The organism is Gilvimarinus sp. F26214L, from assembly GCF_054401055.1.
On record NZ_JBTIYG010000004.1, the window covers coordinates 1 to 57,671 of the forward strand.

Below are 57,671 nucleotides of genomic sequence, written 5' to 3' on the forward strand. Positions count from 1 at the left end.
TGTAGCTCCCGCGCGTCATCCCTGACGCGAGGGTTTCGAGGGGCCCAGGCCCAGCACCGGACTGCTTTCGCAGTACGGGACGAGGGGCAGCTTTGCCCCAGCAGATCATCTGCCGGGACCGAATACAAGGCGGCCCCCACGGTGAACGGAGACCCAATGCCCGAATCACTGCGATGGGAGTTTGGTTCCGGGACCGGTATTTCAAAACCTTCGCTTCAGGGATGAAGCGAAGGAGCTACAGGGATGTATTCACCGCGTTTTTGAAATACCGGTCCCGGAACCAAACGGGATGGTCTACCGTTCTCCCCTGGCCTTCCAAACGCGGACTCCCTGACCTGGAGTTTTGGCACCGTTTTTCTTTTAGGATCAGCGAGTTGGGTCAGTGTCTTCAGTGAAATTCTCTTCCGTTTGTTTAACAGGTGGACAAGTGAGTATTGCCGGTGTCCGCTGGGTGCTGGGTGCCGGCAGGCCCGTCCGGCACAGGGCCTGGGCCCCTCGAAAACGCGGTAAATACGTCCCTGTAGCTCCCGCGCGTCATCCCTGACGCGAGGGTTTCGAGGGGCCCAGGCCCAGCACCGGACTGCTTTCGCAGTACGCGGCGAGGGGCAGTTTCGCTCCAGCACGGAGACTCAATGCCCGAATCACCGCGATGGGAGTTTGGTTCCGGGACCGGTATTTCAAAACCTTCGCTTCAGGGATGGAGCGAAGGAGCTACAGGGATGTATTCACCGCGTTTTTGAAATACCGGTCCCGGAACCAAACGGAATGGTCTACTGGTCCCCGATTGCCCCCACGAGACGACTCCTTTGCCAACCAGCCCTCGGTGACCCACCAGTCCCTCATGGACCCGTGGCGCCAATTCGGCGATACTTCGCCCCGTTATCTATTCCTATCAATCATTAGTATAAATTTACTGGAGGTACAGCATGCGACTGGCCCCTATGGCTATCGCCAGCGCCATCCTCGCGCTCTCCGGATGCGATCAGGCGGGCAACGTTGCCACTGTCAGCAGCGCCCAACCCGCCGAGAAACCATCCGGTATTCAGCTGGACTACATGGATACCAGCGTAGATCCGGCCGAGAACTTCTTCCGTTACGCCAATGGACAGTGGCTGGAGAACACCGAAATACCTGCGGACAAGTCCCGCTATGGGTCCTTTATCGTCCTGGCCGACCAGGCCCGTGAAGACCTGAAAGTCATCGTGGAGGAAGCGGCCGCCGCTGAAGCTGAGCCGGGTAGCGAAACCCAGCAGATCGGTGATTTCTACAAGAGCTTCATGGACACCGACACCATCGAAGCGCGCGGTCTCGAGCCACTGGAACCGCTTCTGGCGGACATCAGTGAGATCGAGAACCGGGAGCAACTGGCCGGATTCTTTGCACGGATGAACCGCCTGGGCGTCACCACCCCGCTCTACTTCTACATCAACAACGACGAGAAGCAGCCCGACCAGTACATCCCCTACTTTGGGCACTCAGGGCTGGGGCTTCCGGACCGGGACTACTACCTGAAAGACGACGAGACCAGCACCGAGCTGCGCGAAACTTATCGCGAGCACGTTGCCAGGATGTTCGAGCTGGCGGGCCAGGACAAGGGCGAGGAGGCAGCGCAAACTGTGCTCTCCATTGAAAATGACATCGCCGAGCGTCACTGGTCGCGCACCGAGTTGCGGGATCGAGAGAAGACCTACAACAAAGTGTCTGTTCAGGATTTGACCAGCCAGACCGAAACCTGGAAATGGGATGAATTCCTCGGCGGCGCGGGACTGACTGCGGCAGAGAGCGTGGTCATCTCCACCCCCGACTACTTCAGTGAGCTGGACAGCTTGCTGGCCGCCTATTCAGTGGACCAGTGGAAGGATTATCTGCGCTGGCACACCATTTCCGCCTTCGCCTCATTCCTTCCGGAAGCCCTGGATCAGGAAAACTTCCGGTTCTACGGTACCGCACTGAGCGGTGCGCAGGAGCAGGAGGAGCGATGGAAGCGTGCCATGAGCCTGTTGGACAGCAGTGTCGGGGACCCTCTGGGCAAGCTCTACGTGGCCGAGCACTTCTCACCCACCGCCAAGGCACGCATGGAGGAACTGGTTGAGAACCTGCGCGAGGCCTACCGCCAGAGCATTCTGGGCCTGGACTGGATGACCGAGGCCACCAAGAAGAAGGCCATCGAAAAGCTCGAGAAATTCACGCCCAAGATCGGTTATCCCGATAAGTGGCGGGATTACAGTAGCCTCCAGGTGGCTGCGGAGGATCTGTTCGGGAACTACCTGCGAGCCATCGAGTTCATGTACCAGATCAATGTGGACAAGCTGGGCAAGCCGGTGGACCGCAGTGAATGGTTCATGACGCCTCAGACGGTCAATGCCTACTACAATCCCGTGATGAACGAGATTGTGTTCCCTGCGGCCATCCTGCAGCCGCCCTTCTTCAATGAAGCGGCGGACGACGCAATCAACTACGGTGCCATCGGCGCGGTCATTGGTCATGAAATGGGCCACGGCTTCGACGATCAGGGGGCCCGATCCGACGGTGACGGGTTCTTGCAGAACTGGTGGACCGAAGACGACCTGAGCGAATTCAACCGCCGGACCCAGCAACTGGTGGAGCAGTACAGTCAGTACACCGTACTGGACGACCTGCATGTGAACGGTGACCTGACCCAGGGTGAGAACATTGGCGATCTGGGCGGTCTCACGGTGGCTTACAAAGCGTATCAGCTTTCTCTGGACGGCGAAGAGGCCCCTGTCCTGGACGGATTTACCGGGGACCAGCGATTCTTCCTGGGCTGGGGACAGGTCTGGGCCAACAAATACCGGGATGAGGAGCTGAGACGGCGTATAATGACCGATCCGCACTCGCCGCCCCGCTTCCGGGTGAATGGCGTGTTGCGCAATATGCCGGAGTTCTATGCCGCCTTTGGTGTGGAGCCAGGCGACTGGATGTACCTGCCACCCGAGGAGCGGGTCAAGATCTGGTAGAGTCACGCCCCATCGGCCGGTGGTTAACACCGGCCGATTTCCGGCCCTCCGCGGGACCGGAGTTTCCGAAGTAATCTAGAGCAAGAGTTGTATGAGTGAGATGAGCGAAAACAAGCCCACTTTCTGGCAGATTGTTGTCAGCACGCTGGGGGCCGCTTTCGGGGTCCAGAGCAGCAAGACCTACGAACGCGATTCAGACCAGAAGAGCATTGCGCCCTACCTGACGGCCGGCCTGATCTTCACTACTTTGTTCATTTTCATACTCGTAACCATCGTCAAAATCATCCTGAATAGCGCGGGAGCTTAGTTGTCCGCCGACGACAAGGCCAGATAGGTAGTAGCCAACGACAAGGACTGATGGTTGCCACGACAAGACTTAGCAGCACGCCACAGACACAGGCCTGGCTGTTCGGCAAAGCCTAACCCGCGCGGCGGCACAGGATTTTATTTGCCTGCGCAACTATCCTTTTCGCGATTAATGCCTGCCCCATCATCTGCCTCCCAACCCTTACAGTGCCATATCTGAACGCTCGCGCCCCTGGCCGTTTTCCGCCGCCGACAGCGATCTGGTTTTGCCCGCTACTTCCAAAGGCGAATGCTGTCGACGCCTGCCAGCTTGAGCAGTTTCTGCACGTTTCCTTTGAAGCCGCGATGCTCAGTCTTGTGCATGCTGTTCAGGAAGTGCTCCTGGTGCTCGTGAGCGAGGTGATTGAGCCGCGCAACAAGCGCCTGCCCCGAGGCGGTCATTCGCACCTTGACCGAGCGTCGGTCCAGTTTGTCGTGCTCCCGCAGCAAGAGTTCCTTCTTCTCCAGACGATCCAGCAGGCGGGTCACTGCGGAGCGATCCACACCAACGGTGTCGGCAATCATGGCGGGCGTACCGGCGAGCTGGTGATGAAGGACATTGAGGACCATCCACTGCGGCCAGGTGACCCCTTCGCCGGCAAGACGATGGTTGAACTCTTCCTGCATCAGGCTTGCGAGGCGGGAAATCCAGAAGGTGTAGCTGTTGTGGATGAGAAAATCGCCGTTCTGCGCGTTGGAAACTGACATACCGAAACCCATGCTGAGCAAAATGCCAGCAAGGTAATTGCCTGAGCAATAGCTGTCAACGGCAAGGCGATGTTTTGTGGAGTGGATCGGCTGGAGGTGAGGGGGTGCGGAGCCTTTGCCGGTGCTTCGGGAAGGAGCGTCCGTCAAAAACCCCGTCGGCCGACCGGCGAGCGGTCGGCGTGTCTGCCGCTACTGGCTGGCCGCCCAATAGGCGAAGGCGCTGATGGCGATAGCAATCAGCACTACTGCAGCAATAGCGTCAACCCAGCCATCACCCTTTTGCTGTGTTTGAGAACTATCGTCGGACATGGGTACGTCTCCTTTCAGGTCATTCGGCAATCAAATCGATTCGCGGGAACAGCGACTGGCGCCTCCGGGAGGCTGCATTTTACTGATTCCGCTAAGGGATGCACGATTCTTTTCGCCATGCATACGGTTCTGTCGTTCTCCGGGCTTCCTTGGGACGCTGAATGGCGGGCTTTATAAAAGCTGGGTATTACCTGATAGCGTTTAGGCATTTTACAGCATATAGCGCCAGTGCTAGTTTAGCGCCCCGCGCGGATGGGGCCAGGCCACACGGAAGAGCTCATCCCTTCAGCCCGGGATTGCTGTATTCTGCGCGGCTGTTTTTTTTCGGGCCTCTGGGCAGATCTTCAGCGGTTCCCTCACCTTCTCCACAGTGACGACTCAGCATCGATGTACGTATACGACGAATACGATCACAAGATTCTTTCCCAGCGGGTTTCCCAGTTTCGCGGTCAGATGGAGCGCTATCTGAACGGGGAAATCAGCGAGGAAGAATTTCTGCCCCTGCGTCTGCAGAACGGACTTTATATCCAGCGCCTCGCACCCATGCTGCGCCTGGCAGTACCCTACGGCATGCTCAACAGCGCGCAGCTTCGCAAGCTTGCCTTTGTGGCCCGTCACTGGGACAAGGGATACTGCCACGTGAGCACCCGCCAGAACATCCAGTTCCACTGGCCCCAATTGGAGGACGTTCCGGACATTCTGGCGGAACTGGCGAAGGTGCAGATGCACTCCATTCAGACCAGTGGCAACTGTATTCGCAATACCACCACTGACCAGTTTGCCGGCATTGCCCCGGACGAGATCACTGATCCACGCCCTTACTGCGAGATCATTCGTCAGTGGTCCACCTTCCATCCGGAGTTCGCCTTCCTGCCACGCAAGTTCAAGATTGGCGTGACCGCGGCGGAACAGGACCGGGCCGCGATTCAGGTACACGATATCGGTCTGGCCATGGTCCGCAACACGGCAGGAGAACTGGGCTTCAAGGTCCTGGTGGGCGGTGGCCTCGGCCGGACCCCCGTCATCGCCAGTGTGATCCGGGAGTTTCTCCCGGAGCGGCACCTGCTGACCTACCTGGAGGCCATTCTGCGCCTGTACAACCAGTACGGCCGGCGGGACAACAAATTCAAGGCCCGCATCAAGATCCTCGTGCGCGCCATGGGCCCGGACGTATTCGCCCAAAAAGTGGAAGAGGAATGGGCCCACCTGAAGGACTCGCCCGCCACCCTCACCCGGGAAGAGATCGATCGAGCCAAGAGCTTCTTCACGGAGCCTGCATACGCGTCCTTCGATGACGAGGCCGTGTCCGCCGAGCTGCAAAAACAGTCCGGTGAGGAGAAAGCATTCGACCGCTGGCTGAGCCGAAATGTGCACGCCCACCGGGTTCCGGGCTATGCGGCCGTAACCCTTTCCCTCAAGCCGCCGGGCGTTGCGCCGGGGGACATCACCGAGCGGCAGCTGGAGCTGCTGGCTGACCTGGCCGACGAGTATTCATTCGGCGAGGTGCGCACCACCCACGAGCAAAACATCGTGCTGGGGGATGTGCCGAAGAACCGGCTGCATGAACTGTGGCAGATACTCAGGCCCAACGGTTTCGCCACCCCGAACATAGGCACTCTCACCGACATCATTGCCTGCCCGGGCGGAGACTACTGCTCCCTGGCCAACGCCAAGTCGATCCCTGTGGCCGAGGCGATCCAGCGTCACTTCGATGACCTGGACTACCTGTACGACCTGGGCGATCTGGACCTGAATATCTCCGGTTGCATGAATGCCTGCGGCCACCACCATGTGGGCCATATCGGCATTCTCGGCGTGGACAAGAAGGGCGAAGAGTTTTACCAGATTCAGCTCGGTGGCAGTCAGGGCAACGACAGTCAGTTGGCGACGGTGCTCGGACCCTCCTTCGGTCGCGACCAGGTCACCGACGTGATCCAGAAGATCATTGACGTTTTTGTGGAAAGCCGCTCCCAGGAAGAGCAGTTTATCGACACCTACCGCCGCATCGGCATTGATCCTTTCAAGGAGCGTGTATATGCCAAAGCTCATTAAGGACGGGGCCGTCGCCCGGGACGATTGGCAGCTGATCGACGAGGAGACCAGCCTGGAGAACATCCCCTCGGGCAAAGTCATCGTTCCCCTGAAACTCTGGCAGGACCATTGCGAAGGATTGCGGGGCCGGCTTCCGGATCTGGGCGTGTGGTTGCACGGTCACGAGGAGACCGCCGCGCTGGCGGATGACCTGACGGATCTGCCCCTGGTGGCCGTCAACTTCCCTGTTTTCAGCGATGGGCGCGGCTTTTCCGCAGGCCGCCTGCTGCGGGAGCGCCACGGTTTTCGGGGGGAGTTGCGGGCCATCGGCTACTTTTTGCGGGAGCAACTGTGCTATCTGCGCCGCTGCGGTTTCTCAGCCTTCAGCCTGGACGACCGCTACGATCCGGAAGATTCCCTCAGCTCCCTTGAGGACTTCACCGAGTTCTACCAGGCCGCGTTCGACGAGCCCCTGCCCCTCTTCCGCCGCCGCGCAGGCGCGACGGCCTGAGGCGGTGAAGCAAGGTCCCGGCACCGGGACCTTCACGCCCCCAGTTGGGTCCGGCCGCCTCGACGTCACCCTCCTCCCTCGCTATCATCACCGTCCTACAACAATAATCATCGACTTGTTTAGAAGAGGATGGAGTGTTGAGTTATCCAAGTCCTTCTTCCACAGTCATGCTCCTGAGGGATCATGACGAGGACGGCCTGCAGGCACTGCTGGTTCGCCGCAATCACACCCTGACCACCGGCGGGGGTGCCTGGGTCTTCCCGGGCGGCCGGGTTGACCCGGCGGACTACATTGACCCCGATGACCACTTCCTCGCTGCCCAGAATGCCGCCCTGCGGGAGACCCGGGAGGAAACGAACCTGCGGATCGAGCGGAGCGACTTGATTCCCTTCGCCCACTGGACCACGCCCGAGGGCTCTGCCCGTCGTTTCGCGACCTGGTTCTTTCTTGCTCATCTGCGGGGTTCAGCCCAGGTGCAGGTGGACGGCGAGGAAATCGTGGATCATCGCTGGCTGTCGCCCAGCGCTGCCCTGGCCGCCCAGCGAGCGGGCGAAGTCACCCTGATGCCCCCCACCTTTGTTTCCCTGAGCCTTGCCGCGCAATTCGGGGATTGCGGCAGCGCTGTGGCGGACTTCCGGTGCCGGGAGGTGCAGTTTTTCAGCCCGCGAATCTGCGAGACCGATGAAGGGCGCATTATCCTCTATGACGACGACGCCGGTTACAAGGGAAGCAATCCCAACGAACCGGGGCCGCGTCACCGCGTCTATATCGAGGGCAACAACTGGCGCTACGAAGACAGTCGCACCCCTTGAGCGTACCGCCGGATCGACGGAGAGAGCTTATGCAGGAACAAACGCTTGAATACCAGGACGGCAACGAAGTACTGGAAGGTTTTCTGGTCACCCACGAGGATGGCCCACGCCCCTGCGTCCTGATTTGTCACGCCTGGAGCGGATTAAGTGATTTCGAGCGGGAGAAAGCCCGTAGTCTGGGCGCTTTGGGCTACAACGCGCTGGCAGTGGACATGTACGGCAAAGGCAGGCGCGGCAAGACCGTTGAGGAGAACCGGGAGCTGATGGCTCCGCTCATGCAGGACCGCGCCCTGCTCCGCAGGCGGGTACTGGCCGCGGTAAAAGCGGCGCGCACATTGGACATGGTGGATCCGGAGCGCCTGGCCGCCATTGGATTCTGCTTCGGGGGCTTATGTGTTCTTGATCTGGCGCGTTCCGGGGCCGATGTGAAAGGAGTGGTCAGCCTGCACGGACTGTTTGCGTCGCTTCCCGAGGACCTGCCCAGCGACATCATCAAAGCGAAGGTACTCGCTCTGCACGGCTACGACGACCCCATGGTTCCGCCGGAGCAGGTATTGGCGCTGGCCAAGGAACTCACGGACGGCGGCGTGGATTGGCAGCTTCACGCCTACGGGCTGACCTACCACGCCTTTACCAATCCCTCCGCGAACGACGCCGCCGGCGGCAAGATGTTCAACCCAAAGGCCAATCGCCGGGCCTGGCAGGCTGTGGAGAACTTCCTCAGCGAAGTACTGGACGGCACGCGCGATTGACAGACGCTCCGGCGAGCAGTCTGCCAGCCCCTTCCACACGCGTACACAGCAGGCGAAAGCTGGCCGTCAACGGCTTTCCGCGTTGAGCCAGTCGGCGATCTGTTCGGCAAAATAAGTGAGGATCAGATCAGCACCGGCACGCTTGAATGCCAGCATGGTCTCCATGATCACGGCTTTCTCGTCGATCGCGCCCTGGGATGCGGCGATCTTGATCATGGCGTACTCACCACTGACGTGGTACACGGCGAGGGGCCGGCTCGAGTGCGCGCGGATGTTTGCCACCACGTCCAGGTAGACCGTCGCCGGCTTCACCATCAGGATGTCCGCGCCTTCATACTCGTCCTGCAGGGATTCTGCCAGCGCCTCGCGGCCGTTGGCCTTGTCCATCTGATAACTGTCGCGGGTCCCCTTCAGGTGCACGTCCACCGCATCCCGGAACGGACCGTAGAACGCTGAGGCGAATTTGGTGGAGTAGGACATGACGGGCAGGTGGCTGAACCCTTCCCGGTCGAGGGCGTCGCGCAGAGCCGAGATCATCCCGTCCATCATGCCGGAGGGCGCAATCATGTCCACGCCCGCCCGGGCGGCAATGATGGCCTGCTTCTGAAGGTTGATGAGGGTCTGGTCGTTGTGCACATCCCCGTCCACCACCACCCCGCAGTGGCCGTGTTCGGTATATTCGCAGAAACAGTTGTCACTGATCACCACCATTTCCGGTTGTGCCTGCTTGGCACTGCGAATGATGCGTGCCATGAGCCCGTCCTCGGCCCAGGAGTCGCTACCGGTGGCGTCCTTATGGTGGGACACGCCGAACAGGATCACGCTCTTGATGCCCTTTTTCCACAGGCGCTGAATCAATGCGGGAAGGTCCGCTTCGGGATGGCGATAAACGCCGGGCATTGTGCTCAGCTCCACCGGGTTTTCGATCCCTTCTTCCACAAAGATCGGCAGTATCAGGTCGTCGGTGGTTAGATGGGTTTGCCGCACAAGGTCGCGAATCGCTGGGGTTCGGCGCAAACGGCGGAATCGAAAATCGACGGTAGACATAGGCAAGCCTTCGTTGGTGAATCGGGTTTTAGAGGTGCTTCCCCTTTTTTATTCGCGGCGCCAGGTGGTGCCGCTGCGGGAATCTTCCAGGATGATGCCCGCCTCTTTCAATTGTTCGCGGATTTCATCGGCCCGAGCGTATTCTTTCGCGGTCTTGGCAGCCTTACGCTCGGCAATGAGCGCTTCCACGCGGTCGGCACTGATGCTCTCTTCCCCGACGCTGGTCTTGAACCACTCCTCGGGATCAGTCTGAAGCAGGCCCAGAACCCCGGCGCTTTCAAGCAGCATCCCTTTCAGTTCCGCTTTGCGGTCAGCGTCGGCCTTGTTCAGGTCTCTTGCGATCTGATGCAGGGCGCTGATGGCGATGGGCGTGTTGAGGTCGTCCAGCAGGGCCTGAAAGACGGCGCTCTTGTGCAGGTCAACGGGCGCTGCCGGGATGGCTGCCGTGTCGCGGAGCGCGGTGTACAGGGAGTCCAGGCTGGCTTTGGCCTGGTCCAGCAGTTCTTTCGAGAAGTCCAGTTCGGATCGGTAGTGTGCGCTGAGTATGGCAAACCGCAGCACTTCACCGCGATATTTCCCGAGCAGGTCCCGGACGGTCCGGACGTTGCCCAGGGATTTGGACATTTTTTCTCCGTCCATGTTGATAAAGGCGTTGTGCAGCCAGTACCGGACATAGGTTGCGCCGTCGTGAACGCAGTGGCTCTGGGCCAGTTCGTTTTCGTGGTGGGGAAAGACGAGGTCTTTGCCGCCGCCGTGGATGTCGATGGACGGCCCGAGGTGGGATTCGATCATGACGACACATTCGGTGTGCCAGCCGGGACGACCGCGACCCCAGGGGCTGTCCCAGCCGGGTTCGTCGTCGCTGGAGGGTTTCCAGAGGACGAAGTCACCGGGGTGTTTTTTGTATCCGGCCACTTCGACGCGGGCGCCGGCGAGCATGTCTTCGAGTTTGCGGTTGGAGAGCTGTCCGTATTCGGGCATGGATTCTACGTCGAACAGGACGTGTCCCTCGGCCACGTAGGCGTGGCCCTTGGCGATGAGGGTTTCCATCATGGCGATCATTTGCGGCAGATGGTCGGTGGCGCGGGGCTCGATGGTGGGCTGAAGGCTTCCGAGGGCGGCCATGTCCTGGTGGTAGGCTTCGGTGTAACGTTCGGTGATGGTGCCGATGTCGGTGCCTTCTTCCCGGGCGGCCTGCATGATTTTGTCGTCGATGTCGGTGATGTTGCGGGCGTAGACGACGTTGTCATAGAGGCTGCGCAGTACACGAAACAGGGTGTCGAAGACGACGACGGGGCGCGCGTTGCCGATGTGGACGTAGTTGTACACGGTGGGACCGCAGACGTACATGGTGACCCGTTTGGGGTCCATGGGCTGGAAGATTTCTTTCTTCTTGGTCCGGGTGTTGGTGAGGTACAACTGGGTCAAGGTGCTCTCCGGTTTTGTTGATGGGGCGCTTTCGTCTTTCTGATCGTTGCCTTTGCCGATATCGAAATCTGGATATTTGGTGCCGGTCGCCCGTTTGGCGTGGGGCGAGCTGTTTCGAAAACGCGGTGAATACTTCCCTGTAGCTCCCGCGCCGCGTCCTGCGGCGAGGGTTTCGAAACAGCTCGCCCCACGCCAAACTGTCTGTGTGCCGCGTTCAGCCATTGCGCGGTACGTTCGCGGACCGATCGTTGCGCCACATGCGCATCAGCTTTGTGCGGTCAGTTTGCCGATTTTTTCTCCCAGGTGTCTTTCAGGCCAATGGTCTGGTTGAACACGGGGTACTCGGAACGGCTGTGCTTGTTGTCCAGATAGAAGTAGCCTTCCCGCTCGAACTGGTAGTGATCGTCGAGTGTGGCTGCGGCCAGGCCGATTTCCGCCTTGCAGTTTTCGAGAATCTCGAGGCTGTTCGGGTTCAGGGATTCACGAAAGTCCCTGCCGCCGGCCTCGGGCGCTTCTTCTGTGAACAGGCGATCGTAGAGGCGGACCTGGCAGTTGAGGTTGCGGCTGGCCGACACCCAGTGAATCACACCCTTGGGTTTGACGCCATCTTCCGGGTCCCGCCCCAGGGTGTTGCGGTCGCAGTGGCAGTGCACTTCGAGGATGTTGCCCTGCTCGTCTTTCACGACGTTCTCGGCCTGGATCACGTAGGCGTTGCGCAATCTGACTTTTTTGCCCAGCACCAGGCGCTTGTATTTTTTGTTGGCCTCTTCCCGGAAGTCTTCCCGGTCGATGTAGATTTCCCGGGAGAACGGCAGGGTCCGGGTGCCCAGGTCGTCCCGGTTGGGGTGGCCCGGCGCACTGAGTTCTTCGCTCTCGCCTTCGGGATAGTTGGTGAGTACGACTTTGAGCGGGCGCAGTACGCACATGGCCCGCGGGGCGTTCTTGTCCAGGTCGTCGCGCACGTGGTACTCGAGCATGCCCACGTCGGTGATCCCAAGGGAGCGGGTCACGCCGGCTGCGTCGCAGAAGTTGCGAATGGATGCGGGCGTGTAGCCGCGGCGACGCATGCCGGAGATGGTGGGCATGCGCGGGTCGTCCCAGCCTTCCACGTGGTTTTCGTCCACCAGCAGTTTGAGCTTGCGCTTGCTGGTCACGGTGTAGTTGGGGTTGAGGCGCGAGAACTCGATCTGCTTGGGCTTGCTGGGCGTGGGCAGATTTTCGATGAACCAGTTGTAGAGCGGCCGGTGGTCCTCGAACTCCAGAGTGCACAGGGAGTGAGTGATGCCCTCAATGGCATCACTTTGCCCGTGGGCGAAGTCGTAGGACGGGTAGATGCACCACTTGTCGCCGGTCTGATGGTGTGTGGCTTTTTTGATGCGGTAGAGAACAGGGTCCCGCATGTTCATGTTGGGCGAGGCCATGTCGATCTTCGCACGCAGGGTGCAGGCGCCTTCGTCAAACTCCCCGTTGCGCATTTTTTCGAAGCGCTCGAGGTTCTCTTCCACGGACCGATCCCGCCCCGGGCTGTTTTTGCCCGGCTCGGTGAGGGTGCCACGGTACGCGCGTGCTTCTTCCGCGCTCAGGTCGCACACATAGGCCTTGCCTTCCCTGATGAGGTGGACGGCCCATTGGTGGAGCTGGTCGAAGTAGTCGGAGGTGTAGCGCACCTCTCCGCTCCACTGGAAGCCGAGCCAGCGGATGTCCTCCTGGATGGACTCGACATACTCCTGTTCTTCCTTGGCCGGATTGGTATCGTCGAAGCGCAGGTTGCACTCGCCACCATAGTTACGCGCAATGCCGAAGTTCAGGCAGATGGATTTGGCGTGGCCGATGTGCAGATACCCGTTGGGCTCCGGTGGAAATCGGGTGATGACCTTGCTGATCTTTTTTGCCTGTAGATCCGCTTCGATGCCTTGCTCGATGAAGTTGAGGGGTCGGTTTCGTTCAGTCATTTAAGGGTACGGCACTCCGGGCGACGGCTGAGGGTTTGTCCGGGGCGGCATTCTTTGAGAATCCGCGGGAAGCGCGTATTATAGCCAGCTCTGCCACCGGCAAACACATCATCCGGGCAAGAATTTGGATTCCGGCCCCTATCTGGAGTACCCCATGATCACCCTGCATACAACTCTCGGCGACATTACCCTTGAACTGGATTTCGAGAAGGCCCCGAAGACGGCGGCAAATTTCAAACAGTACGCGGAAGACGGCTTTTACAATGGCACCATTTTTCATCGGGTCATTGACGGCTTCATGGTTCAGGGTGGCGGCATGACTGCAGACATGCAAGAAAAGGAAACCCGCGACAGCATCGAGAACGAGGCGGACAACGGCTTGCAGAACAAGGTGGGTACGGTAGCAATGGCCCGCACTATGGAGCCCCACAGCGCGACTGCTCAGTTTTTCATCAACGTCAAGGACAACGATTTTCTGAACCATACCCGCAAGGACGCCCAGGGCTGGGGTTACTGTGTGTTCGGCAAGGTGGTGGACGGTATGGATACTGTGAACAAGATCAAGGATGTTGAGACGGGCAACGCCGGCTTCCATCAGGATGTGCCCAAAGAGCCCATCGTGATTGAGCGGGTCACTGTCTCTGACTGATTGTCAGGTCGAAAGTCCGGAGCCAGCGTGTGCTGGCTTCCTCTCTTCCAGCCCTCTGTAGACTTTTCCCTGTGATTCTCTTCATCTCCGACCTGCATCTGGATGACTCCCGCCCCGCCATCGCCGAGGCCTTTTTCCGCTTTCTCGCCGAAGAGGCCGCGAAGGCCGAAGCGCTTTACATCCTCGGCGATTTGTTTGAGCTGTGGGTGGGCGATGACGACGACTCGGCTCTGGTGCTGGAAGTCCAGGACCGCCTCCGTCGCCTGGCGGATTCCGGGACCCGGGTGTTTTTCATGCACGGTAACCGGGACTTTCTGATCGGGGCGCGGTTTGGCGAGCGCTCGGGTGCGACCCTGTTGCCGGATCCGTTCGTGCTTGAGTGCGGTGGGGATAAGGTCTTGCTGATGCACGGCGATACGCTGTGCACCGGGGACCGGGACTATCAGGCTTTTCGCCAGCAGGTGCGCGCCCGGGAGTGGATGGATATGATCCTGGCCAAGCCCCTGGAGGAACGACGGGCGCTCGGTCGCCAGCTCCGCCAGCAGAGTCAGTCCATGAACAGCCGGAAGAGCGAAGACATCATGGATGTAACGCACTCGGAAGTGATCGCAGCCCTCCAGACCCACGGCGCCGATAAACTGATTCATGGCCATACCCATCGCCCCGCACGGCATCCCCTGGATGTAGACGGCCGGGCGGCCGAGCGCATTGTGCTGGGAGACTGGGATGACCAGGGCTGGTGCCTCGGCTACGAGTCGGGACATTGGGAACTCCAATCCTGGCGACTCTGAGGTATGCAGGCCTTACGTCGCGAGGAACCAAGCGTCGCCCGAAAGATCGAAGAACTCCGCATCAAAACACAAGCTCGTCACGTTTCCCGGACTTCACGCTGCCATTACTTTCCATGAAGCTTAATCGCCCCTTCCCACTGTCGATTTTTTTTCTGGCGCTCGTGCTGCAGGCCTGCAGTCCTGCAGTTCCACCAGAGGAAGTGGTCAGCCGCTTCTGGGCAGCATCCCTGACGGGCGATCACGAGACGGTGCGTCATCTTGCACTGCCAGACCACTTCGAGGAGGCTCACTTTCGCACCGCCCGTCACAGCGAACTGTTTTCCACCGTCGTAATTGGTCAGGTGAACCGGCAACGCGAGCGAGCGCTGGTGGAGACCCGCCTGGAGGGCATCGCCTACGGCGAACCCGCCGAAGTTGAGTTTGCAACCGTGGCTGTCATTCACGAAGGCGAGTGGAAAATCGACTACAGCGCGACAGCATCTGAAATGATTGGGGCGTTGTTGGAAGAAGCCGTCATCGAAGTGGACGCCCTAATGCGCGACGACATTCTTGAGCTCGAGGAGAGCTTTAACGAATCAATTCGCCAGGACTTGCGCAGCCCAGACTGACGCTCCCCTCCTCTCTCCTCCTCCCTGCTTCCTGCTCCCGGTCCAATTTGTGCTTTTCTCACTTTACTGATTGGTGTGAACAGGCCGCAAGGAGTGTCAGATGAAGCACAGTGCACGGGAGCCCCACTCTTCCCGTCGGCCCCGGCAGGGAGAGAGCGGGATTCGCCTGGGCAGCCTGTTTGGCATCACGGTCATACTGGACTGGAGCCTCCTTATCGTGGCGACTCTGATCGCCACTTCCGTCGCACTGGGCCCCCTTGCGCAGTGGCATCCCGATTGGTCCGCGCCTCTGCGCTGGCTCATGGGGATCGGCGCGGCAGTGTTGCTGTTCGCTTCCGTGCTCATTCATGAATTCAGTCATGCGTTGATGGCACGCCGCTATGGCACGCTGGTGGAGCGCATCACTCTTTTCATCTTTGGCGGCATGGCGCACATGGAGGACGAGCCGAAGCACTGGCGCGCCGAACTGCTGATCGCCATCGTCGGGCCTATTACCAGCATCGTACTGGGTGTGTTGTTTTTTCTCGCGGCGGGCTTTTCCCTGGACTCAAGCGGGCTTGAGAACCTCACGCCGGAAGAGATGCTCAGCAGCATGGGGGCACTGCCGACCCTGCTTTTCTGGGCCGGCAACGTGAACATCATCCTCGCCATCTTCAATCTCGTTCCGGCCTTCCCTCTGGACGGGGGTCGCGTTCTGCGCGCCATCTTCTGGGGAGCCACCGGAAATTACGTGCGCTCCACCGAGTGGGCCGCCAGCGGTGGACGGCTGTTCGGTTGGCTTCTGATGACGGCGGGAATCGCCATGATCCTGGGTATATCGGTCCCGTTCTTTGGCAGTGGTCTCGCCGGTGGAATCTGGTTGGTGTTCATCGGCTGGTTCCTGGCCCGCGTAGCCATGGTCAGCTATCAGGAGGCCAGCGTGAAGGAATCCCTGGCGCGCGTTACTGTCGGAGAAATCATGCGCAGCGACTTTGCAGCGCTTTCCCCTGAGTCCACGGTTGAGGACCTGGTGGAGAACTACTTGCTGCCCAAGGGGCAGCGGGGTTTTCCTGTTCTGGATCAGCAGCGGTTGGTGGGCATGGTGAGCTTCGAGGACGTGCGCCAGGTGCCTCGCGGCAAGTGGGCGAACACCCGGGTCGCGGACATCATGACCAGACAGGATCGCCTGCTCACCCTCGAAGCGGGCGACGACAGCTTTAAGGCGCTCGCCCGGCTATCAAGCGCCGGCGTCAATCAGATGCCCGTTCTGCGGGGCGAGCAGGTGGTGGGCCTGCTGCAACGGGAAGACGTGTTGCGCTGGTTGCAACTCTATCGGCCCGATCAGGTTGGCCAGGGGCTGGCGCAGCAGTAGAGTTTCCCGGCAGCCGGGGCCGGGCATGGGAAGACCCGGAACGACGAAGGAGCACCACATGCTGGACCCTCAGGCCTTTGCCACCCGGCGTCACGCCATGGTGGAACAGCAATTGAAAGCGCGAGGCGTTCACTCTCCACAGGTGCTCGAAGCCATGGACCGGGTGCACCGGGAGTCCTTTCTGCCCGATCAGTTGAGAGACGCCGCCTACCAGGACAGTCCACTCCCCATTGCCGAAGGGCAGACGATCTCCCAGCCATACATCGTTGGCTTCATGCTCGATGCCCTGCAGTTGGAAGGCGGAGAGCGGGTGCTGGAAGTGGGGACCGGCTCCGGCTACGGCGCTGCGGTTCTCGCCGAAATCGCGGCACAGGTGATCACCGTGGAACGGCATCGACCGCTGGCGGTACGCGCTCGCCGCGTTCTCCGGGAACTTCATTACCACAACGTGGAGGTCATCCACGGGGACGGCTCCCAGGGCTGGCCCGCCGGTGCGCCCTACGATGCAATACTCATTACCGCCGGGGCGCCCAATGTTCCGTCCGCGCTCAAACAGCAGATACGGGTGGGCGGACGCCTGATACTGCCGGTGGGCCTCAGTGAAACGCGCCAGCAGCTGATTCGCGTCACCCGTCGCGCGGAAAACGATTATCTGGAGGAAGCCCTGCTCGATGTCCAGTTTGTTCCGCTAGTGGGCCGCGGCGGCTGGCGCAGCGGTAGAACACTGTCAGGCGCCAGATGCCTGGCCCGGCCCCGGAAGCTGGATTTGTCCCTGCCGGAGCTGATGCGCGCCGAAGCCGAGCCCATGGACGACCCCGACAGTTGTGACCTCGATCCGCTGCTGGAGCGCATCGCGGACGCCCGGGTCGTCTGCCTTGGCGAAGCAAGCCACGGCACGGCGGAGTTCTACCGGTTCCGTGCGCGGATAACCCGCGAGCTTATCGAAAAGAAAAACTTCGATTTCGTCGCGGTGGAGGCCGACTGGCCCGATGCGGCCCGCATCGATCATTACGTCCGGCATCTGGATGTGCCTCCGTCCAGCTGGACCGCATTCACCCGGTTCCCCACCTGGATGTGGCGCAACCGGCAGGTTCAGGATTTTGTGGAATGGCTCCACGAGCGCAATCGCCAATTTGATACGCCGGGCCAACGGGTCGCCTTTCACGGTTTGGATCTGTACAGCATGTTTACCTCCATCGGCGCCGTTCTCGGCTACCTGGAGCGCACAGACAGGCAGACCGCCAGAATCGCCCGGGAGCGTTACGGTTGCCTGTTCCCCTGGGAGGACGACCCGATTCACTATGGCCGCGCAGCCGCCTCGGGGAAATTCGACGAGTGTGAAAAGCAGGTGGTGGGCATGCTCGCGGAACTGCTGGAAAAACGGCTGGGCTACTCAGCCCGCGACGGGGAGCGCTTTTTTGATGCGGTTCAGAATGCCCGGCTCGTCGCCAACGCGGAGCGTTACTACCGGAGCATGTACGAGGGCTACAGCGACTCCTGGAACCTGCGCGACAGCCACATGTTCGACACGCTGCAGAACTTGTTCAATCATCACGGCGAGGATTCCAGGGCCGTAATCTGGGCCCACAACTCACACCTGGGCGATGCCTCGGAAACGGACATGGCCCGCCGAGGACAGCACAACCTGGGACAGCTTTGCCGGCAGGCGTATGGAGACCAGGCCTACCTGATCGGTTTCGGCACCCATGGCGGAACCGTCATGGCAGCGAGTGAATGGGGTGGCCCCATGCAGGTTAAAACGGTGCGCCCTTCCCTGCCCGAAAGCTGGGAGCGCAGCGCGCACGACACCGGCTTGGGAAACTTCTTGCTGGGACTGCGGGATGCCGATCCGCCCGAGTTGAAGGAGTTGCTTGGTGAAGAGCGGCTGGAGCGGGCCATCGGCGTGATCTATCGCCCCGAAAGCGAACGCGCCAGCCACTACTTCAAAGCGCGGCTCGGCCGGCAGTTCGATGAATATATCTGGTTCGACGACACCCGGGCCGTGGAACCACTGGACAGCAAAATGCTGAAGGGAATGCCCGATACCTATCCGTTCGGCTTATAAGGCGCGGCCTGCGGACTTGCAAACGAATCCGCCTGCCGCGCAGCGCTCACCGGACCCGCGCTCACAAACAGCAAAAGCCCCACAAGTCCCGCCAACGCAGCCACCCCATAAGCTTCCCAATAGGAGCCCGACGCGGCGTACACCAGACCCAAAACAGCGGGGCCGCAGGCTGTGCCCAGCGACGACATGAGATTGGTGGCGGAGAAAATCCGGGAGTAATCCCGCAATCCAAACGCTTCGGCAACCAGGAGCGATTGCAGCATGAGCAGATTACCTACGGTGACGCCGAACAGTGCCAGCCCGACAAACAGGGCCGCAACACCGGCAGAAAAACCGAGTACGGATAAAGCCACAACCTGCAGAACGATCATGGCGAGGGCAAAGCTGCGAATGGACATGTTGTCCACCAGCCACCCGCCGATCAGACGCCCCACGATGCTGGCGACGGGAAGGATGGCAAGTGCCAGCGCTGCGGATTTGTTATCGACGATTTCACTCACCAGCCCATATTGATGGGCAATCCCTCCCACCTGGGCCATCATCAGGAAGATATAGGCGAGACTTGCTCCCCAGAAAAAACGATGCCGACGGGCCCGCGACCAACTGACGCCATCGATCTGTCGGTTGCTTTCAGACTCAGACGTCGGCGGCGTTCCGTCCACACCCATGCCCATACTCGCCGGGCTCTCTTTCAGGTACATCCAGGTCACCGGGACAACGCCCAGGATGTAAACCAGCCCCAGTATGGGGGCCGTGATGGACAAGCCAACCGACTCCATCAACGCCGCGCTGGCCGGCGTAATGACGATCCCGCCGAGGGACAGGCCAGTGGACGCCACCGACAACGCCATGGCCCGCTTTCTCTGAAACCAGCGCGCAACCAGTGTGGTGCCCGGCAGGATTCCCGATGCGGAGAATCCTGCTCCAAAGCAGATATAAACCAGACAAAGTTCAAGAAGGGAATCGACGCGCGCCAGAGCAGTCAGGGAAATCCCGCTCACCACTGCGCCAACCGTCATGCACCAGCGAATATCGTAGCGATTGAGCAGCTTGCCCACCCATAATCCGGTAATGCCGCCGCTGATGAAAAACAGGGAAACCGCGATCGAGACCGACTCTACGGAAAAACCGGGACGCCGCGCGAGGGCGTCGAGAATGACCGCGTGATTGTAGAAACTGAGCCCGGAGCTGAACGTGAGAACCACCAGAATGGCACCCACCACCTTCCAACCATAAAACAAATCAAAACTCCATGCCCCTCTTGCGAGAAGGGCCTCTCACAATCACACCGTCAGTATGTAGCCATTTGGATGCTGGTTTGCGCCAATACCGTGCCCACGGACTGATCATCCCTCAGGGTTACGGCTTTGATGTCGATAAAGTATTCGTTGCCCCGACCGCCTGAACAGGGCGGCAGATATGCCCCCGCCTTGTCCCAACCGGGCGCTTGATGCAACTGGACCACAAAAAAGGGCTCCGGCAACTCTTCACGATGGCCCTGAACCGGGGAAACCACCACTTCGCTCTGGCCGCTCTCGATTTTGTAGCCCACCTTCCCGTGTCCACCCTTGTCCATGCGGACAAAGCTGCGATCACTGAACTCCAGGACGATCGCCTCGGCGGACTCGGGTACATTGTGCAATTGCACCGCCGGAGACTCGGGATTCTCGCCACCAAAGCGCTGGCATTGCTGCCCTTGCGGAATGCCTTCGCCCGTCCAGGCCGCATCCACAAACGTGGCTTCCATATCCTGCCCGTATACGGATAAGGCAGCGGACCAACAAAACCCGATCAGCAGCAACCGGCTACGCGCAAATCTGGAACACTTCATCACTTCCTCCCTGATCAGATTGGTCTTTCATCGTTGGGCTCCATCTTAACACCCGGAGTGCCCAGGGTCGTGGAAGCGATCAAACCTGAGCCAGTGGACCGCTGTGGAAGCGAAATTCCGTGTCCGGCGCGAGGATAAGCTCCTGCTCTCGGTCGAGCAGCTCCTGCAGGCGTCCCGCGCAGCTCCCACCGGCCGCCTTTTCGGCCAGCTTCAGATAATCCGTAAAGTGCCGGGACTCGGACTTGAGAAGGGATGAATAGAACTTGCCCAGCTCCGCGTCCAGATGCGGCGCCAGTCTGGCGAAGCGTTCGCAGGAACGGGCTTCGATGATGGCGCCAATGAGCAATGTATCCACCAGCTTCTGCGGCTCGTGGGTGGCCATTCCGTTGCGCAGCTCCGCGGCGTACCGCGAGGCGGAAATCTGCTCGTAGGGGATGCCCCGGGCCGCCATGATCGCAATAACCTGTTCGAAATGGCGCAGCTCCTCCCGCGCCAGACGCGACATCTTGTTGAGCAGCTCCGTGTCTTCAACATAGCGATACATCAGGTTCAGTGCCGTACTGGCTGCCTTCTTCTCGCAATTGGCGTGGTCAATCAGCAGCAGACGCTGGTTATCGAGGGCGTTCTGGACCCAGGCATCGGGGGTTGCGCAGTGCAGGAAATTTTCGATGGTTAGCGGCATGATGCGGGTGCCATTTCGGAGCGCGGTGGTAACAGGCTCCTTGAGATGAAAGCTGAAGAAATGCGCGTCGGCATGTGAATCACTCATGAGCGTTTCCCCCGGGCGGAGCGACATCAACAACCCCGGCCCGGGACAAAACAACTGACATCGAGTGCGGACTCAACGAGTCCGCAATTCGATTTCGATCAAACCCGCTCCAGAATCATGGCAATACCCTGACCAACGCCGATGCACATGGTGCACAGAGCGTACTTGCCCTTGCGCTTGTGCAGTTCGAGGGTGGCGGTGGTTGCCAGACGGGCGCCAGACATGCCGAGCGGGTGACCCAGCGCAATGGCGCCGCCGTTCGGGTTCATGTGCTCCGCATCGTCCGGAATGCCGAGCGCGCGCGTGACCGAGAGTGCCTGAGCCGCAAAAGCTTCATTCAGCTCGATTACATCCATTTGTTCAATTGTGAGGCCCGTTTTGGCCAGCAGTTTTTTTACGGCAGGGACCGGACCATAGCCCATGATGCGCGGCTCGACACCGGCGACCTGCATTCCGACAATACGGGCTCTCGGCGTCAGGCCATGTTGCCTGGCCGCTTCTTCCGAGGCCACCAGGACTGCACAGGCACCGTCGTTGATACCGGATGCGTTTCCGGCAGTCACGGTGCCGTTCTCGCGGAATGGCGCCTTCAGTCCCGCCAGCCCTTCAAGGGTGGTATTGGCACGGATGTGCTCGTCCTTGTCGACGATCAGGGGATCCTGTTTGCGTCGCGGGACCTCTACGGCCGTAATCTCTTCCGCCAGGCGGCCGTTTTCCTGGGCCGCGGCAGCGCGTTGCTGACTGCGATAGGCAAAAGCGTCCTGGTCTTCACGGGAGATCTTGTACAGTTCGGCCAGGTTCTCTGCTGTTTCGGGCATGGAGTCGATGCCGTACTGCGCCTTCAGCAGCGGGTTGACAAACCGCCAGCCCATGGTGGTGTCCTGCAGTTCGTAGTTGCGGGCAAATGGAACATCCGCCTTGCCCATCACGAAGGGGGAACGGGTCATGGATTCCACGCCGCCAGCGATGATCAGATCCATTTCGCCGGTCTTGATGGCGCGTGCGGCAGTTCCTACCGCGTCCATGCCGGAGCCGCAAAGGCGGTTGATGGTCACGCCGGCCACTTCTGTCGGGAGACCTGCCAGCAGGCCCGCCATCCGGGCGACGTTGCGGTTGTCTTCACCGGCCTGGTTAACGCAACCGAGCATCACATCCTCGATCAACGTGCGGTCCACGGATGGGTTGCGCTCCATCAGGCGTTTGATGACCAGTGCTGCCAGATCGTCCGGGCGAACCGCACTCAGGACACCGCCGTAGCGGCCAATGGGGGTTCGAATGGCATCACAGATATAGGCTTGGGACATGTAAATCTCCGGATCAAATCAGACAATGACTGGCTGTGAAGAGAGCGGCCTGCGCCAAAACGGGGGCAGCCACCGAGTGTTCGACTGAGCGGACACAGTCCGCGACAGGGCGCAATAGTGTATAGGAAGCGCCCCTCAGTGTTAAGACTCGCTCGCGGACCCCGTTGTCGGGCCTGTGCGGAGGGCGTCCGCTCGGGATAAACTGCGGTCTGCTGCCCGAGTGCGGCATGAGGCTGCCAAACCCGCTCCGGCAACCTCGATTCAGGTACGTACCCGCGCTCCGCGCAGGTGGCCATGAACGCCCAGCCAGGAAAATGCAGCCAGCCGCCGGGCACGATCTCCGGCTGATTCCGGCAAACACTGAGCACTCTCATCGAACCGGACACTCTCATGAAAAAGATCATCGCCTTTGTTTTCGTACCGCTCGCCGCCCTGCTGCTCACTGCCTGCAGCGACGATCCGCGCGTATCTCCCGCTCCGGTGGGGGACGCCGCGCCGTCTTTTGCCGGGCGCGCCATGGGCGAACGCTCGGTTGCCGCCGACCGCATGACGGCCCAAAAGGCCAGCAACCCCTACCTGGCCCTGGAGCACTACTTCCGCGTCCGGCTGGCAGAGGACCTGATCCGCAGCCGCTATGAAGCGACGGTGGAACGGTGCAAAGAGGATTTTTTCGGCTGCACCCTGGTGGACGCCTCGCTGCACGAAGACCGCTATGCTCTCAGCGCCAATATCCAGGTTCGCATCGCAAACCCGGGGGTTGAGGGCCTGATGGAAACAGCTTCGGAGGGCGGGGAAATCGCTTCACAAAACTCCCGCGCCGAAGATCTCACGGAGGTGGTTACCGATACCGAAAAGCGCCTGGAAATGCTGAAGTCCTACCGGCAACGGCTGGAAGCTCTGGAATCCCGCGCTGCCGACGACATTGAGTCGCTGATCAAGGTCAGTTCGGAGCTGTCGCGGGTCCAGTCGGACATCGAAAGAATCGAGGCCCAGCGGAAAAACCTGCAGAAACGCCTCGACCTGGACCTGCTGAACATCCACTTCTACACGGAAACCGAGGACCAGGTTTTCACCCCGGTCCGCCAGTCGCTGGAGCGTTTTGTCTACAACCTTTTCGTGGGTGTTTCCGGCATCATCACCGGTGTAGCCCGGGCGTTGCCGTGGGTTGTGGCGCTGTTGCTGCTCGGAACCTTGCTGCGCTGGATCTGGCGACGACGCTCCCGACGTTGAGCGGCTGCTTCCGGCGGGCACTCAGACGCCAAGAGCCCGCTGCCCGGGCAGAATGTAGCGCTCATAATAGGCACAGGACAGTTCGTAGAACTCCCGGTCGATCCGGGTCTTGAGCTCCGACAGGGGCAGGTGCTCCCACTCCGGCCTGACCCGGATACCAAAGTCCGCAACCTGGCTGATATTGCCGGCCCCGTGCCGCAGCAGATCGAAGATCCAGCAGTATGGGGGCCGGTCAGCATTGCATTGCACCTGATGAAAGCGAAGCTGCTCCAGGAGCCGGTCCTTATCCACCAACTCGAACTTGCTTTGCACCGTCTGGGCCAGGAGCTGACCGATTCGATCCAGCACGGCCTGCCGCTCTTCATCGCTGTAGCCATTCCAGTCAATCACTTCCTGGGCAAAGCGCTTGCAACCGCGACAGACGTCATCACCGATTCCAGTGGAGCAGATACCGATGCAGGGTGTGCGGGGTCGTTTCTTCATGAAAGGCGGTTCTTCGGTCATGGCTGAATGCAGGATCACATTGTAGGCCCATTCGCCCACAACCTGCCATGTCCGCTCAGGTATCTGTCCCCGCTCCCATGCCACCTCTGGTCAATCCTCCCCCTACTGGAGCCCCACCCCCCCTTGTTGTAGAATACGCGCCCCGATTGGGAGCGTTGTGTCCCTGAGCCCCTTGCCCAGTGGTCTGTGCTCCCTCTTCCCTTCGCCATCCGTGCGGGTCACCGATGGCCCGCGGGGAGTCATCGTTTTAACAGAAGGAAACCACCGTGCTTGAAGCTTATCGTAACCACGTAGCAGAGCGTGCTGCCGAGGGTGTTGTCCCGAAACCCCTGAATCCGGAACAGGTCGCAGACCTGGTGGAACTGCTGAAAAATCCACCAGCCGGTGAGGAAGAGACGCTCCTCGACCTGATCTCCAATCGCGTTCCCCCGGGCGTGGATCAGGCGGCTTACGTCAAAGCCGGTTTCCTTGCCGCCGTTGTCAAGGGCGAAGCCTCTTCGCCGCTGATCGACCGCAAGCAGGCGGTTGCCCTGCTGGGCAACATGCATGGTGGGTACAACATCGCACCGCTGGTGGATGCCCTGGACGATGCCGAGCTGGCCCCACTGGCCGCAGAAGAACTCAAGCACACTCTTCTGATGTTCGACGCCTTCCACGATGTGGAGGAAAAGGCAAAGGCCGGCAACGAGAATGCGAAAGCCGTACTGGAATCCTGGGCCGCCGGCGAGTGGTTCACCAAGCGCAAAACGCTTCCGGAGAGCATCAAGACCATCGTTTTCAAAGTGACCGGCGAAACCAACACCGACGACCTCTCGCCGGCTCAGGATGCCTGGTCCCGCCCGGACATCCCCTTGCATGCCAAGGCTATGTACAAGGTGCCCCGCGAAGGTGTACACAACGCGGAAGAGCAGATCAACGAGTTGAAGCAGTCCGGCTATCCGGTGTCCTTCGTGGGCGACGTGGTGGGTACCGGCTCTTCCCGCAAGTCCGCCACCAACTCGGTTTTGTGGTACATCGGTGAGGACATTCCCGGCGTTCCCAACAAGCGGGGCGGCGGTATCTGCATCGGTGGCAAGGTGGCTCCCATCTTCTACAACACCATGGAAGACGCAGGCGCACTGGTTTTTGAAGCCCCGGTCGATGACCTGAACATGGGCGACGTGATCGAGATCCGTCCCTACGAGGGCAAGATACTCAACGAAAACGGCGATGTGATTTCCGAGTTCAAGCTGAAATCTGAGGTTCTGCTGGACGAAGTACGGGCCGGCGGCCGCATTCCCCTGATCATTGGCCGCGGCCTCACCGCGAAAGCCCGGGAATCACTGGGCATGGAGCCCTCGGATCTGTTCCGCAAGCCGGAGCAACCCGCCGACACGGGTAAAGGCTACAGCCTGGCCCAGAAGATGGTCGGTCGCGCCTGCGGAATGGAAGGTGTGCGTCCCGGTGCCTACTGCGAACCCCGGATGACCACCGTGGGCTCGCAGGACACGACCGGCCCCATGACCCGCGACGAACTGCAGGACCTGGCTTGCCTGGGCTTCTCGGCCGATCTCACCATGCAGTCGTTCTGCCATACGGCGGCCTACCCCAAGCCGGTGGACATCGACACCCAGCATACGCTGCCCGACTTCATTATGAACCGGGGCGGTGTATCCCTCCGTCCGGGCGACGGCATCATTCACAGCTGGCTGAATCGCATGCTCCTGCCTGACACAGTGGGCACCGGTGGCGATTCCCACACCCGCTTCCCGCTCGGTATCTCCTTCCCCGCCGGTTCCGGGCTGGTGGCCTTCGCAGCGGCCACCGGCATCATGCCGCTGGATATGCCTGAGTCCGTTCTGGTTCGCTTCAAGGGCGAGCGCCAGCCGGGTGTAACCCTGCGCGATCTGGTCAACGCGATTCCGCTGTATGCCATCAAGCAGGGGCTGCTTACTGTGGAGAAGAAAGGCAAGAAGAACATCTTCTCCGGCCGCATTCTGGAAGTTGAAGGTCTGCCCGATCTGAAGGTGGAACAGGCTTTCGAGATTTCCGATGCCTCCGCCGAACGTTCCGCCGCCGGCTGCACCATTAAACTGGACCAGGAGCCCATCAAGGAATACCTGACTTCCAACATCACCATGCTGCGCTGGATGATCGAGCAAGGCTACGGCGATGTGCGCACCCTGGAGCGCCGCGCTCGCAAGATGGAAGAGTGGCTGGCGAATCCGGAGCTGATGGAAGCCGACCCGGACGCGGAGTACGCGGCGGTTATCGAGATCGATCTCAACGAGATCAAAGAGCCCATCGTGGCCTGCCCCAACGACCCGGATGACGTGAAGCTTCTGTCCGAGGTTGCTGGCAACAACATCGATGAGGTGTTCATCGGCTCGTGCATGACCAACATCGGTCACTTCCGCGCCGCAGGTAAACTGCTTGAAGCCACTGATGCTGAGCTGTCCACCCGCCTCTGGATCGCTCCACCCACCAAAATGGACGAGCACCAGTTGATGGAGGAAGGCTACTTCAGCATTTACGGTCGCAAGGGTGCGCGTACGGAAATGCCCGGATGCTCTCTATGCATGGGTAACCAGGCGCGGGTCGCGCCCAAGAGCACAGTGGTTTCCACGTCCACACGCAACTTCCCCAACCGTTTGGGTGACGGCGCCAATGTTTACCTGGCCTCTGCGGAGCTGGCTGCGGTAGCGGCCATCCTGGGTAAACTGCCCACGCCGGCGGAATACCTGGAGTACGCCAACAAGATCGACAGTATGGGCAGCGACATCTACCGCTACCTGAACTTCAACGAGATCGAGTCCTTCCAGAAAGCCGCCGACGAAGGCAAGCGCATCGCCGCTGTACAGATCGAGACAGTCGCCTAGACAGGTCGACTCGATTTGAATGCAAAAAGCCGACAGGGGCTAAGCCCCTGTCGGCTTTTTTGTGTCCGGGGAAGCTGCTTCGATTTAAATTGAACAGAGTTATTCGGCCGAAAGCTTACGGGCCATCTAAACGCGGAAAAACTCCTGGATTGCGTCCTTCTCCCACATGGCGTCCTGATAACCCAGTTCCATGAGCTCATCGCAGAAAGGCTTGGCGAAAAGGAGATAACTGGCTGCTGCAGATCCGCCGCCCCGTGCGGTCGCCCCGGTTGCGCCGAGGAAAAAGCGCATGCTCTTGGGGAGGTAGCGAATCTTGCGTCCGGCAATCTTGTCCAACTCCTTGGATGGCGAGATAACCAGGGTCTTCACTGGCCGGAGCCTCACGCCCGAGTCGGTATAGACGTCCCCCTCGATTTTTTCCAGAAGCATGTTGATGCGCTCCAGATGCTCGATGTCCCCTTCGAGACTATCGATGAACGCGCTGTTGAACATATGGCCAATGATCTGTCCCATGGACGGTGAGCGCCGGGCACGGACCCTGCGCCTCTGCCAATGGGCGGGGTTGCGGTTACTGCTCACCCCAATAACGAAGACCGAGTCCGCACCCAGGTGCAACGCGGGGCTGATGGGAGCAAGCTGCCGCATGGCGCCGTCGCCGAAGTACTCCCGATTGATCTTGACGGTGGGGAAAATCGTGGGAATGGCCGAAGACGCCAGCAGATGATCGATGGTCAGCTCCGAGGCGACCCCGACCCGCCGATGCCGTCGCCAGCCCTGCAGGTTCGGCCGACCCTGAAAGAAGCTCACGGTCTCGCCAGAGCTGTAACCCATGGCGGTGACGGCGACCGCTTCCAGGTCCCCTGCTTCGATCCCTTTCTGGATATTCGCAAAGCGAATGGTTTCCAGAAGAAATTCCCGGAGGGGCTCATTGTCCAGCAGGGAAATGGGACGTTCCCGCCCCGCCCCCTGATTGAACAGAGACCCGCCAAGCTCTGCAAGACTGCGGCCCAGCTCCAGCCAACCGGTCTTGAAGATCCGTTCGATGGCGATGTTGCCCCAGATGCTGTACAGATCGGCAACCGCCTCGCGGAAACTACCGCTATGGGTCGACAACGCCAGGGCGTTGATGGCCCCGGCGGAAGTGCCGCATATGATGGGGAAAGGGTTGTGAGCCGATGCAGGGAGAATGTCCTTCACTGCGGAGAGCACACCCACCTGATAAGCTGCACGGGCTCCACCACCCGAAAGAATGAGTGCGTTCTTCATAAGGACATCTGATCAGCCGGAAGCCGATATTCGTTATGCTTGTTTTTTCTGATCGGCTTCTTTCAACTCGCGACGCAGGATTTTTCCAACCGGCGACTTGGGCAAGCTGTCAACGAACTCCACGATTTTCGGAACCTTGTAGGCCGTCATGTTCTTTTTGGCGAAAGCCCGGACATCGTCCACCGTAAGATTCAGATCCTTGCATACTACGAAGGCCTTTACCACCTCACCGCTGTGTTCGTCGGGAACACCAATGGCCCCCGCTTCGAGGATGCCCGGATGCTCGGAGAGAATGTCTTCCACTTCGTTGGGATATACGTTGAAACCGGAGACCAGAATCATGTCCTTCTTCCGATCAACGATTCGCAGGTATCCATCGTCCTGGACCATGGCCATGTCGCCGGTCTTGAACCAACCGTCTTCGCTGAGCACCTTGGCCGTTTCTTCAGGCCGATTCCAGTAACCTTTCATGACCTGGGGACCGCGCACGCACAGCTCGCCGACCTCGCCTGTGGGGAGCGTCTCTCCCTTTTCGTCGATGACCTTGAGCTCTGTCTCAGCCACCGGCGTACCCACCGTACCCTGCTGAATCCCGCCTGGCGGATTGGCGGAGACCACGGGTGAGGTCTCGGTAAGACCATAGCCTTCTCCGGGTACCACACCGGTCACCTCAGTCCACAAACGCGCGGTATCCTTGGTGAGAGCCATACCGCCGGAGCTGGTGAACTGCAACGAGCTCAAGTCCAGCTTGCGGAATCCCTCGTGCTGACACAAGGCATTGAACAGCGTATTCAGCCCCACGAAACCGTAGATGGTTTCACCCTTCAGGGCCTTTACGAACGAGTCGAGGTCACGCGGATTGGGGATCAGCAGGTTGTGATTGCCGGCGCTGAAAATAGACATGCAGTGCACGGTAAAGGCGTAGATATGGTACAGGGGCAGCGGCGCCACCCAGGTGACATTTTCCCCTTCGCGCATGATGTCCTTGAGGTGCTCGGACAGCTGTTCCTTATTGGCTACGAGGTTCGCATTGGTGAGCATCGCGCCCTTGGCAACGCCAGTGGTGCCCCCGGTGTACTGAAGAACCGCAAGATCCTCAGGGCGACGGTTCACGGGCTGGAAAAGCCCGGCGTCCGTTTTCAGCGCACTGTTCAGTGGAACCTGGTTCGGGAAGGAAAACGACGGCACGCCCTTTTGAACGTATTTAACAACGCTGTTGATCAACAGCCGCTTCAGGGGAGGATGGAGATCGGCGATTTCGGTAACAATCACCTGTTCCACCTCCGTATCCGCTACCACGCTTGCTGCGGCAGCCGCCACGTTGGCAAGCACCACCAGCGCTTTCGCGCCAGAGTCCTTGAGCTGGTGCTGAACTTCGCGGGCGGTATACAAAGGGTTGGTGTTAACCACCACCATCCCCGCGCGCAGAGCGCCCCACAGCACCACCGGATACTGAAGGACGTTGGGCAGTTGAATGGCTATCCGATCACCAGGCTCAAGACTCGTCTCGTTCTGCAGGTAGGCTGCGAATCGGGCGCTGAGCTGGTCCAGGTCCGCGAAGCTGAGCGTGTGGCCCAGACAAGTGAAGGCGCGGTTATTCTGATATTTCTTGACGCTCTCGTTGAACACATCCACCACAGTGGCGTTATCACCCAGCATTTGCCTCTCCACTTCTCTCTGGTTCCCAGTCACCGGCTCTCAAGAGCGGCGCTGGTATCCTTGTATTATGGTTATGGATCGCTTCCGATCCGGTTTTAGCAGGCGGTTGCAATCAGCTTGCGTTACAACAGCCTGTCAGTCTTCCTCTTCATCGTCCCTGTTTTCGTCTTTTTCCCTGCGGCTCTGCAGCGCGCGCAACCCCAGGGCTGCGATAAAAGCGGCAAGCATCAGAGCGCCGATCAGTACAAACACCGCCAGCAGCTCGCCGATAATCCGCTCGGACCCGATGTCCAGGCTGCTCATGGCCAGCCCGATAAACGCTACGCCACCCAGGATCAGCGTAGCCATTACAATGTATCGAACCGCTTTGTTGCCGAACATATGACTTCCAGTTGCGGAGGTGTTCAGAGCCCGGGCCTGGAGCCCGGCCTTCGAATAGGATTCCAGATCCTGACCCTACATTCCGATAACGTTTTCCCGGCTCCATTCACATTGCACCTGAATGTCGCAGGCGCCGGGGGTATGGGAATCGGACAACGACGTCCAGTGAAAGGTGTGGATGCCGCTGAGTTCCGTTTCCAGATGCACCGTGGCCGAAACCCAGTACATCCTGCGCAACAAGGACTCGAACGTGGCAATCCATTGATCCCACTCGTACTCCACAGCCTTGTAGGATGCACCGAAATGCATGACCTGCGTCTGATAACGCCCGGCGCCCCCTTCCAGACGCGGAATGGAAAACATTTCCTGACTGAGAAAGGGCCACTCCTCCCCGCTGGGAAGTGAAAGCATGGCGTCCCGATTCACCCGCCGCCGCTCAACTTCTGTGTAGTGGTAGGCCACATCCTTGATGCAGCCGTACACAATGGATTCCTGGTCCATGGTATTTCTCACCCCAACGTGCTCAAAAAGGCCACCATCCTGAATCCTCCAGTTCATCCCGGCAGCTGTCCAACTGCCGGGTGTAGCGAATGGAGCGGGCGGAGACCTTCTTTGCCACGGACTTCAACCAATCTTTGTTTCTGAACGACCGGCGCTCAAAACCACCGTGACCTTCGTGGTAGGCAAGGTACAGGTGGTAGGCATCGGTAGCGGCAATCCTGTTGCGTCGCCGGCTTTCCGCATTGTACCAGCCGATAAAATCGACCGCATCCGCAAAATCGTCACGGTCCGCCCAGCCGTTGCCGCTGGACGTTCTGTACCAGTCCCAGGTGCTGTCCTTCGCTTGTGGATAACCGTAGGCGGAGCTCAGGCGTGGCCCCGGAAAGATCCAGAGAAAACGCCGGCGTGGCGGCTTGGCTTTGGCGTGAAAACGAGACTCCTGATGAATGAACGCCATGGTCACCGGAATCGGTGTGCCCCACCGCCCCTGCGCTTTTTTTGCGGCCTTGTACCAGCCGCTCTTTTCTTCAAAGATGTGGCAGACGTTGTCCATGGCCTTGGGAGGCGAGGTCGCACAGCCCGAGATCAGAACGAAGGCAAGGCTCACCAGCAGGCATCTTGTAACACGCACACGCACGATTCATCCCCATGTCAATAACGGAATACCGGCTTATTTTTTTGCTGCCGCCGCCGGATCGTCCAGAAGAGCCAGAAACTCAGCCTCGTCTATTATAGTGATCCCGAGTTCCTGGGCCTTGGTGAGTTTCGAGCCGGCGCCCGGCCCGGCTATCACTGCATCTGTTTTTTTGGAGACGCTACCGGACACCTTGGCTCCAAGGTCCTGAAGACGTTCCTTTGCTTCGTCCCGCGACATGCTTTCCAGCGTGCCGGTGATCACGTAGGTCCGACCTGCCAGCGGTTCCGGTTGGGCACCGGGCTCCGAGTCGGACTCTTCCCAGTGCAGGCCTGCGGCCTGCAACGAAGCGATGACTTCGCGGTTCTCTTCCTGCTGGAAGAACTCTTCCACGAAGTGAGCCACAACCGGTCCCACATCCTTCACCTGTTGCAGGCGCTCCTGATCAGCGTCCATCAAAGCCTGCAGATTACCAAATTCGCGCGCCAGATTCCGTGCTGTTGTCTCACCCACCTCACGGATGCCCAGCGCGTACAGGAAGCGGGCGAGCGTTGTGGCCTTGCTCGACTCAATGGCCCCGATCAAGTTCTCCGCGGATTTTTTGCCCATCCGCTCCAGTCGCTCCAATGTCTCGGCGTCCAGTCGATAGACATCAGCCACTGAGCGCAGTAGTTGGTGGTCCACCAGTTGCTCGATCAGTTTGTCGCCAAGCCCGTCGATATCCATGGCCTTGCGGGAGGCGAAATGGCGGATGGCCTCCTTGCGCTGAGCCTCGCAAATCAGGCCGCCCGTACAGCGTGCAACCGCCTCGCCGGGGACGGACTCCACCGGCGAGCCACAAACCGGGCACTCGTGAGGGAAGCTGATCTCCTGTGTATCATCTGGCCGTTCGGACTTGACCACCGAGACAATCTGCGGAATCACATCGCCGGCGCGGCGAACGATGACCGTGTCGCCAATGCGAACACCAAGCCGATTGATTTCGTCCTGGTTGTGCAGGGTGGCATTGGAGACCGTCACACCACCGACGAACACCGGTTCCAGGCGCGCCACCGGCGTCACGGCGCCGGTACGCCCCACCTGGAACTCCACATTCAGCAGGCGCGTCATTTCCTCCTGGGCGGGAAACTTGCGGGCGATAGCCCAGCGCGGCGCGCGCGAAACAAAACCGAGCTCGCGTTGCAGATCGATTCTGTTGATCTTGTAGACGATTCCGTCGATGTCGTACTCGAGCGCGCTGCGGTCCTTTTCCAGTTTCAGGTAGTAGTCGAGACAACCTGCCAGGTTTTTGACCACGGCAATCCTGTCGCTGATCTTCAAGCCCCAGCGGTTCACTGCCGCCAGGATGTCGCTGTGCCGGTCCGGTAAAGTACCCTCTTCCACCTGCCCCACACCATAGGCGCAGAACTCAAGGCGGCGACTGGCGGTGATTCGCGGATCGAGCTGTCGCAAACTTCCGGCGGCCGCATTGCGAGGATTTACAAATGTTTTTTGCCCGGCTTCCCGCGCTGCTTCGTTCAACCTGTTGAAACTGCCCTTGGGCATATACACTTCGCCGCGAACTTCTAGGACCTTCGGGTAGCCGCTTCCGCGCAGCCGCAGGGGAATCGACGCAACGGTCCGAACGTTCTGCGTAATGTTTTCCCCCGTCTGCCCATCGCCACGGGTAGCGCCGCGCACCAGGATGCCGTCCTCGTACATCAGACTGATGGCGATTCCGTCGAGCTTTGGCTCGCAGGCATACTCGATGTCCGCACCGGTTTTCAGGCGCTCGCCAACACGGCGATTGAAATCCGCAAGTTCCTGGTCGGAGAAAGCGTTATCCAGGGACAGCATGGGCACTTCGTGGCGCACCGGCTCGAAGCCCGTGGCCGGAGCTGCCCCTACCCGCTGGGTGGGAGAGTCGGGAGAAACAAGCTGGGGATGCTCCGCTTCAAGTGCGTTCAGCTCATTCATCAGACGGTCGTATTCGGCGTCGGGAACGTCCGGCTGATCAAGCACGTAATAGCGGTAATTGTGGTCGTTCAGTTGCTCGCGAAGCTGCGCAGCACGCTGAACGATTTCTGGACTGATGGAAGACGCTCTATCGCTCAACGGCGGCCTCGCGGATCAATGGGGTGCTTTGGAAAGCTGTTTGCGCTCGAATTCCTTGATGCGGCTCCGATAGTGTTCCACCGTTTGCGCGGTCATGACACTGCGGTTTTCATCTTTCATTTCACCGCCCAGATCCGAGGCAATCGCCCTGGCGGTGGTGAGCATCCGTTCGAATGCCTGGCTGCTGTCCGCTTCCACTGGAAGGGCCAGAAAGAGGCTCACACCCGGCGTGCTGAATTCCCGCATGGTGGCCAGGTCGAAGGTGCCGGGCACAACGATATTGGCCATGCTGTAGAGCACGGCCTTGCCCTGGTGGTGGTGAAAAATGTTCATGCTGCCGAACCGCATTCCGCAATCGAGCACCGTCTCCAGCAGCAAATCGCCGCGAAAGTGCTCGCCCTTCGGTGCCATCACGTTGATGACCAGCACCTCGTCCGGCTCCCGGTAGTCGTCGCCTTCGGCGTCTGTTTCCTCAAGGGGTTCGATCCGGTCATTGGTGTCGCCCGCGCCCATGGCAGACGTGTCCGCCTCCAGATCGTCGTATGAAGCCGGGCTTTCAATGGGCTCAAGGTCAGGCTCGCTCAAGCGCGGCTCAATACGTCGCTCCGGCGTCGACTCGGCCGCTTGGGTTGCGTCAGCGGCAGATGCTGCCTCCTCCTCGATGGATTCAACCTCCATCAGAGTCGGAACGTGTTCATCAAGGTTCAAGGCAACCTGCTCTGGAATGCGCGCAGGCGGTCGCTGCGTCTCCCGATTCTGTCGGAGCTGTTCGTGGAGCTGGCGCGCATCATCGGGCTTGCGAACCTTGGCCACACGGGCTCCCCCGTTGGGGAGTTCACTGCCGTAGGTTTGCGCGTTTTCCCTGGCACGGCGCTGCGCTTTTGAGGGCATTCGCAACCCGGATTGCCGCGCCTGGCGCGCTCGCCGCACGCCGTCCAGAATGACCGCCAGAATCAGTAGGGCAACAATTACGGTTAACCATTCACGCATGATACTTTTCCAAGAGACCTTTCCTTTGCCACCTGTCATTCCCCGGTTCCGGTCCACTGCTTCGGGTACTTGCAGCCGACCGGACCGATCACCTCATCTTTCGAACATCCAGATGTTCGAACTGCGGTGGAGAGTTGCGAACGCGAGCACTTGCTGCTCAGGCAGAAGCCAGTTCCGCCGCCTCATCCACGTCTACCGTCACCAGCCGCGACACGCCTGGTTCGTGCATGGTAACACCCATCAACTGGTGGGCGATTTCCATGGGAATCTTGTTGTGTGTGATAAAGATAAACTGCACTGAGTCGGCCATATCCGCGACCAGTTGCGCATAGCGGCCGACGTTGACGTCATCGAGCGGCGCATCCACCTCGTCGAGCATGCAGAACGGCGCCGGGTTGAGACGGAATATCGAGAACACCAGAGCGATGGCTGTAAGGGCTTTCTCACCGCCCGACAGGAGATGAATTGTACTGTTTCGCTTGCCGGGCGGACGCGCCATAATGGCGATACCGGTATCCAGCAAGTCGTCGCCAGTCAGCTCCAGGTATGCGCTGCCGCCACCGAAAACTTTTGGAAACAGTTCCTGCAGCCCCGAGTTGACCTGCTCGAAGGTTTCCTTGAAGCGGTTGCGAGTCTCGTTGTCGATCTTGCGAATGGCTTCCTGCAGGGTTTCCAGGGCTTGCTGCAGGTCTTCGTTCTGAGCGTCCAGGTAGGTTTTGCGCTCCTGTTCCACCTTGTATTCATCGATGGCCGCCAGGTTGATCGGTCCGAGCCGGGAAACGCGATTGGCAATGCGCTCCAGTTCCTCGCCGATAGCATCCACAGTCAGGCTCGGATCCAGTGCCTCAAGAACCTGCTCCAGCTCGTATTCCTCTTCCGTCAATTTCTGTTCAGCGTTCTGGCGCTGCACGTGGAAGGTCTGGGCTTCGATCCGGGCCTTTTCCAGCACCTCGCGTACTGATTGCAGGTCCTGCTCAATGTTGGCGCGGGCCTGTTCGGACTCGCGCAACTCATGGTCCACCGCTTCCATTGCGTGTCGGGCTTCGGTCAGCTCACTTTCAACCGCCAGCCGTCGCTCCAGCAGCTCCGCTAATTCCAGCTTGTTCGCCTCGAGCGGCTCAATGAGTTCTTCGATGCTGGTCTGGAGCATTTCCCTCCGTTCGAGCAAACGCTGGGACTGTTGCTCCAGACGTTCGATGCCCTGACGGGTGGACTGCAGCTGGGTTTGCACGGATTGGAACCGCATGGCCAGCTCGTGGGCGCGATCCTTGTCGTGCCGGGCCTTTTGCCGTGCCTTGTCCAGGGTTTCGCGGAACTGATCGCGCTGGCTCATCAGCCGCTCGCGCTCCACGTTGTTTTCTTCCATCGCTTCGATGGCTTCGGCCAGCAGATGTCGGGCTTCCGCCAGATGCTCGCCTTCCAGCTTCATTTGTTCGTCGGCTTCGCGAATCTCCGCGGCCGCACGCTGGTGACGGTTGTGAGATTCCTCAATGCGGACCTTTTTCGCCGATAGCGCGGACTGCTGCTCGCTGATCTTGCGATTCTCCGCTTCAATAGTCTGGCGCAGCTGGCTCTGCTGGGCTTCGACCGACTTCAGCTCCTCCCGCAGATTTTCGCTCTCGCCTTCCAGGCCAGCAATGGTGTCCTCGGCCCGGGCGATTCGTTCTTCCAGAACTTCCAGCTCCTGCTGGCGCTCGAGAATGCCCGCTGTGGCGTCCTTGCCCTTGGCCACGCGCAACCAGCTGGCGCCAAGCCAGATACCCTCGCGGGTCACCACGGATTCGCCGGCCTGCAAACGCTCGCGAAGCTGCAACGCGCCGTTGAGATCTTCGGCCAGATAAACCCCTGAAAGCAGATCTTCGAGGTTCTGCGGGCAGGTGATCTTGTCCAGCAGGCGCGGCCCCTTGTCGTGGGGAGCGGCCGCAGGACTGGCCTGGGCGTCCAGCAGAACCAGGCTGCCCTGCTGCAATTCACCCAGAACGCCCGCGAGCGGATCCAGGCCATCGATGCAAACAGCTTGCAGGGACTCGCCAAGCACAGTTTCCACGGCCGTATCCCAACCGTCCTGAACCTGAATTCGCTCGGCGAGACGGGGATTTCCGGCAACGCCCTGCTGCTCCAGCCAACGGCTCACATCCTTGCTGGTTTCAGCCATTGCGGCCTGTTGCAAGGCTTCGAGGGATGCATGGCGGCCACGCATCTGTTGCAGTTCGCTCCGCTCCCTGTTGAGCTGGTCCTGGTTCTGCTGACTCCGTTCGCGAATGGTTTCAATGCGCTCGTTGAGGCCGTCCAGCTCTTCGCGCTTTCCGGCCACAATCAACTCCAGAGCGGCGATGTCTTCCTGCAACTCGGCGATGTTCTCGTCGTCGTTGTTGTCCGCCAGCTCGGCCTGCTCGTTACGCAGTTTTTCGACGCGCTCCAGCAAACGTACCTGAACCTGTTCTATATGTTGAATACGCGATTGCTGGACTTCGGCGTCCTGCTGTGGCTTGGCGGCTCGCTGGTTGAATGTGTCCCACTCGCTCTGCCAGCCCTGCATTGCGCTCTCAGCTGCCAGCAGCTCTTCAGTCGAGACGGACTCGGTGTCCTTGACGGCTTCCAGCTCTGGTTCCAATTCCAGCAGTTCCGCCTGCCAGTCTTCAGACTTCTGGCGGTCTGAAAGAAGGTTTTCCTCCGCTTCGCGCAACTCCCGCTGGCTGTTATCCAGATCGATGCGAAGCTGCTGGCTGCGTTCTTCCGCGTGATGGATGCTTTGTTCGACCCGCGCGATATCCGAACCAGCGGCGTAGTAACGGCCCTGGACTTCGTTGAATTTATCATTGAGCTCCGTGTGCTGAGTACGCAGCTTTTCGATACCCGTGTTGCGGCTCACGCGATCGGTCACCAGGGACTCGATCTTCAACTCCAACTCAGTAATCCGGGTCTTGTTGGTCTGGGCCTTTTGGTCCAGTGCCCTGATCCGCAGAGCGAGCTCCTGGGCCTTGAGCCAGCGCTCTTCCTTCTTGAGTTCGGAATACTTCTCCGCGGCTTTGGACTGGCGCTCCAGGCGGCCGAGCTGACGCTCCAGCTCCTCGCGAATATCGGTCAGGCGCTCGAGGTTCTCAAGGGTTCGATGGATGCGATTCTCCGTATCGCGTCGGCGCTCCTTGTACTTGGAGATCCCGGCGGCTTCCTCGATGGTGGTGCGCAATTCATCCGGCTTGGCCTCGATCAGATTGGAGATCATGCCCTGCTCGATGATGGCGTAACTGCGCGGCCCGAGGCCGGTCCCGAGGAACAGGTCGGTAATGTCCCGGCGGCGGCACTTGCTGCCGTTGAGGAAGTAGGTGTTCTGGGCGTCCCGGGTTACCTTCCGCTTGACGGAAATTTCTGCGAAGCTGGCGTATTCTCCGACGATGGTGCCGTCGCTGTTGTCGAAAATCAGCTCGATGGACGCCTGGCCCACGGGCTTGCGCCCCCCGGAACCATTGAAAATAACGTCCGTCATGGATTCGCCGCGCAGGTGCTTGGCGGACGACTCACCCATCACCCAGCGCACCGCGTCGATAATGTTGGACTTGCCGCAGCCGTTGGGGCCGACAATTGCGCAAAGATTGCTCGGAAACGCGACCGTAGTGGGGTCAACAAATGACTTGAACCCGGCCAGCTTAATGGATTTTAGCCGCATAGAACTGCTTTCACTTGTATTCGTAAGTACTTGACGTAGGGATAATTTTTAAAGTTCTGACAAGGCTGGGTCGGGACATGAATGGATCTACATCCCGCAACGGGATGGCGCCCCCTTACTTCCTTGAAAGGGGGGAATTTTACACACATGACTGGGCTATTACACGCTAATTAGCCCCTCGGTGAGTCGGGGCTCTCAGGGGATTTGCGAGTCAATTTGCAGCTTGATGGTCTCACCGGCGGCCTGGGAATCCACGGGGCCGAAGCTGGCCTGCCAATCCCCTGACTGGGCCTCCGCCGAGCCTGAAGATGAAATACGCGCCACAATCTCCAACTGGGGGAAGCGGCTCATGTTCATCCCCTCGATCATGCTCATGGAGTCATTGAGCTCCAGGGTGGTGGGCAGATCGCTGACACGAATTTGCTGCATGGCAAGCGGCATCCGGGCGCCCTGCCAGGCCCGCGCGTAAACAAAGACCCGATCCCCCGGTTTCGCCTGCACCTGCTCACCCAACGCCAGCTCCACCTGGATCGATGCGCCATCGCCAGCGGTGTCGGCCGGCTGCTCCCCCTCCCTGGAATCGGCCACGGGCGCGTCCTCGCCCAGCTGGCCCCTGGCCTGGGCAATTGCCCGCTGCCAGGTCTGGTAGCGTGGGTCGCTGGACTCCAGCACCTGCATGCCCCGCTCCCAGTAATCAATGGCCAGCTCGAATTTACCCGACTGGTAGGCGCCGATACCCGCAAAGCCCAGGAGTTCACTGTTCTGGGGGTCCATTTCAAGGGCCCGATCGAACACCTGCTGCACCTCGGATGTAAAACGGTTACCCGCTGCCATGAACAGCACCTGGGCCATCTCCCCCACCACCCGCGGTGAATTGGGCTGACGTTCCAGTATGTACTGATAGGCGGTCAGGGCCTCACCCAGCTCGCCCATCTCGACGGCGGTACGGGCCAGCAGAAACCGGTTGTTGAGATTGTCCGGTTGCTCTTCCAGACGCGCCTGAAGTTTTGTGTGAAGCTCGCTGTTAATTGCCTCCAGCGTCCTCGCGTCCGCGCCCCGTTGCTGCTGGCGCACCAGCTCATCGTTCAGGCGCTGGATTTCCCAGTCGTCCGCTGCCCCCATGCTCTGATACAGGAAAAAGGAAACCGCCGGGAGCAGCACAGCAGTCGCCACCACGACCCACCACCCCTTGCGGAACTGACGGTGTGAGATCGTTGCCGCATCGAGAGCGTTGTCCTGCTCGTGCTGGCTGTCCAGTTCCTGCTTCAGTTTGTCGAACTGGCCGGCGGTAATCTCGTCAGCGGCTCTTTGGCGTTCCAGCTCTTCCAGTTGCTCAGCATACAGCGCATCGTTGAATGCTTTGCGCTGAGCGAAATCGCCTGCTTCGTCGCCATCGGTTTCATGGCGGCGTCCGCCCAATACCGGCCAGGCTACAAAAACTGCGGCCAGCAGCGCGAGAGCTGCGAACCACCATTCAAAACCCATCATCATTCGTTATCCGTCTGTACCCGCCAGAAGCGAGCAGAAATTGAGAATCAGCAAAAACGGAAATTTGTTTATCCGCACTATTCGATTTCCGGCGGTTGCCGCTTGTAGAGAACCCAGCCGAACACGCCGAGGCCCACAAAGATCAAGGCGGCAGGGCCGAGCCAGAGCAGGTAGGTGTTGGCTTGAAATTTGGGCTTGTAGAGCACGAAGTCCCCGTAACGGCTCACCATGAAGTCCACCACCTCTTCGTCGGTTTTCCCCTGCTGAATGAGGTTATGGAGTTCCCGTTTCAGGTCCTGGGAAATCATGGAGTCAGAACCGGCCAGGTTCTGACTCTGGCATTTCGGGCAACGCAGTTCGTAGGTGAAACGCTTGAAGCGTTCCCGTTGCTCCTCCGTATCAAACTCGTATACATCGGTCGCCGCAAACGTTGCCCCCGCCAGACCGAGGAGCAAAGTGAAAACAACTGTAGCAATGGAAGGACGCATGTTCAGGACTTGTTCAGTTGGTCGATGATCGGCTGAAAATCGTTCTGCCAGACCCGCTCGTCCAGCACACTCGTCTTGCGCTGCAGGACGGTACCGTTTTTGTCGATCAGGAAGGTTTCAGGGTATCCGTACACACCAAGATCCAGCCCCAGCTTTCCGTCCGGGTCGAAGATGCTGAAAACATAGGGGTCGCCCCGCTGTTCCAACCACTCCTGAGCCAGGTTGAGCTCATCCCGGGCATTGACCCCGTAGATGGCAATCCCCTGCTCCGCCAGATGAACCAGGAACGGATGCTCCTGTCGACAGGGGCCGCACCAGGTGGCCCACACATTGATCAGCGCAAACTCGTGTCCTTTGAGATCATCCTGGGTAACCTGCCGTTGTGGATCGGTCACCGTGGTCATGCGGAACTCGGGCACCGGACGCCCCTCCAGGGCCGACGGCAATTCCGAGGGATCCGTTCCCAATCCTCGCCAGAACAGCGCGGCCAGACCCGCAAAAACAATCAGAGGAATAAACAGCTTCAATCTTTGCATCAGCCTGCCTGCCCCGCTGTTACCTGAGCCGACGCGGTTCGCCGCCGGGTTCGCACCTTGTCCGCCACCTTCGCGTGTCGGTAGCGCTTGTCAAACAACGCCATCAATCCGCCCGCGGCCATGAGGGTAATGCCCATCCACAACCAGGCAATGAAGGGCTTCACGTACACCGTCACCACCCAGCCACCGGCAGCCTTGGGCTCCGTGGCCTCCCCGAGCGAAACGTAAAGATCCCGCCACAGGTTGCCCTGAATCGCCGCTTCTGTGGTCACCATGGCACCCGACATGTAAAAGCGCTTTTCGGGATGCAGAGTGGCCAGCAGTTTGTCGCCCTTGCTCACTGTGATTTCCCCTTCCTGGGCGAAATAGTTGGGACCACGCACCTCCTGAACGCCGGAAAAACCCCACTGGTAGCCAAAGAGCTCCTTACTGCTGCCCGGCACAAGAATGAGGTTGCGCTCTTCGGAGTAAACCGAAGTCAGGCCCGCGCCCAACGCAAGCACAGCCACCCCGATGTGGGCGACGACCATGCTGTAATAGCTCATCTTCAGTTGCCGCAAGCCCTTCCACAGGTTTGGCGCATTGCGCGTTTGCCGCAGGACGGCCGCTGCCGTGCTGGTAACGATCCACAAGACTACAAACAGCGTTACCGCGCCGCCAAACCGATATTCGTCGCTATATAAAAAGGGAAATACCAACGCGATTACAAGGCTGATGAGAACGGGCAGCTTGAGGTATTTCCTGTAAACCTCCATAGAGGTCTGCTTCCATTGCGACAGGGCACTGGCCCCCATCAGCAGGCAGATTGGCACAACGAGCAGGACCCAGAAGAAATTGAAATACGGCGCGCCCACCGACACCTTGCCCCAGCCAAAACCATCGGAAATCATCGGGTAGATGGTCCCCAGAAATACCGTGGCCATGAGGATGGTCAGCAGGATGTTGTTGGCGAGCATGAAGCTCTCCCGCGAGGAAAGACGGAAGGCGGAAAGACTGGCCACGTTGGGCGCCTTCAGGGCGTACAGCAGTAGAGAGAAAAAGGCCACCACTCCCATGTATAGCAACAGGAACGCGCCCCGCTCCGGATCGTTGGCGAAGGCGTGCACCGAATTCACCACCCCGGAACGGGTGATAAAGGTTCCCAGGAGGATCAGGCAGAAGGTCGCAATAGCCAGCAATATGGTCCAGGTCTTGAAAAGCCCACGCTTTTCCGTAACCGCCAGCGAGTGCACCAGCGCCGTTGCGGTCAGCCAGGGAATCAGCGAGTTGTTCTCGGTCGGATCCCAGCCCCACCAGAAGCCCCAGCCCAGTTCGTAATAGGCCCACCAGCTTCCGAGGCCGATACCCAGCGTGAGAAAGCCCCAGGAAACATTGGTCCAGGGGCGGGACCAACGTGCCCAGGCGCTGTCCAGATGCCCGGACAGCAAGGCGGTGATAGCGAAGGCGAAGGCCACGGAAAAACCGCTATAGCCCAGGTACAGCATAGGCGGATGGACGATAAAACCGAAATCCTGCAGCAAGGGGTTGAGGTCGCTGCCCTCTGCGGGGCTGCCGGGCAGAATGCGTTCAAAGGGGTTGGAGGTGAATACCGTGAACAGCATGATCCCTACCACGGTCATGGCCATGATGGACAGCACCCGTGCATGGATCACCCGCGGCAGACTGCGGGCGAAGAAAGTCACCGCCAGCAGCCAGCCCGCCATCATCAGGATCCACAACAACAGCGACCCTTCATGGCCGCCCCAGGTGGCGGTCAGCTTGTAATGAAGGGGCAACAGGGTATTCGAGTTGCTGGCCACATAGGCCACGGAAAAGTCGTCGTGGGTGAAGGCCCAGACCAGGCAGAGGAAGGACACGAAGGCGAAAACGAACAGCCCCACGGCCATGGAGCGCCCCGACTGCATCAGCGCCAGATTATTCGTGTAGCTTCCCACCATGGGCAGCACCGCTGCCCCTATCGCGAGGCACAGGGACATGATGAGGGCGAAATGCCCGAGCTCAGGAACCATAGTCGAGCCCCTCGCAGGTTTTCGCATGATCCTGCGGATTCTGAAGATTGTCCGCCACTTCCGGGGGCATATAGGTCTCGTCGTGCTTGGCCAGAACTTGCGTCGCCACAAACACGCCCTCTCCGTTGAGTTTGCCCGTCAGGACCGCAGATTCCCCTTCCCCGAACAGATCGGGAAGAATCACATCCGTGGTCACCGACAGGTTGGCCGCACCATCTGTCACCACGAAGGTTTTGGTCATGCTGTTTTCCTGGCGTTGGATACTGCCCGGCAGCACACACCCCCCGGCCCGTATCTGTTTGTCCACCGGGGCTTGCCCGGCAACAATGGCCGACGGCGGGTAGAACAGATCGATGTTCTCACGCAACGCAAATCCGAACAGCGCAGCGGCCGCGCCGGCGAAAAACACGAGAAAGAGGACAAAGATGAGTCGTTGTTTTCGGACTGGATGCATAGCTAATTACCGCTGAGTGTGCTGGCTTCCCGCTGGCGAGCGGATGACAGCCGTTGTTCGATGCGTTTCTGCTGGCGAATGAATTGGCGGGTGCGAATACCGGGCGCCCAGGCCAGGTATAACATCAGGGCGAAGGTAATCGCATAACAAGCCCATACATAGGGCCCATGGTCCCCCATGAGGATAAACTCGCGCAGAGAGTCAAACTGAAAGTTCATGTTCTGGCACTTGCTTTACGTGAGCTCAACTGGCCGCCACCAGTTCTTTCACCCACTGGGTCCGGTGTTCCCGGTGGAGAATCTCCGCTCGCACCGTTTTCAAAAGTACGTAGGCATAAAAACAGTAAAAACCTGCGATCATCACCAGCAGCGGATACAGCATGGTTGGGTGCATGGATGAGCCGCCGCTCAGTTTGAGGGTTGCACCCTGATGCAAGCTGTTCCACCAGTATACCGAGCCGTAAATGATGGGGATATTAACGGTTCCGACAATCGCCAGAATGGCACTGAAGCGATCGGCCATCTGCTGATTCTGATAACTGGCCTGCAAGGCGATCACACCCAGATACAGGAAGAACAGCAGCAAGGTCGAGGCGATCCGCGGGTCGCGCCATTCAAACCACGTTCCCCAGGTCGGCTTGCCCCAGACCGCGCCGGTCAGCAGTGCCAGAAAGGTGAGCACTGCACCGATGGGTGCGGCGGACTTCATTACCATGTCCGCGAGTTTCATTTTCCAGATGAGACCGATGGCGCCACTTATGGCCATGATGTAGTAGCCGGCCATGGACAGGAAGGCCATGGGGATGTGAATGTAGATGATCCGGTAGGAATTTCCCTGAAAACGCTCAACAGGCGCAAAGGCCAGCCCCCAGATGGTGCCGACGGCAATCAGTGCCAGAGACAGCACACCGAGCCAGAAGGTCCAGCGACCTGTCTTCTCGTAGAACCAGCGCGGCGAACCCAGCCTGTGAAACCATTGCCAAGCCACTCGGGACTCCTGTTAATTATTGATACTGATCTTGATGGCGCCCGCCGTGGCGAGGGGCGCAAGTCCCATGGACAGCGCCATGAACGAACCCAGGATGGCGACCAGCCCTCCATAGGGCAGACCTGTAATCGCGTTGCTTACTGCCACCGTGCCAAATAATAGCACGGGGGTATAAAAGGGAATGATGATCAGGGAAATCAGCACGCCACCCCGCCGCAGCGACACCGTTAAACCCGCACCGATGGCGCCGATCATACTCAGGGACACTGTGCCGATGAGCAGGGTCAAAAACAAGGCCACAAACCCTTCGCCGGGCAGGGACATCCACAAGCCCAACAGGGGCGAAACCAGGGTCAGGGGCAAGCCCGTGACCAGCCAGTGCACCGCCACCTTGGTCAGCACCATCAAATAGAGCGGATGGGGGCTGACCACCAGTTGTTCGAGCGTACCGTCATCAAAGTCGCTGCGAAACAACCCATCCATAGACAACAAAGTGGCGAGAAGTGCCATCACCCAGATGATTCCCGGCGCCACCATACTCAACACTTCGGGCTCCGGGCTCACGCCCAAGGGGATCAGCATGCTGACCAGAAAAAAGAAGAGGACGGGGTTCAGCAATTCGCCCCGGTGCCGGTAAGCCAGGAGGAGATCGCGCCGGAACATGGCCCACAGCGCAGCGGAGGTACCGAGCGGCGCATTGGCCGCAACAGCTCGCCGGGCATCCATTACTGGACTCCCGCGAAGTCGAGCAGATTCAGCAATTTCACCTGCTCCATGCCAAGATCCTGATGGGTGGTCAGAATCAGTAAACCGCCGTTTTTCACATGCCGGGAGAATAGATCGCGCAATTTCGTGACTCCCTGGACGTCGATCGCAGTGAAAGGCTCATCCAGGATCCAGACCCGGGCGCCGCTCAAGTACAGGCGCGCCAGAGCCACCCGCCGATGCTGGCCTGCGGACAGCTGGTGGCTGGGCACATCCTCGTAGCCCGCCAGCCCCACTTCGGCAAGCGCCCACCCAATCGCTTCCCGCCCTGCTCCGCCACTCAAACCGCAATACCAGGCGAGATTCTCCTCGGGGGTCAGCGCCCGCTTTACACCGGGCAAATGCCCGATATAGAGGAGATTGCGATGGTAATCGAAGCGATTGCGGTGGAGCTCCGTTCCGCACCACTGCACCGAGCCTTCGAAATCCGAAGAGATACCCGTGAGAATTCGCAGCAAGGTGGTTTTCCCGCTGCCATTGGGCCCGTGGACCTGAAGGATCTCGCCGGACGAGACAGTCAGATCGAGGCCGCTGAACAGAATGCGACCATCCCGCTCACAGGCAAGATTTCGCAGTTCGAGCGCTTCGGTTTCGACCCGGCCCTCCATCAGCTATACACCACATTGCGTGTGGCCGGAATGAGGAGTGCCCGGCCGGTCATTGCTGCCCCCGACATTACGGACAAAGTCCCGTGGACGACGGAAGCAGAACCAGAACCGAAAATGCCCGGTCGGAAATTTACCCGTGGAATGCATGCCGGTGAAGTGCACGCTCGTGGGATGCTTGGGAGCTTCACATCAAAGACTCTTCGCGGCCGCTGGAACTGCGCGAAGTATACCGGAAGGCCTGTTCACATTCAGCAAAAACGGACCGGATCGACGGCCGGAGTTCAGCTCGAATGCAAGGAAAAACCCCGGCCATTAGCCGGGGTTGCGATTGTCAGAGGCTCTGGACGGCCGGTTCCGGTTCCGAGCGACCCGGACGATTCTTGATGGTTCGATAGAACTCGTCGGCCAGGGGGTCTTCCTGGGGCCGGGTGAATGCAGAAACCAGAGGCACCACAACCAGGGGAACGATGGTGGTGAAGTACGCGGGGATGTCCACCTCGAGATGCAGAATCGTCTGATTGATCACCCAGGAAATCAGGCCGAGGGCATAGCCACTGGCGATGCCCCAGAACACCCCCTGCTCCGTGGTTGAACGGACGTAGAAGATGTAGGCGATCGCAATGGCCGGCGGAACCACCATGGCGTAACCGAGCAACAGCCACTCCAGTACCGACGCCGTGCCGATGAAGTAGCCAAAGATGCAGGCAATGACCGCCGCCACCAGACCGTAGACAACCGCCGTGAGGCGATAGGCCCGCAGTTTCCGGACCGGTGAATAGTCGCTGGAGCCGGGAATCCAGTCGTTGACGAACATGGTCGCGCTGGCAAGCAGGATCGGGCCGCCCGAAGAAATCAGGGCAGCCAGTACCGCAGCCAGCGCGAGGCCGCCAATCACTGGCCCAACGTCGGTGGCGATCTTGGTTATGCTGGCATAGCTTCCGATACCCGCGTTTGCGCCGTACTTCGCCAGCGCCTCCACTCCAATGACGGCAGCGAGGAACGGCATGGCTGCGGCAATCAGACCCGCCAGCAAAAAGGCGGGCAACAGAGCGCTTTCAGTGCGCGCCGAGCTGGAGTAGTTCACGTAAACCGATGCGGCAGGTGTATGGATGGTGGCCGAAAAAAACATGGCAATGATCGGAAACCAGCCGAGACCCACGAAGCTCCACCAGTGCGCCGGCTCCTTGCCCGCGGCACTGAGCGCCGCGTCGGCTTTGTCCACTACGGAGGACCACCCGCCCATCTGGCTCGCGCCCATGTAACCGACAATGCCGAGACCGAACAGGATGACTCCACAGTGGATGATGTTTGTTGCGGCTGTTCCTTTCAGACCCGAAGAAGCGGTGGCAGAAATAATGACCGCCGCACCAATAAAGATACCCAGCCAGAGAGGAATTCCCGTGATATTACTGATGATGACACCAATGAGCAGCGGCTCGATGACGTTCACCACCAGGTACTCGGTCTGAACGCACAGGCTGGTCAACCACGACGACCGGGAGTTGCCAAAACGGCGGATGAAAAGCTCGCCGATGGTAGTCAGCTTCAAACGGCGATACGGCACCGCAAAGAAAAAACCCACCAGAGCCAATGCAAGGAATGTGGTGATGCCGTACCAGACGTTCCAGATACCGGTGTTCATCACGTCTCCGGCAACGCCGTAGGTTCCGGCCCCGCCAATTCGGGTACCGGCAATTCCTGCGGCGATCAGAAAAATGCCCATTCCCCCGCTACCGGTCGCCCAATCCGCGGAACTCTTGTTTCTTCGCGATAAGTAAATCCCCAATCCGGTTACGGCCGTCAGGTAGATAATGATGGTGATAGTCGACGTATTCATGTAATGCCTTTACCGAGAATTTATTGGGATCTGCTTAACGGGGCAGCCCATTTATGAGGGCTCTGACCAGCGGGCCATTGTATAGACCTCCCTGCGGATTGTTAAGCAATTGGTTGCGCGCAGGGAACGCTCCGAGAAAATGCAAGGAAAGGTAAAGTTTTTTGCGAAATTTGCAAACTTCGTCGCCACACTTATTCAAAGTGCAGCGCCTCGATGGGATTCATTCGGGACGCTTTTCGCGCAGGATAATAGCCAAAGAAAATCCCGACCACCCCCGAAAACAAGACACTGACAAACATCACGGAAGGCTGAATCACAATGGGCCAGCCGGACCAGCTCGCGGCCACCGCCGAGACCAGCAGCGAAACACCGATTCCAATCAGTCCGCCCATTACGCACAGGGTAATGGCTTCCACGAGAAACTGCCGCATGATGTCCCGCTCCCGTGCACCCACCGCGAGCCGCAAACCAATCTCCCGGGTTCGCTCGGTTACCGAGACAAGCATGATGTTCATGATTCCGATTCCCCCGACCAGGAGGGAAACCGAAGCAATCGCCGCCAGCAGTGTGTTGAAAATGCTGCGGGTTTCCGCGCGCGCTTCCATGGCTTCGGTGATATTGCGCACCCGAAACGGATTGTTGCCCGGAGTTGCGGGAACTCGATGACGTGCCCCAAGCAGGTAGCGGATGTCATCTTCCACTTGTTCCATAAGAGCGCCGCGTTGAACCGTGATCGTGATTTGCCGAATGCTCTCGGGGTTGGCACGGTTGGTGTTGCCCACTATTCGATTCAACACGGTTTTTACGGGTAGCATCACCAGGTCGTCCTGATCCCGACCCCAACCGTTTTCTCCTTTCGCTTTGAGCGTTCCCACCACGCGCACGGGAATCCTGTTGATGCGTACGGTCTGACCAATGGCGTCTTCCGCACCGAACAGTTCGTTTTTGATCGTCTGCCCGATGAGGGCCACCTTGGCTCCGGTTTCGATCTCCCGGGTAAAAAATTCCCGCCCTTCATCGAGACTCCAGTTTCCGGTAATCAGGCTGTCTTCGTTGACTCCTTCAATCTCGGTGGGCCAGTTCATGTTGCCATGGATCACCTGGGCGCGGCCGGATACGCGTGGACTGGCTGCTTCGATTTCGGGAATGTTTTCCTTCAGATAAATCACATCGCCCAGAGCCAACGATGGTGCGGTTTCGGAACCCAGAGTGACGCCGCCGCGCCGACCCGCGTTGGCGGTCACGGTCAGCAGGTTCGCACCGATTGCATTGATCCGCTCATCCACCTCCTGTTGCGCACCGGCGCCGACGCCCACCATGGTAATTACCGCAGCCACCCCGATGATGATCCCGAGCATGGTCAGAACACTGCGCAAAAGATTGATGCGCAACGCGTTGAACGCAACTTGAAAACAGGTAAGCAGATCCATCAGGTTTCCATTGCACTGAATGAGCGCGCCGCGACGCGCATGTCGCGCGGCGCGGGATTGATCTTGTCTTCCTGCAGTCGCCCATCCCGAAAGTGCAGTTGCCGTCCTGCGGCTTCGGCGACCTCCGGCTCATGGGTGACCAGCACGATGGTAATGCCTTGCGCATTCAACTTCTGGAACAGAGCCATGACTTCGATACTGGTGCGTGTATCCAGGGCGCCGGTCGGTTCGTCGGCCAGAATAATGACGGGCTCGTTCACAAGTGCACGGGCGATAGCCACCCGTTGCTGCTGGCCACCGGACAATTGTGCCGGGTGATGATCGCTGCGGTTGGCAAGCCCGACGCTTTCCAGGCACATCATGGCGCGCGCCCGATGTTGCGCCCTGGGCGTGGGAGTATAGAGCAAGGGCAGAATAACGTTGTCCAGTGCCGTGGTACGGGCCAAAAGGTTGAACTGCTGAAAAACAAAGCCGATTTTTTCGCTGCGAATTTTCGCCAGCCGGTCCCGGCTCATGGCACTGACATCCCGGCCTTCCAGAAACAACTGCCCTCCGCTGGGGCTGTCAAGACAGCCCATCAGGTTCATGCACGTGGATTTGCCCGATCCGGAAGGGCCAAGTACCGCAACAAACTCACCGCGTCGAACGGAAAAGTTGGCGTCGCGCAGGGCGTGCACATTCTGGCCTCCCATGACGTAGCGCTTGCTGAGGTTTCGGCAGACAATGATGTCCTCGGCTGCGGCGGCGTGAGTCGTGTTCGCTGGCTCCAACTCCGTGGTGGTTATCTCCATCGGTTACTCCATCGCTCTGCGAGTTGCCCGCACCACCACCACAGCGCCTTCAAGGTGATCCCCGTCCACAACCTCCGCGAACTCGTCGCCTTCCAGACCGACCCGGACGCCATGTGGCTCCAGTTCACCCGTCGCGGTCATCACCCACAATTCGCCGGCCGGCGCAACGGGAGCTCGCCCGCCGCGTTTCCTCGCGCCCTCTCCGGGCGGCTTGAATCGAAGTGCGGTGTTGGGAACCCGAAGGACCTGCGCCTTGTGCCCCGTGGTCACATCCACAGTGGCAGTCATTCCGGGCAGCAGTCGATTGTCCGGATTGTCGGCGCTGATGATCACCGTGTAGGTCACCACATTCTGCTCGAGGTTCGCCGCCTTTCGAACCTGTCGGACCACGCCCTCAAAAATCTGGCCGGGAAAAGCTTCCACAGTGAAGCTTGCGTTCTGCCCCGGCCGGACCTTCCCTATGTCCGCTTCGTCCACGCTGGCTTCCACCTGCATTTCGCGCATGTCCTGGGCGAGGGTAAAGAGCACCGGGGCGGACATGCTGGCGGCAACGGTCTGCCCCACTTCAATGGCGCGATTGATGACGATGCCGTCCACCGGTGAACGAATGGTGCAGCGCTCCAGATCAATTTGCGCCTGGAACAGGGACGCTTCCGCCTGGGTGACGGACGCTCGTGCATTGGCCACCTGTGCCTGGGCGATGGTCACTTGGGCATCCGCCGCCGTGAGCGCCGTTCTCAGTCGGTCAATTTCGACCTCCGAAATCAAACCCGACGAGCCCAGGCCTTGCTGCCGCTCCAGCAGGCGCCGCGCCTCGGCGCGATCGGCTTCCGCGCGGGCCAGGTTGGCCCGTTGCTGCAGGACATTGGCTTTGGCGATTTCCAGTTGCGCTTCGCTCTGTCGGACCCGGCCTTCATAACTGCGAGGGTCGATCTCTGCCAGCAGATCCCCCTCTTTCACTTCGGAATTGAAGTCCACAAAGATTCTCGCGATCTGCCCGGAGATCTGGGACCCCACTTCCACAGTGCCCACGGCCCGCACGGTCCCTGTGGTCACCACACGGTTGACGATCTCGCCGCGATCCACGGTCGCTGTGTTGTACTGAATGCGTCCTTCCGCCCGCTCGGCGGGCACAAGATAGAACCCCGCGGTAACCGCGAGCACGGCGACTATGCCGCCCTTGACGAGCTTCGAGTAATTCACTGATTGATGCGTCCTGATGCAGGTTTATTGTCGGAATTTGTTCTGCGCACGGCAATCCGCACCTACTCGTCATCAGAGGTAGATGCCGATCTGGTTACCTTCATAAGCTACAGGAAAGTGCTGCAATCGGCCTCCCCCCTCGAATGCCGCCCGCGCCGGCCGGCCGGAGTGCAGATTGTATTCGAAGCCGTGCAGGGGGCAGCGAATCACGCCGTCCTGGATGCGCGCGTGAGTCAGCGGCGCATTCATGTGCGGGCACTGATTGGCGACGATGTAGGCCCGCCCATCGGTCTGAATCAGCAACAAGGGCTGGCCGTCCACCACAAAGGCTCTCTGATAGCCTTCATGCAGTCGATGTAGATAGTCCAGTGGGTGAAACCTCATCTCGATATCCTGACAAAATCAATGTCCTGCAGTTTCGGGGGCCGATAAGAGTACTCGAATCTCACCGCCATGAGTCAAACGGCTACAGGCGGATGCACGGGCCGGCGGATGCCTTTACAATCCGCCTCCTTCCAGGACAGCCCAGCCGGAAAGTTTTCATGGCGCTCAGGATCCAGCATATTCCCTATTTCCCGGACAGCTCCCGGTATTTTCGGGCCATCCGGCATTTGCCGCGACCCGTGTGGCTGGACAGTGGTCGCCCGCAGGGGCATTTTGGCCGATACGACATTCTGGCCGCCGGCCCCCGTGTCCAGATGACCACTCGCGGCGATGAAACGCTCATTGCGCGGGGCTCCCGCGTGACCCGATCAAGTGCAAACCCGTTTGATATCGTCGACGAGGTCCTGGCGGAATTCAGGTGCGATGAAGCTGCCGGCCTGCCGTTTTGCGGCGGAGCCCTCGGCTACTTCGGATACAACCTGCGACAGCACGTGGAACCGTCCCACCTGGATACGGGGCGGGACGTGGGTCTCCCGGATATGGCGGTCGGCTGCTACGACTGGGCCTTGCTCCAGGACCACCTGCGCCGGGAATCCTTTATGGTCGCCCTCCCCGGCCACCGTTCGGCGGACTTCGATGATCTGGTCCGTCGTTTCAGAGCGGCGGCCGTTCCGACGGAGGACTCACCGAATCACGACCTGCGGGGCCAATTCCGGGTCGGAAAGCTCACCAGCAATTTCGACCTGCGCAGCTATCGGGAGCGGCTCGCGCGGATACTGGCCTATATCCGGGCCGGCGACTGTTACCAGGTGAATCTCGCCCAGCGCTTCAGTGGCGCCTTCGAGGGGGACCCCCTTGCCGCTTACTGCCATTTGCGCAGCCTGCTTCCCGCTCCCTACGGGGCCTTTCTGGAACTCGATGAAGGCGCCGTGCTGAGCCACTCGCCGGAAACGTTTTTAGCGGTGCGGGAGGGCCATGTAGAAACCCGCCCCATCAAGGGAACGGCTCCACGCAGCACCGATTCACACACGGACCGGCAAAACGCCCAACAACTGCTCGACAGCATAAAGGACCGAGCTGAAAACCTCATGATCGTCGACCTGTTGCGCAACGACCTGGGGAAAACGTGCGAAATCGGCAGTGTGCGGGTACCGGAGCTCTTCGCCCTGGAGAGTTACGCGAACGTCCACCACCTGGTCAGCACTGTTACCGGGCGCCTGGAGCCGGATTGCAGCCCGGTTCAATTGCTGAAGGGTTGCTTCCCGGGAGGCTCTATCACCGGAGCGCCCAAAATCCGCGCGATGGAGATCATCGCGGAGCTCGAGCAATGCGACCGCTCAGTCTATTGTGGAAGTATCGGATACCTGAGCGCCAACGGCAACATGGACACCAACATTGCCATTCGCAGCCTGGCGTGCAGCGGTGGAAAAATTCACTGCTGGGGTGGAGGGGGAATCGTCGCCGACTCCCAGGCAGACGCCGAGTATGCGGAATCCCTCGCGAAGGTCCGGGTGCTACTGGAAGGTCTGACCGGCAGAACATTCCCGTAGCACCCGAGTTTTAGTTTTCCTTTATTTATCAACAATTTACCTAGACGCAACCGCGCATCTCCGGAGACTGATCAGAGACTCAGGTCCCGATTGCTTGCCTTGATAAACTCGCGCTTCAGATCATCATAGCTGTGAACTGCGGGGAACTGCGGAAACTCCTGAATCACGTTATCGGGTGCCTTGAAGAGGATGCCCGCATCGGCTTCACTCAGCATGGTCGTGTCGTTGTAGGAGTCGCCTGCGGCGATAATGCGGTAGTAAAGGCTTTTGAGCGCCAGAACGCTCTGCCGTTTCGGGTCCTTCTGCCGGAGGGTATAGCCCGCCACTTTGCCGCCACGGTCGATCTCCAGTCGGTGACAAAACAGCGTCGGCCACCCCAACTGACGCATCAGCGGTTGTGAGAATTCGTAAAATGTGTCGGAGAGGATGATGACCTGGAAGCGTTCCCGCAGCCAGTCCACAAACTCCCTGGCGCCATCCAGCGGAGTAAGCTCGGCGATCACACCTTGGATCTCTTCGATCCCCAGTTTGTGCTCTTCGAGGGTGCGCAACCGCTGCTTCATCAGCACATCGTAATCGGGAATATCGCGCGTCGTCGCCCGGAGCTCATCGATGCCGGTGTGCTCGGCGAAGGCAATCCAAATCTCGGGGATCAGCACCCCTTCTAAATCCAAACACGCTAATTCCACGATCAACCTCACGAACTGGCAAAATGACGAGGCCGGGAATCTACCCGTTTCCGCAGGTCAGCGCAATTGCCGGGAAGCTGGCACACCTCCCGGGAGAATGGCGCGTTTTCACGTGAAACACCTAACAATTCACTTTAGGTTTGGCCAATAAGTCGATTTTTGCGTCATGCCGCTGTAGCCCCGATACTACGGGGACCAAACACAACATGTTGGGCAAACTCCTGACATCCTGCGCCAGATGAGGGATATTTTATGAACACACTGCCTACCCTACAGCCAATGTTCCACGCATTTTTTGGTCCGTCACGGATCGTAATAACTGTATAGTGCATGGTTATTTCTAGGCGCCGCGGCTCTCTGCTATCCTTCGCTCCCCTCTCGGCCACCGCCGGCTCCGCGAGGCCAGGATCGGCAAGACCCGACCCGCGAAGCTCAGTTCAAGTAAGGAAAGCCCAAATGGCTCTTGAAACCATTGCCACTGTGGACCTTGACCAGCGACTTCAGAGTGAAAGCCCACAAAAAATTCTGGAGCACGCCCTGGAGCAGTTCGACAACATCGCCATCTCATTCAGTGGCGCCGAAGATGTGGTTCTGATCGACATGGCCCATAAGATTCGCCCGGATGTGGAGGTGTTCTCTCTGGACACCGGCCGCCTGCACCCGGAGACCTACCGGTTCATGGAGCGGGTACGGGACCACTATCAGATCCGGATCGATGTGCTCTTTCCCGACGCGGAAACGGTCAACAAGCTGGTACGGGAAAAAGGGCTGTTCAGCTTCTACCGGGACAACCACCAGGAGTGCTGCAGCATTCGCAAGGTCATGCCCCTCAGGAAAAAGCTGCTGACCCTCGACGCATGGATCACGGGCCAGCGCCGGGACCAGAGCCCGAATACCCGCGCCCACCTGCCCGTTATCCAGGATGACCGGGCCTTTTCACGTCCCGGCGAAAGCCTGACCAAGTTCAACCCGCTGGCCAACTGGTCGTCGGCCCAGGTCTGGGATTACATTCGCAGCCATCAGGTGCCCTATAACGAGCTGCACGACCGGGGTTTCGTGTCCATCGGCTGTGAGCCCTGTACGCGGCCCCTGGGTCCGAACCAGCATGAGCGGGAAGGTCGCTGGTGGTGGGAAGAAGCCACCAAGAAGGAGTGCGGGCTGCATTCTGCGAATGTTGAACCGGAGAACAAGGGATGAAAATCACCCTGGTCAAAAAGATTCTTGCCGACGGCTCTCCCTGCCAGAAGTGCGCCGACGTTCTGGAAAAGCTGGAAAGCTCGGGACAGATTCAGCACATTGACGAGACACTGGTAGCCGATGAGCGCAATTCGGACAGCCCTGGAATGGTCCTGGCGCGGGAGCTGAACGTGAGCCGGGCGCCTTTTTTCGTGGTGGAGCATTCGGACGGACGGCGCGAGGTGTATACGGTGTATCTGAAGTTCGTGAAGGAAGTGCTCGGCCAGCAGCAGTCCGCCGCCGATGAAGCGCGGGAGATCCTGCAGAACAGCAACGATCTTGATTTTCTCTGAAGCCCGCCCCGCCATCGATTAAGCCCGGCTCAAACGCAAACGGCCCGGAAGCGTAACCGCCCCGGGCCGTTTTTGGCTTGCCAGCCTTCGACAACGATCTTCAGTAAGTCGGCAGTTCCACATTTCTGAAGAGCTCTTCCAGTTCGGCCCGCGAGTTTCGCTCGTAGGCATCCGCGACCACGGCCCGCGTCAGGTGTGGCGCAAACTCCTCGATGAACTCATACATGAAGCCGCGCAGGAAGGTCCCGCGACGGAAGCCGATCTTCGTGGTGCTCGCCTTGAACAGGTGACTCGCATCAAGGGCTACCAGATCCGGGTCCAGTTCGGCATCAAAGGCCATACGGGCGATGATGCCGATGCCCAGGCCCAGGCGAACATAGGTTTTGATTACATCGGCATCGGCCGCGGTAAACACCACCTTGGGCGCCAGTCCCCGGTCGATGAACGCTTCGTCCAGTTTGGAACGGCCCGTGAACCCGAACACGTAGGTCACCAGCGGATGCTTGGCGACCTCCTCCAGGGTCAGCTCGGACAGCTGGCACAGGGGGTGATCCTTGGGCACCACGATACAGCGGTTCCAGCGGTAGCAGGGCATCATGATCAGGTCACTGAACAGCTCCATCGCTTCGGTCGCGATGGCGAAGTCCACCGTTCCGTCCGCCGCCATTTCGGAAATCTGCATGGGCGTCCCCTGATGCATGTGCAGGGACACGTCCGGATAGCGATGGATGAAGTTTTCGATCACACCCGGCAGCGCATAACGTGCCTGGGTGTGGGTGGTGGCTATGGAAAGGCTGCCCTTGCGCTCGTTGCTGTATTCCTGGGCCACCTGCTTAATACTTTCGACTTTCCGCAGAATTTCCCCGGCGGTCTTGAGAATAGCTTCCCCGGCCGGCGTAATGCGGGTCAGGTGCTTGCCACTGCGGGAAAACACTTCCACCCCAAGTTCGTCCTCCAGCAGGCGAATCTGTTTGCTGATGCCTGGTTGAGAGGTATACAAGCTCTGAGCGGTCGCTGAGACATTCAGATCGTGATGAGCGACTTCCCAGATATAACGCAGCTGCTGCAGTTTCATTAGTGCCCTCCGGTTCGGCCGCGCTGACGGTTTGCTTTTATATTATAAAAATATGAACAAATATTCTTTTCCAGAATACTTCCAGATCCTTATATTGACCAGCATTAAGCTCTTCTTCACGTCTTAGAGCCGGTTACTATAACTCTAGCCTAAAATTCATGGACTTTGTTATTTATATTTTGGCCGGCGCCGGTGTGGGCCTGGCGATTGGGATGACCGGCGTCGGGGGCGGCTCTTTGATGACCCCCCTCCTCATCCTTTTCAATATCCCTTACAACGTGGCCATTGGCACTGATCTGCTCTATGCGGCGATCACCAAATCCGGCGGTGTTGTGGCTCACCAGCGTCGCGGGAACGTCAACTGGCGGCTGGTGGGCTGGCTGGCACTGGGCAGTATCCCCTCCTCCCTGCTCACCACACTGTTGTTGAACCGGGTATTCACCGACCCGCAAGAATACAAGCCCCTGCTCACCAGCGCCCTGGGCGTAATGCTTATTGCCACCTCCCTGGTACTGATGTTTCGCAAGCACCTTAAAAGCACCAGCGATGGGAACGGGTTCGGGCGGCTGGTCAGCGACCACGCAACAGGGGTCACCGTCGCCGCCGGCCTGCTTCTGGGGGTACTGGTGACGCTTTCATCCGTCGGGGCGGGCGCGTTTTGCGCCGCGTTGCTGTTAACGCTGTACCCGCGCCTCCCGGCATTGAAGGTGGTGGGCACCGATATCTCCCACGCGGTACCGCTGACATTCATAGCGGGCATGGGCCACTTCATATTCCTCGGCAACGTGGATTTTGTGCTCCTCGCCTGCCTCCTTGTGGGCTCTCTGCCCGCGGTGCACTATGGCACGCGGCTGGGCGACAGGGTGCCCAATCACATCATGCACTCGATACTCGCCAGTATTCTTATGATGCTGGGTGTTCGGTTCGCGTTCTTCTAGGCCGTCGAGAATCTCGACAGGCGCTTAGATGGCCCTCATGCCGCTCCGTCGCTTTCGTCAGCGAAGGCCCGGGTGGTCATCTCCGCCAGCACCGGCACCATGTAGACGGGGATCCTCGTCAATTGCAGCACCTTGTTAGTCACGGAGCCCAGGTGAGCCCGATCCAGGTCGGGGCCGTGGCTGCCCATAACAATCATGTCCGCCTGGGTTCGGGCCGCATGGGCAAGGATGATCTCAGCCGGGCGCCCGGCCTCCACCACCACTTCCGGTATATCGCGCAACCCCAGGTCATTGTCGATGTACTCATCGGCCAGCATATCCACGAGGCGGTCACGAATAGTGCTGATCAGAACGCTCATGCCCTGCTGCTGGAACTCGCGGGTCTTCTCCGCCGGCAGATAGGTTTTCACCATGGCGGTCCCCAGGCTGCCCAGGGGCTCCACTGCGTGCACTACGACCACCCGCGCCTGAAGGTTTTTGGCAAAGGTCATCACGTGCTGAACGATATAGGGAGTGTAAACGCCGAGATCCGTCGCGAAGACGATGGTGTTGATCATAAACCGGGGTACCAGTAGAGCCTTGCAGGGGGGCAGCGCCTGAACGAGTGCATCCGGGCGACAACCACACTAAAGAATAGCACTGCTTGGGCTCGCGGCCTCCGGGTGCATAGAACGTTTTGGCTGGTTTTCAGGATTCGTCTGACGTGATTGGCTTATTGGCGATCCCATGGGGAACGTGCCCGGTGGCCACGTGAACGCTGGCAGAATCGCAGTGTTGGCGCTGGTCGTCAAAGAACACATCAGCACCGTAAGCACGCAGGAAAGGCCCCTTGTCCAAGCCACCCAGAAAGAGAGACTCATCAATGCGAATGTTCCACGCCCGCAG

52 protein-coding genes (1 of these 52 running past the window's edge) are annotated in these 57,671 nt (G+C 59.5%); 17 read left to right on the plus strand and 35 right to left on the minus strand.

The genetic code is table 11. The annotated features are described in order from the left end of the window. The first annotated feature begins 926 nt into the window (after positions 1-926). Positions 927-2,978, plus strand: coding sequence for a M13 family metallopeptidase (locus tag ACURWW_RS05460; RefSeq protein WP_445616052.1), 2,052 nt, complete (start codon positions 927-929; stop codon positions 2,976-2,978). Positions 2,979-3,069: 91 nt separating this feature from the next. Further along, positions 3,070-3,285 (plus strand): DUF2970 domain-containing protein, encoded by a 216-nt coding sequence (locus ACURWW_RS05465; RefSeq protein WP_445616051.1) that lies wholly within the window; start codon positions 3,070-3,072, stop codon positions 3,283-3,285. Between the two features lie 272 nt (positions 3,286-3,557). Here ACURWW_RS05465 and ACURWW_RS05470 read toward each other — a convergent pair whose 3' ends face one another. Then, entirely contained in the window at positions 3,558-4,031 is a 474-nt protein-coding gene (locus tag ACURWW_RS05470; RefSeq protein ID WP_445616050.1) for a MarR family winged helix-turn-helix transcriptional regulator, read from the minus strand. Between the two features lie 696 nt (positions 4,032-4,727). On the opposite strand from ACURWW_RS05470, the gene ACURWW_RS05475 reads away from it, so the two are divergent. The 4 genes from ACURWW_RS05475 (at position 4,728) to ACURWW_RS05490 (ending at position 8,446) form a co-directional block, all read left to right on the plus strand. Further along, positions 4,728-6,392 carry a nitrite/sulfite reductase gene (locus ACURWW_RS05475; RefSeq protein WP_445616049.1) on the plus strand — a complete coding sequence of 555 codons (1,665 nt, stop codon included), beginning with the start codon at positions 4,728-4,730 and terminating at the stop codon, positions 6,390-6,392. Continuing rightward, the gene (locus tag ACURWW_RS05480; RefSeq protein WP_445616048.1) at positions 6,376-6,882 is read left to right on the plus strand and encodes a DUF934 domain-containing protein; all 507 of its coding nucleotides are present in this window, start codon (positions 6,376-6,378) and stop codon (positions 6,880-6,882) included. The genes ACURWW_RS05475 and ACURWW_RS05480 overlap by 17 nt, the downstream gene beginning before the upstream one ends. Before the next feature lie 134 nt (positions 6,883-7,016). Next, positions 7,017-7,694 carry an NUDIX hydrolase gene (locus tag ACURWW_RS05485; protein WP_445616047.1) on the plus strand — a complete coding sequence of 226 codons (678 nt, stop codon included), beginning with the start codon at positions 7,017-7,019 and terminating at the stop codon, positions 7,692-7,694. Positions 7,695-7,723: 29 nt separating this feature from the next. Beyond that, entirely contained in the window at positions 7,724-8,446 is a 723-nt protein-coding gene (locus tag ACURWW_RS05490; RefSeq protein WP_445616046.1) for a dienelactone hydrolase family protein, read from the plus strand. 66 nt (positions 8,447-8,512) lie between these two features. Here ACURWW_RS05490 and hemB read toward each other — a convergent pair whose 3' ends face one another. The 3 genes from hemB to ACURWW_RS05505 form a co-directional block, all read right to left on the minus strand. Next, positions 8,513-9,493: a porphobilinogen synthase gene (hemB, locus tag ACURWW_RS05495; protein WP_445616045.1), complete on the minus strand. Its 981-nt coding sequence runs from the start codon at positions 9,491-9,493 to the stop codon at positions 8,513-8,515. A gap of 48 nt (positions 9,494-9,541) precedes the next feature. After that, positions 9,542-10,921, minus strand: coding sequence for a cysteine--tRNA ligase (gene cysS / locus ACURWW_RS05500; RefSeq protein ID WP_445616044.1), 1,380 nt, complete (start codon positions 10,919-10,921; stop codon positions 9,542-9,544). A 278-nt stretch (positions 10,922-11,199) separates the two neighbouring features. After that, complete coding sequence (locus ACURWW_RS05505) at positions 11,200-12,873, minus strand: glutamine--tRNA ligase/YqeY domain fusion protein (protein WP_445616043.1); 1,674 nt, start codon at positions 12,871-12,873, stop codon at positions 11,200-11,202. Positions 12,874-13,027: 154 nt separating this feature from the next. On the opposite strand from ACURWW_RS05505, the gene ACURWW_RS05510 reads away from it, so the two are divergent. The 5 genes from ACURWW_RS05510 (at position 13,028) to ACURWW_RS05530 (ending at position 18,337) form a co-directional block, all read left to right on the plus strand. Then, positions 13,028-13,522, plus strand: coding sequence for a peptidylprolyl isomerase (locus tag ACURWW_RS05510; RefSeq protein WP_445616042.1), 495 nt, complete (start codon positions 13,028-13,030; stop codon positions 13,520-13,522). 71 nt (positions 13,523-13,593) lie between these two features. Next, a complete protein-coding gene (locus ACURWW_RS05515; protein ID WP_445616041.1) occupies positions 13,594-14,313 on the plus strand; it encodes a UDP-2,3-diacylglucosamine diphosphatase in 720 nt (239 codons plus the stop codon). A 113-nt stretch (positions 14,314-14,426) separates the two neighbouring features. Beyond that, a complete protein-coding gene (locus tag ACURWW_RS05520) occupies positions 14,427-14,921 on the plus strand; it encodes a hypothetical protein (RefSeq protein WP_445616040.1) in 495 nt (164 codons plus the stop codon). 100 nt (positions 14,922-15,021) lie between these two features. Further along, the gene (locus ACURWW_RS05525; RefSeq protein ID WP_445616039.1) at positions 15,022-16,272 is read left to right on the plus strand and encodes a M50 family metallopeptidase; all 1,251 of its coding nucleotides are present in this window, start codon (positions 15,022-15,024) and stop codon (positions 16,270-16,272) included. A 58-nt stretch (positions 16,273-16,330) separates the two neighbouring features. Beyond that, entirely contained in the window at positions 16,331-18,337 is a 2,007-nt protein-coding gene (locus ACURWW_RS05530; RefSeq protein WP_445616038.1) for a protein-L-isoaspartate(D-aspartate) O-methyltransferase, read from the plus strand. Here ACURWW_RS05530 and ACURWW_RS05535 read toward each other — a convergent pair. The 4 genes from ACURWW_RS05535 to pcaF all read right to left on the minus strand — a co-directional run bounded on the left by ACURWW_RS05535 (position 18,319) and on the right by pcaF (position 22,241). Then, positions 18,319-19,578, minus strand: a complete 1,260-nt coding sequence (locus ACURWW_RS05535; protein ID WP_445616037.1) for an MFS transporter — start codon at positions 19,576-19,578, stop codon at positions 18,319-18,321. The two genes, ACURWW_RS05530 and ACURWW_RS05535, sit on opposite strands and share 19 nt — an antisense overlap. Before the next feature lie 50 nt (positions 19,579-19,628). Further along, positions 19,629-20,168, minus strand: coding sequence for a hypothetical protein (locus tag ACURWW_RS05540; RefSeq protein ID WP_445616036.1), 540 nt, complete (start codon positions 20,166-20,168; stop codon positions 19,629-19,631). Between the two features lie 79 nt (positions 20,169-20,247). After that, on the minus strand, positions 20,248-20,850 hold the full coding sequence (locus tag ACURWW_RS05545) for a tRNA-(ms[2]io[6]A)-hydroxylase (protein WP_445616059.1): 603 nt from the start codon (positions 20,848-20,850) through the stop codon (positions 20,248-20,250). Positions 20,851-21,035: 185 nt separating this feature from the next. Then, on the minus strand, positions 21,036-22,241 hold the full coding sequence (gene pcaF / locus ACURWW_RS05550) for a 3-oxoadipyl-CoA thiolase (protein WP_445616035.1): 1,206 nt from the start codon (positions 22,239-22,241) through the stop codon (positions 21,036-21,038). A 390-nt stretch (positions 22,242-22,631) separates the two neighbouring features. Between pcaF and ACURWW_RS05555 the strand changes: the two genes are divergently transcribed. Beyond that, entirely contained in the window at positions 22,632-23,471 is an 840-nt protein-coding gene (locus ACURWW_RS05555) for a DUF4349 domain-containing protein (protein WP_445616034.1), read from the plus strand. A gap of 21 nt (positions 23,472-23,492) precedes the next feature. Here ACURWW_RS05555 and ACURWW_RS05560 read toward each other — a convergent pair whose 3' ends face one another. Next, the gene (locus ACURWW_RS05560; protein WP_445616033.1) at positions 23,493-23,954 is read right to left on the minus strand and encodes a DUF1289 domain-containing protein; all 462 of its coding nucleotides are present in this window, start codon (positions 23,952-23,954) and stop codon (positions 23,493-23,495) included. A 287-nt stretch (positions 23,955-24,241) separates the two neighbouring features. Here ACURWW_RS05560 and acnB point away from each other — a divergent pair, with 287 nt between their 5' ends. After that, complete coding sequence (gene acnB, locus ACURWW_RS05565; RefSeq protein ID WP_445616032.1) at positions 24,242-26,833, plus strand: bifunctional aconitate hydratase 2/2-methylisocitrate dehydratase; 2,592 nt, start codon at positions 24,242-24,244, stop codon at positions 26,831-26,833. Between the two features lie 126 nt (positions 26,834-26,959). On the opposite strand, the gene ACURWW_RS05570 is transcribed toward acnB, so the two are convergent. The 22 genes from ACURWW_RS05570 to ACURWW_RS05675 form a co-directional block, all read right to left on the minus strand. Continuing rightward, a complete protein-coding gene (locus tag ACURWW_RS05570; RefSeq protein WP_445616031.1) occupies positions 26,960-28,099 on the minus strand; it encodes a patatin-like phospholipase family protein in 1,140 nt (379 codons plus the stop codon). Positions 28,100-28,132: 33 nt separating this feature from the next. Next, a complete protein-coding gene (locus ACURWW_RS05575; protein WP_445616030.1) occupies positions 28,133-29,758 on the minus strand; it encodes an AMP-binding protein in 1,626 nt (541 codons plus the stop codon). Between the two features lie 135 nt (positions 29,759-29,893). Then, positions 29,894-30,106 carry a hypothetical protein gene (locus ACURWW_RS05580; protein WP_458618443.1) on the minus strand — a complete coding sequence of 71 codons (213 nt, stop codon included), beginning with the start codon at positions 30,104-30,106 and terminating at the stop codon, positions 29,894-29,896. Between the two features lie 108 nt (positions 30,107-30,214). Continuing rightward, positions 30,215-30,640: a hypothetical protein gene (locus ACURWW_RS05585; RefSeq protein ID WP_445616028.1), complete on the minus strand. Its 426-nt coding sequence runs from the start codon at positions 30,638-30,640 to the stop codon at positions 30,215-30,217. Positions 30,641-30,662: 22 nt separating this feature from the next. Then, positions 30,663-31,271, minus strand: a complete 609-nt coding sequence (locus ACURWW_RS05590) for a transglycosylase SLT domain-containing protein (RefSeq protein ID WP_445616027.1) — start codon at positions 31,269-31,271, stop codon at positions 30,663-30,665. A gap of 39 nt (positions 31,272-31,310) precedes the next feature. After that, positions 31,311-33,368: an NAD-dependent DNA ligase LigA gene (gene ligA, locus ACURWW_RS05595; protein WP_445616026.1), complete on the minus strand. Its 2,058-nt coding sequence runs from the start codon at positions 33,366-33,368 to the stop codon at positions 31,311-31,313. A 15-nt stretch (positions 33,369-33,383) separates the two neighbouring features. Next, positions 33,384-34,358 carry a cell division protein ZipA gene (gene zipA / locus ACURWW_RS05600; RefSeq protein WP_445616025.1) on the minus strand — a complete coding sequence of 325 codons (975 nt, stop codon included), beginning with the start codon at positions 34,356-34,358 and terminating at the stop codon, positions 33,384-33,386. 157 nt (positions 34,359-34,515) lie between these two features. Then, on the minus strand, positions 34,516-38,025 hold the full coding sequence (gene smc, locus ACURWW_RS05605; protein ID WP_445616024.1) for a chromosome segregation protein SMC: 3,510 nt from the start codon (positions 38,023-38,025) through the stop codon (positions 34,516-34,518). 195 nt (positions 38,026-38,220) lie between these two features. Further along, positions 38,221-39,516, minus strand: coding sequence for a c-type cytochrome biogenesis protein CcmI (gene ccmI, locus ACURWW_RS05610; protein ID WP_445616023.1), 1,296 nt, complete (start codon positions 39,514-39,516; stop codon positions 38,221-38,223). Positions 39,517-39,590: 74 nt separating this feature from the next. Continuing rightward, positions 39,591-40,001: a cytochrome c-type biogenesis protein gene (locus ACURWW_RS05615; RefSeq protein ID WP_445616022.1), complete on the minus strand. Its 411-nt coding sequence runs from the start codon at positions 39,999-40,001 to the stop codon at positions 39,591-39,593. Between the two features lie 2 nt (positions 40,002-40,003). Next, a complete protein-coding gene (locus ACURWW_RS05620) occupies positions 40,004-40,537 on the minus strand; it encodes a DsbE family thiol:disulfide interchange protein (RefSeq protein WP_445616021.1) in 534 nt (177 codons plus the stop codon). Continuing rightward, on the minus strand, positions 40,537-42,546 hold the full coding sequence (locus tag ACURWW_RS05625; protein WP_445616020.1) for a heme lyase CcmF/NrfE family subunit: 2,010 nt from the start codon (positions 42,544-42,546) through the stop codon (positions 40,537-40,539). Before ACURWW_RS05625 ends, ACURWW_RS05620 begins: the two co-directional genes overlap by 1 nt. Beyond that, the gene (locus ACURWW_RS05630; RefSeq protein WP_445616019.1) at positions 42,536-43,000 is read right to left on the minus strand and encodes a cytochrome c maturation protein CcmE; all 465 of its coding nucleotides are present in this window, start codon (positions 42,998-43,000) and stop codon (positions 42,536-42,538) included. The genes ACURWW_RS05625 and ACURWW_RS05630 overlap by 11 nt, the downstream gene beginning before the upstream one ends. 2 nt (positions 43,001-43,002) lie before the next feature. Then, on the minus strand, positions 43,003-43,218 hold the full coding sequence (ccmD, locus tag ACURWW_RS05635) for a heme exporter protein CcmD (protein ID WP_445616018.1): 216 nt from the start codon (positions 43,216-43,218) through the stop codon (positions 43,003-43,005). Between the two features lie 25 nt (positions 43,219-43,243). Continuing rightward, positions 43,244-43,987 (minus strand): heme ABC transporter permease CcmC, encoded by a 744-nt coding sequence (gene ccmC / locus ACURWW_RS05640; protein WP_445616017.1) that lies wholly within the window; start codon positions 43,985-43,987, stop codon positions 43,244-43,246. A 12-nt stretch (positions 43,988-43,999) separates the two neighbouring features. After that, complete coding sequence (ccmB, locus tag ACURWW_RS05645; protein ID WP_445616016.1) at positions 44,000-44,713, minus strand: heme exporter protein CcmB; 714 nt, start codon at positions 44,711-44,713, stop codon at positions 44,000-44,002. Further along, complete coding sequence (ccmA, locus tag ACURWW_RS05650) at positions 44,713-45,360, minus strand: cytochrome c biogenesis heme-transporting ATPase CcmA (RefSeq protein WP_445616015.1); 648 nt, start codon at positions 45,358-45,360, stop codon at positions 44,713-44,715. Before ccmA ends, ccmB begins: the two co-directional genes overlap by 1 nt. A 331-nt stretch (positions 45,361-45,691) precedes the next feature. Beyond that, complete coding sequence (locus ACURWW_RS05655; RefSeq protein WP_445616014.1) at positions 45,692-47,197, minus strand: sodium:solute symporter family protein; 1,506 nt, start codon at positions 47,195-47,197, stop codon at positions 45,692-45,694. 191 nt (positions 47,198-47,388) lie between these two features. After that, entirely contained in the window at positions 47,389-48,627 is a 1,239-nt protein-coding gene (locus ACURWW_RS05660) for an ABC transporter permease (protein WP_445616013.1), read from the minus strand. Further along, positions 48,627-49,418, minus strand: a complete 792-nt coding sequence (locus ACURWW_RS05665; RefSeq protein WP_445616012.1) for an ABC transporter ATP-binding protein — start codon at positions 49,416-49,418, stop codon at positions 48,627-48,629. Before ACURWW_RS05665 ends, ACURWW_RS05660 begins: the two co-directional genes overlap by 1 nt. 3 nt (positions 49,419-49,421) lie before the next feature. Then, positions 49,422-50,621 carry an efflux RND transporter periplasmic adaptor subunit gene (locus tag ACURWW_RS05670; RefSeq protein WP_445616011.1) on the minus strand — a complete coding sequence of 400 codons (1,200 nt, stop codon included), beginning with the start codon at positions 50,619-50,621 and terminating at the stop codon, positions 49,422-49,424. 72 nt (positions 50,622-50,693) lie between these two features. After that, complete coding sequence (locus ACURWW_RS05675; RefSeq protein ID WP_445616010.1) at positions 50,694-51,005, minus strand: Rieske (2Fe-2S) protein; 312 nt, start codon at positions 51,003-51,005, stop codon at positions 50,694-50,696. A 158-nt stretch (positions 51,006-51,163) separates the two neighbouring features. On the opposite strand from ACURWW_RS05675, the gene pabB reads away from it, so the two are divergent. Further along, entirely contained in the window at positions 51,164-52,555 is a 1,392-nt protein-coding gene (gene pabB, locus ACURWW_RS05680) for an aminodeoxychorismate synthase component I (protein ID WP_445616009.1), read from the plus strand. 71 nt (positions 52,556-52,626) lie between these two features. Here pabB and thrH read toward each other — a convergent pair whose 3' ends face one another. Further along, complete coding sequence (gene thrH, locus ACURWW_RS05685; RefSeq protein ID WP_445616008.1) at positions 52,627-53,244, minus strand: bifunctional phosphoserine phosphatase/homoserine phosphotransferase ThrH; 618 nt, start codon at positions 53,242-53,244, stop codon at positions 52,627-52,629. Between the two features lie 456 nt (positions 53,245-53,700). Here thrH and ACURWW_RS05690 point away from each other — a divergent pair, with 456 nt between their 5' ends. After that, positions 53,701-54,441 carry a phosphoadenylyl-sulfate reductase gene (locus ACURWW_RS05690; protein ID WP_445616007.1) on the plus strand — a complete coding sequence of 247 codons (741 nt, stop codon included), beginning with the start codon at positions 53,701-53,703 and terminating at the stop codon, positions 54,439-54,441. Beyond that, entirely contained in the window at positions 54,438-54,773 is a 336-nt protein-coding gene (locus tag ACURWW_RS05695; protein WP_445616006.1) for a hypothetical protein, read from the plus strand. Before ACURWW_RS05690 ends, ACURWW_RS05695 begins: the two co-directional genes overlap by 4 nt. A 100-nt stretch (positions 54,774-54,873) precedes the next feature. Here the strand turns inward: ACURWW_RS05695 and cysB are convergent, their stop codons facing one another. After that, positions 54,874-55,848 (minus strand): HTH-type transcriptional regulator CysB, encoded by a 975-nt coding sequence (cysB, locus tag ACURWW_RS05700; RefSeq protein ID WP_445616005.1) that lies wholly within the window; start codon positions 55,846-55,848, stop codon positions 54,874-54,876. 158 nt (positions 55,849-56,006) lie between these two features. On the opposite strand from cysB, the gene ACURWW_RS05705 reads away from it, so the two are divergent. Further along, positions 56,007-56,786 carry a sulfite exporter TauE/SafE family protein gene (locus ACURWW_RS05705; RefSeq protein ID WP_445616004.1) on the plus strand — a complete coding sequence of 260 codons (780 nt, stop codon included), beginning with the start codon at positions 56,007-56,009 and terminating at the stop codon, positions 56,784-56,786. A 35-nt stretch (positions 56,787-56,821) separates the two neighbouring features. Here the strand turns inward: ACURWW_RS05705 and ACURWW_RS05710 are convergent, their stop codons facing one another. Together ACURWW_RS05710 and ACURWW_RS05715 are read right to left on the minus strand one after the other, a co-directional pair. After that, a complete protein-coding gene (locus ACURWW_RS05710) occupies positions 56,822-57,343 on the minus strand; it encodes a universal stress protein (RefSeq protein ID WP_445616003.1) in 522 nt (173 codons plus the stop codon). Between the two features lie 130 nt (positions 57,344-57,473). Beyond that, positions 57,474-57,671, minus strand: partial view of a 5'-nucleotidase gene (locus ACURWW_RS05715; RefSeq protein ID WP_445616002.1) — the 3' end only. 723 nt of this gene lie beyond the right edge of the window; only the last 198 of its 921 coding nucleotides appear in the window; its start codon lies beyond the right edge, outside the window; its stop codon occupies positions 57,474-57,476.

Bases quoted from the DNA above. Each gene is read 5' to 3' on its own strand.
- ACURWW_RS05695 (WP_445616006.1), top strand. From the start codon at position 54,438: ATGAAAATCACCCTGGTCAAAAAGATTCTTGCCGACGGCTCTCCCTGC.
- ACURWW_RS05710 (WP_445616003.1), bottom strand. From the start codon at position 57,343: ATGATCAACACCATCGTCTTCGCGACGGATCTCGGCGTTTACACTCCC.
- ACURWW_RS05510 (WP_445616042.1), top strand. From the start codon at position 13,028: ATGATCACCCTGCATACAACTCTCGGCGACATTACCCTTGAACTGGAT.
- ACURWW_RS05525 (WP_445616039.1), top strand. From the start codon at position 15,022: ATGAAGCACAGTGCACGGGAGCCCCACTCTTCCCGTCGGCCCCGGCAG.
- ccmA (WP_445616015.1), bottom strand. From the start codon at position 45,360: ATGGAGGGCCGGGTCGAAACCGAAGCGCTCGAACTGCGAAATCTTGCC.
- ACURWW_RS05660 (WP_445616013.1), bottom strand. From the start codon at position 48,627: ATGGATCTGCTTACCTGTTTTCAAGTTGCGTTCAACGCGTTGCGCATC.
- ACURWW_RS05580 (WP_458618443.1), bottom strand. From the start codon at position 30,106: ATGGCTACGCTGATCCTGGGTGGCGTAGCGTTTATCGGGCTGGCCATG.
- ACURWW_RS05575 (WP_445616030.1), bottom strand. From the start codon at position 29,758: ATGCTGGGTGATAACGCCACTGTGGTGGATGTGTTCAACGAGAGCGTC.
- ACURWW_RS05630 (WP_445616019.1), bottom strand. From the start codon at position 43,000: ATGCATCCAGTCCGAAAACAACGACTCATCTTTGTCCTCTTTCTCGTG.
- ACURWW_RS05470 (WP_445616050.1), bottom strand. From the start codon at position 4,031: ATGTCAGTTTCCAACGCGCAGAACGGCGATTTTCTCATCCACAACAGC.
- ACURWW_RS05460 (WP_445616052.1), top strand. From the start codon at position 927: ATGCGACTGGCCCCTATGGCTATCGCCAGCGCCATCCTCGCGCTCTCC.
- ACURWW_RS05465 (WP_445616051.1), top strand. From the start codon at position 3,070: ATGAGTGAGATGAGCGAAAACAAGCCCACTTTCTGGCAGATTGTTGTC.
- ACURWW_RS05570 (WP_445616031.1), bottom strand. From the start codon at position 28,099: ATGAAGAACGCACTCATTCTTTCGGGTGGTGGAGCCCGTGCAGCTTAT.
- ACURWW_RS05560 (WP_445616033.1), bottom strand. From the start codon at position 23,954: ATGAAGAAACGACCCCGCACACCCTGCATCGGTATCTGCTCCACTGGA.
- ACURWW_RS05690 (WP_445616007.1), top strand. From the start codon at position 53,701: ATGGCTCTTGAAACCATTGCCACTGTGGACCTTGACCAGCGACTTCAG.
- ACURWW_RS05545 (WP_445616059.1), bottom strand. From the start codon at position 20,850: ATGCCGCTAACCATCGAAAATTTCCTGCACTGCGCAACCCCCGATGCC.
- ccmB (WP_445616016.1), bottom strand. From the start codon at position 44,713: ATGGATGCCCGGCGAGCTGTTGCGGCCAATGCGCCGCTCGGTACCTCC.
- ACURWW_RS05620 (WP_445616021.1), bottom strand. From the start codon at position 40,537: ATGCAAAGATTGAAGCTGTTTATTCCTCTGATTGTTTTTGCGGGTCTG.
- cysB (WP_445616005.1), bottom strand. From the start codon at position 55,848: ATGAAACTGCAGCAGCTGCGTTATATCTGGGAAGTCGCTCATCACGAT.
- smc (WP_445616024.1), bottom strand. From the start codon at position 38,025: ATGCGGCTAAAATCCATTAAGCTGGCCGGGTTCAAGTCATTTGTTGAC.
- ACURWW_RS05615 (WP_445616022.1), bottom strand. From the start codon at position 40,001: ATGCGTCCTTCCATTGCTACAGTTGTTTTCACTTTGCTCCTCGGTCTG.
- ccmI (WP_445616023.1), bottom strand. From the start codon at position 39,516: ATGATGATGGGTTTTGAATGGTGGTTCGCAGCTCTCGCGCTGCTGGCC.
- ACURWW_RS05555 (WP_445616034.1), top strand. From the start codon at position 22,632: ATGAAAAAGATCATCGCCTTTGTTTTCGTACCGCTCGCCGCCCTGCTG.
- ACURWW_RS05540 (WP_445616036.1), bottom strand. From the start codon at position 20,168: ATGAAGTGTTCCAGATTTGCGCGTAGCCGGTTGCTGCTGATCGGGTTT.
- zipA (WP_445616025.1), bottom strand. From the start codon at position 34,358: ATGCGTGAATGGTTAACCGTAATTGTTGCCCTACTGATTCTGGCGGTC.
- ACURWW_RS05585 (WP_445616028.1), bottom strand. From the start codon at position 30,640: ATGGACCAGGAATCCATTGTGTACGGCTGCATCAAGGATGTGGCCTAC.
- pcaF (WP_445616035.1), bottom strand. From the start codon at position 22,241: ATGTCCCAAGCCTATATCTGTGATGCCATTCGAACCCCCATTGGCCGC.
- ACURWW_RS05675 (WP_445616010.1), bottom strand. From the start codon at position 51,005: ATGAGGTTTCACCCACTGGACTATCTACATCGACTGCATGAAGGCTAT.
- ACURWW_RS05480 (WP_445616048.1), top strand. From the start codon at position 6,376: ATGCCAAAGCTCATTAAGGACGGGGCCGTCGCCCGGGACGATTGGCAG.
- ACURWW_RS05475 (WP_445616049.1), top strand. From the start codon at position 4,728: ATGTACGTATACGACGAATACGATCACAAGATTCTTTCCCAGCGGGTT.
- pabB (WP_445616009.1), top strand. From the start codon at position 51,164: ATGGCGCTCAGGATCCAGCATATTCCCTATTTCCCGGACAGCTCCCGG.
- ACURWW_RS05505 (WP_445616043.1), bottom strand. From the start codon at position 12,873: ATGACTGAACGAAACCGACCCCTCAACTTCATCGAGCAAGGCATCGAA.
- hemB (WP_445616045.1), bottom strand. From the start codon at position 9,493: ATGTCTACCGTCGATTTTCGATTCCGCCGTTTGCGCCGAACCCCAGCG.
- ACURWW_RS05625 (WP_445616020.1), bottom strand. From the start codon at position 42,546: ATGGTTCCTGAGCTCGGGCATTTCGCCCTCATCATGTCCCTGTGCCTC.
- ACURWW_RS05665 (WP_445616012.1), bottom strand. From the start codon at position 49,418: ATGGAGATAACCACCACGGAGTTGGAGCCAGCGAACACGACTCACGCC.
- ACURWW_RS05490 (WP_445616046.1), top strand. From the start codon at position 7,724: ATGCAGGAACAAACGCTTGAATACCAGGACGGCAACGAAGTACTGGAA.
- ACURWW_RS05520 (WP_445616040.1), top strand. From the start codon at position 14,427: ATGAAGCTTAATCGCCCCTTCCCACTGTCGATTTTTTTTCTGGCGCTC.
- ACURWW_RS05705 (WP_445616004.1), top strand. From the start codon at position 56,007: ATGGACTTTGTTATTTATATTTTGGCCGGCGCCGGTGTGGGCCTGGCG.
- ACURWW_RS05655 (WP_445616014.1), bottom strand. From the start codon at position 47,197: ATGAATACGTCGACTATCACCATCATTATCTACCTGACGGCCGTAACC.
- ccmD (WP_445616018.1), bottom strand. From the start codon at position 43,218: ATGAACTTTCAGTTTGACTCTCTGCGCGAGTTTATCCTCATGGGGGAC.
- ACURWW_RS05530 (WP_445616038.1), top strand. From the start codon at position 16,331: ATGCTGGACCCTCAGGCCTTTGCCACCCGGCGTCACGCCATGGTGGAA.